The organism is Nocardia sp. NPDC051787, from assembly GCF_040681325.1.
Classification (GTDB): Bacteria; Actinomycetota; Actinomycetes; order Mycobacteriales; family Mycobacteriaceae; genus Nocardia.
Genome location: NZ_JBFAYO010000005.1, coordinates 57,672 through 114,416 on the forward strand (window position 1 = coordinate 57,672; position 56,745 = coordinate 114,416).

Sequence of the window (56,745 nt, forward strand, 5' to 3'; positions counted from 1 at the left end):
TTCCTCGGCCGCGCGGACCATCAGGTCAAGATTCGTGGTTATCGCGTGGAACTCGGTGAGGTGGAGAGCGCGTTGCGCTCCGTGCCCGGTGTGCGTTACGCGATCGCCGCGGTGGTCGGAACCGCGGCGCCCAAGCTGGCCGCCGCCGTGGTGCTCGAGGCGGGCGCCGAGATGACCGTGGCGGCGGTGCTGGACGTCGTCGCGGATCTTTTGCCCGCGTACATGCTTCCCGCGCGAGTGGAGATCCTGCCGGAGCTGCCGCTGACCCCGAACGCCAAGCCCGACCGCAAGGCGATCCACGTGGTGCTGGCGCGCGGCGACGACGACGTCGAATTCGTCGCTCCCCGAACCGATCTGGAGCGGGCCCTGGCGGACGTCGTCGCGTCGGTGCTGAGCACCGAGCGGGTCGGCGCCACCGACGACTTCTTCGCCCTCGGCGGCGATTCGGTGCTGGCCACCGCCGTGATCGCCCGGGTGCGGGAATGGCTGGACGCGCCCGAAACGGTCGTCGCCGACCTGTTCGCGGCGCGGACCGTGGAGGGCTTGGCCGCGCGCATGATCGATCGGGAACGCGAGCAGGGGACGGCGGGACGACTGGACACGGTCGCGGCGCTCTACCTGGAGGTCGCGGCGATGTCGGACGACGAGATCCTCGCCGGGACGTAGCGCCGCCCGCTGCCTCCGAACCGCTCGCTCGGGCGCGGCGCGGACTAAACTAGCCGTTATGGCCAGGTGGGATACCTCGAACATCGCCGACCAGAGCGGTCGGACGTTCATCGTGACCGGCGCTAATAGCGGCCTGGGGGCCGAGACGGCGCGGGCACTGGCCGCGGCCGGGGCGGAGGTGGTGCTTGCCTGCCGGAACCTGGCCAAAGGGGAACAGGTGGCCGCCGAACTCGGGGACCGGGCCCGGGTGCGCAAGCTGGACCTGGCCGATCTGGCGTCGGTGCGCGAGTTCGTCGAGGGCATCGACCAGGCCGACGTGCTGATCAACAACGCGGGCGTGATGGCGCTGCCCGAGGGGCGCACCGTCGATGGATTCGAAAAGCAGATCGGCACCAACCATCTCGGCCACTTCGCGCTCACCGGGCTGCTGCTGGACAAAGTCTCCGACCGGATCGTCACCGTCTCCAGCGGCGCGCATCAGATGGGCACGATCGATCTGGACGATCTCAACTGGGAGCGGCGCAAGTACCAGCGCTGGCCCGCCTACGCGCAAGCCAAGCTGGCCAATCTGATGTTCGCCCGGGAACTGCAGCGCAGGTTGACCGCGGCGGGTTCGCGGAAGATCTCGGTGGCCGCGCACCCCGGCTACGCGGCGACCGAGTTGCAGTCGCACACCGAATCCTTCCAGGACAAGGTAATGGCGCTGGGTAACCGGCTGTTCGCGCAGAGCGCCGCGATGGGTGCGCTGCCGACCTTGTACGCCGCGACCGCCGACGTAGAGCCGGGCGGTTTCTACGGCCCGACCGGGTTCGGCGGTATGCGGGGCTACCCGGGGTCGTCCGGCTCGTCGAAGGCGTCCAGGGACGAGAAGCTCGCGGGCGAGTTGTGGGAGCTGTCGGTCAAGCTGACCGGCATCACCTACGACTTCACGAAGTAGCCGATCGCCGTCTTCGCTCGCACGTTGTGATGCGCGTCATATGGCGCGATGTCACACTCGTCCGCCGCGCGCCGTCGTCTTTGTGAACCCAACGGGAACGAACAAAGGACGGACATCATGGAACACCGCTTCGACCTCTACGCCAACCCGGTCGCAGGCAGCTTCGTCAAGCGACTCACCATGGCCTCCAAGGTGATCAGCGACTCCACCCTGCCCGCCGCCACCTACGAGCTGGTGAAGATCCGCGCCAGCCAGATCAACGGATGCGGTTACTGCACCGACATGCACACCAAGGACGCCGCGCACGCCGGCGAGACCTCTCTGCGGCTCAACCTGGTCGCCGCCTGGCACGAGGCCACCGTTTTCACCGAGGCCGAGCGCGCCGCGCTGGCGCTCACCGAAGAGGCCACCCGCATCGGCGACGGCCGCGCCGTCAGCGACGCGGTGTGGCAGGAGGTCCGCAAGCACTACGACGACGACCAGATCGCCGCACTCATCGCCGCGATCGCGACGATCAACGCCTGGAACCGGATGAACGTCATCGCCCGTACCCCCGCGGGTGACTACGTTCCCGGCCAGTGGGGGTAGGAGCTGCGTTCGATTCGCACTGGCTTTGGCGCGAATCGCGCTGGTACGGCTCGCGCCGCGAACAACGCGAACACGCAGCGCCGCAGGCGCTGCAAATTGAACACACCGTTAAACGCACCACTCCGCGTTCACGGCGTGGTAGTGGGCTGGTACTGTGCCTGACGTGCGGCGCGTGTATTTCTGGTTTAGCAAGCCGGCCCTGGGTGGGCTGGTCTGCGGCAACCACGTGCGCTGACGACATTCCACCCCGAGCCGGATGATGGACCGGCTCGACGGGTTTCACGTCCGTGGGTCGGCCCCGAGAAAAGGAAACCCACGACATGACAACCGCAGCCGACGTCGACGCTCGGCATTCCGATCTGGACGACCAACGCACCCTCAACATCAGCCCGCTGCGTTCACCGGCGGAGGTGCGTCGCGTGCATCCGATCACCGATGCCCTCGCCGACACCGTCCGTGCGGGCCGCAAGGCCACCGTGGACGTGCTGAACGGCGCCGACGACCGCCTCATGGTGATCGTCGGCCCGTGCTCCGTGCACGACCCCGCCGCCGCCTTGGACTACGCCCGCCGTCTCGCGGCCAAGGCCGCCGAACTCGACGATCGGCTGCACGTGGTGATGCGGGTCTACTTCGAGAAGCCGCGCACCAGCCTGGGCTGGAAGGGCCTGATCAACGACCCGCACCTGGACGGCTCGTTCGACGTCAACACCGGTTTGGGCTTCGGTCGCAAATTGCTGGTCGACATCACCGCGCTCGGGCTTCCGGTGGCGTGTGAGTTCCTCGACCCGATCACCCCGCAGTACATCGCGGACCTGGTGTCCTACGGCGCGATCGGCGCGCGTACCGCGGCCAGTCAGGTGCACCGCCAGCTGAGCAGCGCGCTGTCGATGCCGGTCGGCATCAAGAACGGCACCGACGGCGATGTCCAGGTGGCGGTGGACGGTGTGCGCGCCGCGGCGGCGAGTCACGTGTTCCCCGGCACCGACCTCGATGGCCGCTCCGCGCTGATCCGTACCACCGGCAACCCGGACTGCCATGTGATCCTGCGCGGAGGCAGCAACGGCCCGAACTACGACGCTGCTTCGGTGGCCGAGGCGTGCCTGCGGCTGGAGAAGTCGTCGCTGCCGCAGCGGGTCGTTGTGGACGCCAGCCACGGCAACAGCAACAAGGACCACAACAAGCAGGTGGACGTGGTCACCGACATCGCGCACCGGCTGGCCGCGGGCGAAGCCGGTGTGGTCGGCGTGATGCTGGAGAGCTTCCTGGTCGGGGGACGGCAAGATCTCACCCTCGGCCGCGCCACCGAACTCACCTACGGCCGATCCATCACCGACGCGTGCCTGGACTGGGAGACCACCGCACGTCAACTGGACCGGCTGGCCGACGCGGTGCGGCAGCGCCGCGTGCGCTGATCAAGAGCCCGGGCTCGCGTCCGAGTGGCCGTCGCTTTCGCGAGGAAGTCGCCAGCGGCGGTTGCTCAGGCGCGAGCCCTGTGGCACCGCGCATCAGGTCGAGCAGATCAACCCCAGCAGATCGCCGGAGGCGATGATGCGGACGTCGAAGCCCGCCTCGGCCAAGTGCTCGGTGAGCTTGCCGGGCGGCGGTTTCGGACTGGCCGGCTCGGACGCGTCTGGCGTGCCGTAGCCGTAGTACAGGCACACTGCGCCGCCGGGTGTCAGTAGCCGCCGGATCAGGGCGAGTTCGGCACTGGGCTTTTTCGTCCAGAACAGGTTGACGTTCACCGCCAGAATTTTGTCGAAACCCGCTGTGCCTGGCCCGATCTGGCCCAGCAGCTGGTCCGGGTCCGCGTTCGCCAGGTCGGCGTGCACCAGGCGAACCCGGCCCGAATCGAGCTGGGCGGCATATTTTTTGCGCGCGCGGGCGACGGCCGTGCCGGAACGCTCGACACCGACGATCGTCCCGTCGGTCACCTGTTCGGCGAGGCAGGCGATCGACTCGCTCGAACCGGGGCCGATCTCCAGGACCCGGTCGGCGGGCCGCACGTCCATGGTCCGCACTATCCAGGTGAAGCGCTGGTCGGCTGCCATCCTCGCAATCTACGACATGCCCTCCGCGAAGCCGAGTGCCGTCGCGGCAGTCGTCCGGCCGCGGTGGAACTCGGCGGGCCAGCCGTCGGCCGGGCCGGGCGGGTCGGTGCGCAGACGCGCGGCGAGCCAGTGGTCGCGGCGTCGGCCGCGCTGCACACTGCCCAGCCGGGACAGGCCCTCGTACCGGAATCCGGCGTGGCGCGCGACCGCGGCGGACGCGTAATTGCCCACGTACGCGCGCCAGCCGATCCGCTCCACGTCCAGCCCGTCGGCGCGGAACCCGAAGTCGCATACCAAGTTCACCGCTTGCGTCATCAGGCCGCGCGACCGCTGCGCGGGAATGAGCCAGAACCCGACCTCGGCCGCGCTCTCATCGCGTTCTCCGAGGCCGATCGTGCCGACGACCGGTCCGTCTGGGCGCAGCCGCACGGCCCAGGTGGGGCTGCGAGCCGCCCAGCCGGGGATGACGATGTCCTCGATGAAGGTCACCGCGTTCTCTCGCGCGTACGGCACCGGGATGGTCACCCATTCCCCGATGGACTGCTCCTGGCAGCATTCGGTGATGGTGTCCACGTCGTCCATCGTCGGCGCCGACAGCCAAATCGTTCCGTTCGTCAGCACGTGATGGTCCATCCGGCCATGCTGTCACGGACCGGCCCGCCGGATCATCCGGTTTATCCATCACCCAACGACCGATACCGCGCGGGAACGTGCCACCGGCGGACCGTAGACTTCCCGGTGATGGTTGCCGCGCTGCTTTCCGACCTGTTCGAGTCACATCGGGCGCATTTGCTCTCGGTCGCCTATCGGCTGACGGGCAGCGTCGGCGATGCCGAGGACGCGGTTCAGGAAAGCTGGCTGCGTCTGGCGGGCGCGCACCAGTCCGAGATCGATGATCTGCGGGCCTGGCTGACCACCGTCGTGAGCCGCATCTGCCTGGACCGTCTGCGTAGTGCGGCGGCGCGCCGGGAAAGCTACGTTGGCCAGTGGCTGCCGGAACCCGTGGTCACCGCCCGAACACCGTCGAGTGCGCCCGACCCGCTGGAGGCGGTGGTGCGCAAGCAGGAGTGCCGATTCGCGGCGCTGGTCGTGCTGGACACCCTGACGCCACCGCAGCGGGTGGCCTTCGTGCTGCACGACGGACTTTCGGTGCCGTTCGACGAAATCGCGGACATCCTCGGCATCTCCGCCGACGCCGCACGTCAGCTGGCCGTGCGCGCCCGCAAGGCGGTGACGCGGACGCCGCAGCCGGTGCCCGATGCTGAGCATGAGGCGGCGGTGCAGCGTTTCCTCACCGCGCTGAGTTCCGGTGACGTGACCGCCGTGGCGGCTGCGCTGCACCCGGACGCGGTGATGATCGGCGACGCCAACGGCACCACGGCCACCGCGGTGAACGTCCTGCACGGCGCGGATCGGATCGCCCGCTTCTACTTGGGGCTGGTGCACAAGTACGGGCTCGAGGACGCGCCGTCGGTTTACGAATTCGCCTCGGTCAATGGGCAATTGGGCCTGGTGGTCGCCGGGCGTCCGGCCCGGGACGGTCGTGCGGGTTATCCCACCCGGGTTGTCGGGTTCACTGTCCGTGACGGATTGGTCTGGGGTACTTACGATCTGGCCAATCCGGCCAAGTTGGGCGGGGTTCGGCTGGGTTGAGTGCCGGCCGTCTGTCGCCGCGACAAGTGCCACAGGGAACGCAGTACTTGTCCGACGGCGGGCCGATCCGGGTAGCAACCTGTAAAAATTCCGTTTCGAGATTTGCCCGCGGCCTGTGGGCCAGAACATAGCGAGGTCGGCTGCCATTGGAGCAGCGAACAGTCTTCGCAGATAAATGGCCTGGTCAGCGCTCGAAAGCAGGATAGCTATCGCTTAGCAACAAGTACTTCGCCTGGACTAGTCTCCGGGTATGCCCTCGCGACCCCAGACCGTTGCCCGCCTGCGCCCCTTCGCCTCGACGATCTTCGCCGAGATGACCGAGCTCGCCGTCCGCCACGACGCGGTCAACCTCGGCCAGGGTTTCCCCGACACCGATGGGCCCGCGAGCATGCTGGAGGTGGCCCGCCGCGCCATCGCCGAAGGCCACAACCAGTACCCACCGGGGCGTGGCGTGCCGGTACTGCGCCGCGCCGTCGCCGACGACCGCGCCCGGCGCTACGGGACCGACTACGACCCGGACACGCAGGTGCTGGTGACGGTGGGCGCGACGGAGGCGATCAGCGCAGCGGTGCTCGGCCTGGTCGAGCCCGGCGAGGAGGTGGTGCTGATCGAGCCGTACTACGACTCCTACGCCGCCGCGGTGGCGCTGGCGGGCGCGCGGCGGCGCACGGCCAGGCTGGTGGCCGACGGTGACCGGTTCGTCCTCGACCTGGACAGTCTGCGTGACGCGATCACCCCGGCGACCCGGATGCTGATCGTCAACTCGCCGCACAACCCGACCGGCACGGTGCTCGGCCGCCAGGACCTGGAGGCGATCGCCGAGATCGCCTGTGAGCGTGACATTCTGGTGCTGACCGACGAGGTCTACGAGCATCTGGTCTACGACGGTGCGGAGCACATCAGCTTGGCCACTCTGCCGGGCATGGCCGAGCGCACGATCGTGGTCTCGAGTGCGGCAAAGACTTTCAGCGTCACTGGATGGAAGACCGGCTGGGCGTGTGGTCCCGCCGACCTCATCGACGGTGTGCTCGCGGCCAAACAGTTCCTGACCTTCGTGGCGGGTGGTCCGTTCCAGCCCGCGGTCGCGCACGCGATCAACCATGAGCTGGGCTGGGTCGCGAAATTGCGGGATACGTTGTCCGAGAAGCGCCTTCGCCTCGCCGCAGCGCTGGCCGACACCGGACTGGGCGTGCGGACCAGTGCGGGCGGGTACTTCGTCTGCGCCGATATCACGCCCCTCGGCGCCGCCGACGGTCTGGCGTACTGCCGGGAACTGCCGAAGCGGCTCGGCGTCGCGGCGGTGCCGGTCAGCGTGTTCGCCGACGACACCGCCGCCTGGAACCACCTGGTGCGGTTCACCTTCTGCAAGCGCGACGAAACACTGGACGAGGGCGTCCGCCGGTTGCGTCTCGGCTGATTTACCGAACCTTGTCGTGAACCGTCAGGTTTTACTGGCAACGTGCTCGGCATGACTACCCAGTACTACACGGCTACCAGCTTGGACGGATTCCTCGCCGACACGGACAACTCGCTCTCCTGGCTGTTCGAGGTCGACGGGGCGGATGCGGCGCAGGCAGGCATCGCCGACTTCCTCGCGCAGGTCGGCGCGATGTGCATGGGCGCGACCACCTACGAGTGGATCCTCGCCAACGAGCCACCGGAGAACTGGCGCGAGTACTACGGCGACCGCCCGTGCTGGGTGTTCACCCACCGCGACCTTCCCGCGATTCCCGGCGCGAACCTTCGATTCGTCTCCGGGGGCGTCGAGCCGGTGCACCGTGAGATGGCCGCGGCAGCGGGCGATCGCAGTATCTGGGTCGTCGGTGGTGGTGACCTGGCCGGTCAGTTCGCCGACGCCGGGTTGCTCGATGAGATCGTCGCGAGCGTGGCTCCCGTGACTCTCGGATCGGGCGCACCTCTGCTGCCGCGTCGTATCCCGTCCACTCGGATGCGCCTCACCAAGGTCGAACAGGCAGGCCAGTTCGCCGAACTGCACTACCGTCTCACCACGGGATCACCGGCATGAGTGGCGCCGGTCACGTCAGGCCGATGACGCGCCTACCCGGTCGAGATGCCGAGCGAAGAACCGGGTCGCGCTGTCGACCTCGAACCTGGGCACCTCGCCGTGCCCGCCCGCGTTGGCGTGCAACGTCTTTTCCTTCGAAGCGAAGGCATCGAACAACGCCAGACCGGATCGACGGTCGACCAGTTCGTCGTCCCACTGGAGCAGGAATTCGATCGGGACGGTGATCTGTGCGGCGGCCTCGGTCAGGGATTCATGCCCGAGGCAACCGAAGACCGCCGCGCTGATCCTGGGTTCGACCGCCGTCAACGGCACCCCGATCCCGGTGCCCTGCATGATGCCCCAGAAGCCGACCGGCCCTTCGGCGCCGATCGCCGGTAGTTCCTGCACGGCGTCGAGGGTCGCCTGCCATTCCGGCACGGCACGTTCGGCCAGGTAGGTGTGCAGACCGGCGATGATCGGGCCGATCGGCTCGGCCGCCGCCTGAGCCTGCTGTAAGACGGCGATGTGCTGCTCGTCGGCCGCCGTTCGGGGCCGGTCACCATGTCCGGGTGCGTCGATGGCGGCGACATGGAATCCGCAGCCGGTCACGAAGCGGTGGGCACGAGCCAGGATTCCCGGTGCTCTCTTGTGCTGGCCGCCGCTGTGCGCCATCAGCACCAGGGGCGCGCGGCCGGAGCCGGATGCCGGCGACCAGAGCACGCCGGGGACCTCACCCACAGTGAAGTCGCGTTCGACGACACCGTTCGACGATGTCTCCGCAGTGAAATGCATAATGGCCATTCTGGCGTGCGCTGCCTCACCTCCTGGTGATGCGGGGCCGGGAGTGTGACATGCTTGCTGGTGAGTACGAGCTGTTGAAGTGATCGCTCGGCTTGCTACAGAAAGCAATACAAAGTAAATGACGCAAGGCATTGTGAAGTGGTTTAACGGCGAAAAGGGCTTCGGGTTCATCGCGCAAGACGCTGGTGGTCCGGACGTTTTCGTTCACTACTCCGAGATTTCCGGCTCCGGATTCAAGTCCCTCGACGAGGGGCAGCGTGTCGAGTTCGAGATCGGCCAGGGCCAGAAGGGCCCGCAGGCCCAGAGCGTCCGCGCCATCTAGGAGCTGACAAACCGGAAACCCGCGCCACGGCGCGGGTTTCTTGCTTTTCCAGGTCGGCAAGCGTCCTGCATTCACCCGGACAGCTGAACTTCAACAGCCGCCGCACCGGGTGCCGAGTTCGGCCCACACCGTTTTGCCGCCGCCGTGGTAGTCGACACCCCAGCGGGAGGCGAGCTGGTCGACCAGGATCAGCCCGCGCCCCCCGGTGTGGTCGGGCCTGCGGATCTGTGCTTGCGCAGGTGAGGCGTCGTCGACCTCCACACGAAACCGGCTGTGGCCGGCCACGATCAACCGGCAGCCGCGCGGTGCCCTGGCATGGAGGACAGCGTTGCCGGCCAATTCATCACACACCTGCACCGCGTCCTCGACCCCGATACCCGCGGCATGCTCGAGCAGGCGCCGCACCGCGGCCCGCACCTGCCTCAACGACATGACCTCGAGGTCCAACTCGACAACGGCGCCGTCCACGCGTTGATCGGCACGTGCCGGATTCAGTGTCGAAGCGCCCACTCTGCACCCCTCCTCCCGCTCGCCGAGTACCCCGACCTCCGCCGGGAGACAGCACTACCTCGGCGACGACATACCCCCGCAGCACCCCGCGAAAACCGCCGCCTCGTCCACCGCACTTACCGCACGCCGGTGAACCAGAGCTGACCACCATCCTCGAAGGATGGTGTTTATCCGAGGTAGCAACCTGGACCGCGCCGCCGCGTGTCCGACCTGGGGAAGCCGCGGCCGAACACTTCCCAACGTGAGGTGCGGTCCGTTCCCCGTCAGGCGGGCGTGGGGCGGGTGCGGTCGGTGGCGAGCAGGGCAGCGATGGCGCCGAGCATGGTGCCAGTGATGTAGCGCTGCGTGCGCAACCACAGGGGCCGCTTGGTGAGGAAGGTCGCGATGCCACCCGCGCCGAAGACGATCAGTCCATTCACGGTGAGTGCAACCGCGATCTGCACCGCCCCTAAGCACAGGCTCTGCAACCACACCTTGCCGTGCTCCGGCGTCACGAACTGCGGAATCAACGCCATGTACATGATCGCGATCTTCGGATTCAGCAGATTGGTGACCAGTCCCATCGTGAACAGCCGTCGCGTCGGATCGGCCGACAGCGCCGCGGGCGCGAACACCGAAACCCCACCCGGCCGCAACGCCTGCCACGCCAGCCACCCCAGATAGGCGGCCCCAGCGAGCTTCACCCCCAAATACAACCCCGGCACCACCGCGAACACGGCCGTGATCCCAGCAGTCGCCGCCGCCAGATAAACCCCGAACCCAGCCGCCACCCCACCCAACGACACCAGCCCGGCCCGCCGCCCCTGCGACACCGTCCGCGACACCAGATACATCATGTTCGGCCCCGGCGTGAGCACCATCCCCAACGCCGCCACCGCAACCCCCACCACCGCCGCCATCTCGATCATGTCCCCGATCCTCACCTGTCCCGTTCTCCGCCGTCTCGGTCCAGTTGACGGTTGCTGGTCGTCCGGGCGAAGGCATCGCGTCCCTTGCGGGAAACTCGGATGCGCGGAGGTCAACCGGGCGACGACTCTCCGCAAGGGGTGCGAGGCCGAACACCGAGTACGACACCGGCCGCGAAGAGGCGCGACTAGCCATCGCTTGTACGTCACGGACCGCTTCCACATGTTCGGCCGCCGCGCCGTACAGCGCCGCACGTACTTCCTCGGTGTGCGTCCGTCGCAGCAGTGGATACACGTGCTCGTTCATGTACGCCGCCAGTACGAGGCGACCTGAGCCGCCGCCCTGGAAGATATCCATCTCCTGGAACGTGCCGATTCGCCGCCTGCACCACAGCGGCGCGGGCATTCGCGAAGGAGTGGAGGGAGATCCACTACGGCGACGGGGTGGAAGTCTTCGCGGACGGCGCGGAGGGCCTTCCCCGCCTCTCCTGCGAGCGGCTCTACCTAGAGCCATGACTTGAGGGAACGCCTCGTTGGCCTCGGCCTAGTTGTCGACACTGGGTGCGTTGGGCAGCTGAGGAGTGGTTTCGCCGCTCCCTCGCCGTCGCGGTCTAGTTGACGGTCGCTGCGCATCAGGGGAAGACATCGCGCCCTCTCGTTGTTACACCCCATCGCTGCCATGCCCGCGCATCGCGGAGAATAGCCCGGTAACCTGCGGGGTTGTCGGGGGGATCGGGGAGAATGGCGGGGAATCGATACGAGGAGGGACTGTGACCGACGGTCCGCTGATTGTGCAGAGTGACAAAACGCTGCTGTTGGAGGTCGACCACGAGTTGGCCGATGCGGCGCGGCAGGCGATCGCGCCGTTCGCCGAGTTGGAACGGGCGCCGGAGCATGTGCATACCTACCGGGTGACGCCGCTGGCGCTGTGGAACGCGCGGGCGGCGGGGCACGATGCCGAGCAGGTGGTGGACGCGCTGGTCAGTTTCTCCCGGTACGCGGTGCCGCAGCCGTTGCTCGTCGACGTGGTCGACACCATGGCGCGCTACGGCCGGTTGCAGCTGGTCAAGCATCCCGCGCACGGATTGACGCTGGTCAGCCTGGATCGCGCGGTGCTGGAGGAGGTGCTCCGGCACAAGAAGATCGCGCCGATGCTCGGCACGCGCATCGACGAGGACACCGTGGTGGTGCACCCGTCCGAGCGCGGCCGGATCAAACAGATGCTGCTGAAGATCGGCTGGCCCGCCGAGGACCTCGCGGGGTACGTCGACGGCGAGGCGCACCCGATCGAACTCGACTACGTGACCGACGGCTGGCATCTGCGCGACTACCAGCAGATGGCCGCCGACTCGTTCTGGGCGGGCGGGTCCGGCGTGGTGGTGCTGCCCTGCGGCGCGGGTAAGACGATGGTCGGTGCGGCGGCGATGGCCAAGGCGAAGGCGACCACGCTGATCCTGGTCACGAACACGGTGGCGGGCAGGCAGTGGCGCCGCGAACTGCTCGCGCGCACCTCGCTCACCGAGGACGAGATCGGCGAGTACTCCGGCGAACGCAAGGAGATCCGGCCGGTCACCATCGCCACCTATCAGGTGATCACCCGCCGCACCAAAGGCGAGTACAAGCACCTGGAACTGTTCGACAGCCGCGACTGGGGCCTGGTCATCTACGACGAGGTGCACCTGCTGCCCGCCCCGGTCTTCCGGATGACCGCCGATCTCCAGTCCCGCCGCCGCCTCGGCCTGACCGCGACCTTGGTCCGCGAGGACGGCCGCGAAGGCGACGTGTTCTCGCTGATCGGCCCGAAGCGCTACGACGCGCCCTGGAAGGATATCGAGGCTCAAGGGTGGATCGCGCCCGCCGAATGCATCGAGGTCCGGGTCACGCTGACCGATGCCGAACGGATGACGTACGCGACAGCCGAGCCGGAGGAGCGCTACAAGCTGTGCTCCACCGCGCACACCAAAATTGCCGTGGTGGAGTCGATCCTGGCCCAGCATCAAGACGCGCCGAGCCTGGTCATCGGCGCCTACCTGGAACAGCTGGACGAACTCGGCGCCGCGCTCGACGCCCCGGTGATCCAGGGTTCGACGAAAACCAAAGAGCGCGAGGAACTCTTCGACGCGTTCCGGCGCGGAGAGATCCCGGTGCTGGTGGTGAGCAAGGTCGCGAACTTTTCCATCGATTTGCCGGAAGCATCGGTGGCCGTGCAGGTCTCGGGCACCTTCGGTTCGCGCCAGGAGGAGGCACAGCGCCTCGGCCGGTTGCTTCGGCCGAAGCACGACGGCGGCCAGGCCCATTTCTACTCGGTGGTCGCCCGCGACACCCTCGACGCCGAATACGCCGCGCATCGCCAGCGTTTTCTCGCCGAGCAGGGGTATGCCTACCGCATCACGGATGCCGACGACTTGCTCGGCCCCGCCATTGGATAAGCGGAGACAATCCCTCCGCAAGCTGTGCTAGGAATGAGGTCGTGCGACGCTTCGAATTCGCGGTGGACCGCAAGCATGCCCACGCGGTCAACGAAGTCTTCGCCGACCTTCGACGCCTGCGCCTCATGGCGATCGCCGCCGCGGTGGTCGCGGCGACCGGAACGGCGTTCCTGATCTGGCTGAACCATACCTGGGCGTATCTGCTCGCGGTCGCGTTCGCGCTCGGCGCGGTGACCGCGCTGTGGGTGGCGCTGTGGACGCCGCGGCATTCCAGCATCGACAAGCTCTACGCGGATGGTGAGCTGGTCCCCGCGGTGGTCTCGGAGACCTACCCGTCCGGTGCGGTGCTACTCGCCTTGGTCGACGTGTCCACGCCGGAAACGAGCGATCCGCGCTACGCCCTGGTCACCAGGAAGGTCCGCACCCTGCCCGGCCACCAAGCCAAGGCAGGCGAGCGGGTGCCCTCGGTCGCGGTGCGCACCGACCGGGCGCCGCGACAGGTGGGCGAGCGCTGGCAGTCGGTGAACGCCATGCCGATTGCTTGGGGCACCACCGACGGGTCGGTCATCGAACGCGCTCGCGCCGCGATCAGTGAGGTGGAGTGGCGGCTGCTCACCGACAATCTCGCGCTGGCCGACAAGGTGCGGCGCACCACCACGAAACGACTGCTGCTGGATCCGCACCAGCTGCCCGGTGAGCTCGGTTCCTGAACCCTGCTGCGAAGTCCCGGTTTTCCGGTTGCGGGTATGCCTACACTCGAAAGATGCTCCCAGCGTCCAATTTGCTGGCATTCATCGCCGCCGCAGTCGTCATCATCGTCGTGCCGGGCCCCGGCGTGCTGTTCACCGTCGGCCGCGCGCTCACCCTCGGTCGGCGGGCGGCGCTGCTGTCGGTGCTCGGGCATGCGGCGGGCGTCTATGTCGCGTTGGTCCTGGTCGCGATCGGGCTCGGCGCGCTGCTCACGGCGTCGGCGCTGGCGCTCACCGTGGTCAAGTTCGCGGGCGCGCTGTATCTGATGTATCTGGGAGTCCAAGCTATTCGCCAGCGCGGGGCGTTGCGCGCGGCGCTGGGCAGCACCGTCGAACCGACGCCCAATGCGCGGGTGCTGCGCCAGAGCGCGATCGTCGGGCTGACCAATCCCAAGGCGATCGTGTTCTTCTCCGCGGTGCTGCCGCACTTCGCCGACCCGGCCAGCGGCTCGTTGTCCTGGCAATTCCTGCTTCTGGGAACGGTATTCCTCGCCATCGCGCTGGTCTCCGACAGCGCGTGGGCCCTGCTGGCCTCCTCGGCCAGGTCCTGGTTCGCCCGGTCGCCGCGCAGGCTGGAGGCGGTCGGCAGCGCGGGCGGTGTGATGATCTTCGGTGTCGGCGCGTCGGTGGCGTTGACCGGCAGCACCGACTGAAGCGGCTACCATCCTGCGAGGTCGGTGCGTCGGCACCGAAAAGAGGTGGGGTTGCAGAGGGGTGGTCGTTCGTATGAGGTTGTCCGGTTGGATGTGCGCGGCGGTCGCGTGCGCGTTCGTCGCCGTGTCGTCGCCGCCCGCGCACGCCGACTCGTCCGCGGACCCGCTCGTCGGCGCGCCGGGCCTGGATGACGCCTATTACCCACTGGACGGCAACGGCGGCTACGACGTTCAGCACTACCGCGTCGGCATCGATTACGACCCACCGAGCCACCAGCTCACCGGATCCACCGGGATCTTCGCCACCGCCACCCAGGCGCTGCGCAGATTCAACCTCGACTTCGCGGGACCGGAGGTGCGCATGGTGTCGGTGAACCACCTGCCCGCCGCGTTCGAACGCAACGGCGAGCACGAGTTGACCGTCACGCCGATGCTTCCGCTGCTGCCCGGCCTGCCGTTCGTCGTCACCGTCGACTACGCGGGGCCCGCCATGGACACCGCAGGCGAGGGATGGACCTTCGCGCCCAGCGGCGGAGCGTTCGTCGCGGGCGAGCCGCACTCGGCGACGAGTTGGTACCCGCTCAACGACACCCCGCTGGACAAGGCCACGTTCGAGCTGCACGCCACGGTTCCTGCGGAATGGGAGGTGGTGTCCAACGGTGTGCGAACCGAGAACGTGGTGCGCGATGACAAACGGACCGTGGGCTGGGTGACCACCAAGCCGGTGCTCGGCTATCTGACCACCGTCGCCATCGACAAGTTCGACTACCTCGAGCAGCGCCGCGCCAATGGCACCCCGCTGGTCAGCGCGTTCGCGCCGAACGCGGAAAGTCGCCACCGCGAGACCGAGCAGCGTCTGCCGGAGATCCTCGATTTCACCGAAAGCCTCTACGGCCCATATCCGTTCGAGACCGCTGGCGGCATCTACCTGGACGCCGATATCGAGTTCTCGCTGGAAACCCAGACCCGCCCCATCTACGCGCCGAAAATCGACCTGCAGACCGTCGTGCACGAGATCGCGCACCAGTGGTGGGGCGATTGGGTGTCGGTGCGCCACTGGTCGGACATCTGCCTCAACGAGTGCTTCGCCAGCTACACCGCCGACTACCTGTGGCCCGAGCGGATGGAGGGTAAGAACGTCGACGAGGACTACCGCGAGACCATTCGCAAGCACCACGACAATCCGAAGTTCTGGGACATTCCGCTGGAAAACCCTGGCGCCGGACGAGAATTCACCTCGGTCTACTACCGGGGCCCGCTGTTCCTGCACGCACTGCGCAAGCAGATCGGCGACGCGGTGTTCTTCCCGGCCGTGCGGGACTTCCTCGCGGCACACGCCTACGGCAACGCCTCCATGCCGGAGTTCCGCGCGTTCGTGCAGTCCAGGTCGCCCATAGACCTGACCGGTTTCTTCGACGCGTGGCTCAACCGCACCGAGCCGCCGCCGGAGCAATACCTGTTGCTTCCCAGCCTCTCCGGGCCTTAGGCCGTACTAGTCGGTTGACGCGGGATTTGCGTTCAGGTCCTGCGTTGGGTGCCGCTCGGGTTTGGGCGTTCCCGGTGAGTTACCCATGTACTTCTGAGATCAGCTGTTGCGTAGTGCGATCGAAGTTGTGTCGCAAAGGCGGTTGTCCCCGGAGCGGGGTGGGTCACTCGCTGTCGACGCGCTGACGCGCTTTTGCCACCCTGCGTTCGGCTCGATCCAGCTGGCGTTGTGCGGCGTGCAGGTGCTCCTTCGCCGACCGCTCGGCCGACTTGCGGAACTGCCGCTGCTCTTCGGCCTGTGTGAGTTCGTCGCGCAACGCGGCGATGCGCGCTTCCACGTCGGACCGTGCCCGTGCCGCGTCGTCGAGCGCCGATTGGGCCGAATCCCGTTCTGCACGAGTGGTTTCGAGGGCTTCCCGCGCGTCCTCCAGTTCTCGGCGCGCACTGTCGTCCGCCTTCGGCTCCGACGGTGCCCGGTGCGGTGTCGACGGTTCGGGCACCGCGAGCAGATTCGGCCCGCTCGGCCCGAAGCCTTCGTAGCTCGCCGCCGTGGCGAGCGTTCCCGTGCGCAGCCGCTCGGCCACGTCGGGCTCGGCGAGGGCCGCCGTCAACGTCTGGCCGACCTCCCGCACGACACCCTCACCCACCGGGTGTCCACGCTCGGCGGCCAGCGCGCCCGCCTTCTTGGCCAGCGCGTTGACCAGCTGCTGCCGCTGGGCGGTCAGGCTGCGCAGCTGCTCGGCGGACAGCTCTCGCTGTGCCGCGGCCAGCGCCGCGCCCAGCCGCAGCAGGGCGTCCACGTCGTCGGGCGCCGCGCGGGCGAGCAGATTCGCCGTCCAGGCGGACAGGGTGGGTTTGCGCAGTTTGCCGATCGCGGTCGCGAGCTGCTTGTCGCCCGCCTTCTTCGCTGCGGCGACCCGGTCCGCGCGGGCGGCGACGAAGTCCGCGGGAGCCAATCCGTACAGGTCGTTCGCGACGTCCTGGACCGTCATACCGACCAAGCGTAACGACACGGTCTCGCGCAGCGACACAAACCGCATGCTGGACAAAAGTCCAGTCGCTGAAATGCGAAAGGCATTGCTAGTGAATTACTCTGCGTTCCAATTGCTCGGCCGTCTGGTCCCCACCATCATCGGTCTGTCACTTCTGGGCCTCTTCGGGCTGCACATGTGAGTGACACCCCTGCGGCCCCCGTGGTCGTCCGGGTTATCCTCACCGCGTTCACGGGCCCGTGAACGTGTTCGGTGAGAGAGGTTTACAGGTGAAGTTTCCAGGAGCGAGGCTGCTGGCACGCGTTGTGCTCGCCCTCGTCGCGGTAGCCGCAGTGGTGGTCACGGTGGCCGGATGTTCGTTGATCGGGGAAGCGGGCAAATCCGACACCGCCAAGGCCGAGGTCGGCGACTGCATCAACGTCATCGAGGGCTCGGCGGTCGATTCCAAGACCGAGCCGGTCGACTGCTCGTCGGACAAGGCCGTGTACAAGATCGCGCAGTCCTACGACAAGAAGACCGACTGCGCCGCCGACTACACCTCCTACGAGGAGACCGTGGGCGGCGGGACCACCGCGTTCCTGTGCCTGGCGCCGAACTTCAAGGAAGGCCGCTGCTATAACGAGAGCAATGCGACCGGATACAAGCACGTCGACTGCGGTTCCCCGGAAGCGACCTTCCGTGTGCTGAAGCGGATCGACGGCCAAGCCGACGAATTGCTGTGCAGCGATGACGCCGACGGCTTCCGCCTCATCGAAACCGACCCCAAGGCGACCTTCTGCACGGCCAAGCCGAAGAACTGATCACTCCAACAGGGCAACCGACGCGATCCGGTGCAGAGTGAAGTGCCGGACCGCGCCGGTCACCGGGTCCAGCGCGTCCAACTGCCCGTTGCCCACCTTCAACGGCTCCACCACCCGCTGCGTGGCGACCCCCTGGGCGTCGACGTAGCCGATGTTCACCGACCGCCGCACCCGCGCCGCCAGCTGGAGCAGGGCGAGGGTCGCCGCGGTATTGGTCCGGGTGCCGTCCGGGCGCACCGCGTGACCCGAGCGGGCGCTCGCGGCGCGTTCCCCCGCGCGTAGTTCCGTGACCAACGACTCCAGCTGCTCGGCGCTGGGCGGCGTCGGGCGATACGGCTGCCGCGCGGCGGGCCGCACCGCGATTCGCGCGCCGCGCGGGCGCAGATCGACGATCGCACCTGCCGAATCCTCGCCCGCGGGTGCGAAACCCGCCGCCCGCAGCTGTTCCAGCACTTCGCTCAATGGCGCCTGGGCGATGGCGACGGTCGGTGCGATGGACCGCAGCGCCAGCGCATTCGCTACCGGCGCGGACAGCACCTGCGCGAGCAGTGCCGGGTCGTCGGTGCGAAGGAACGACTGCGCCATACCCGCGCGCAACTGACCGTGCCGCCGCGCCACGTCGTCGATCAGGTAGGAGAGGGCCTGCGGGATCGGTGTCCGGGAGTGCTTGGCGAACAACGCGTGTAGTTCGGCCGCGGACAAGCCCGCGTCGAGGGCGCGGCGCACTGAGGACTCGCTGATCCGATACACCGTTGCCGCACCGGCTGATTCGACGTCGGCGACGAGAGCGATGCCATGCTGAAGATCCGTCGTCAGCGGGCCCGGAGCGATCACCGTCAGATCCGCTTGGACCAGCACGTGATCGACCGGCTCCGGCAGCGCCGCCTCCATCTCCGCCTCGGCGGCGGTCACGTCGGTCGCCGCCCCGCGCACCAGCGCCCGCGCCGCTGAGCCGAGCGCGCCGCGGCCGACGAAGCCCATTGCCGCCGCTTCGGCCAGGGTCTGCTCGACCACCTCCGGCCGGAAATTGCGGCGCCTGCGCGGCTGCCGCCACGCCAGCACCCGGCCGATATCCGCCGGGTCCAGTGCGGTGCCGGACGGATACTCCGCGAGCAGGCTGAGGATGGTGTGCCGGTCGCGCTGTGCGTGCGGGGTGCGCAACTCCAGCGACAGCGCCGCCAGCGGCTTGTCGTTGGCGTCGCGCATACCGATCATCCACGGCATCCGGTCCAGTTCGAGCCAGGTGAGCGCGAGGGTAGCCCACCGCCGCGCCGGCGGCGCCTGAAGCCACGCGTCGACCGCTGGGGTCGGCGCCCAGAAGTCCTCGGTCGCGTCGAAGTCCGGTGGCGGGTCTGGCAAACCCTTCTCCAGCAGTTTCGCCGCTGCCAGGAGTTCGACCAGCAATCCGGCTCTCGGCTCGTCGATGCCGGCCTGCTTGGCGATGCGGCGCAGCTCCCGCACACCCAGTCCGCCTGCGCGCAATGCCGGGGCAGGGACCTGGCCGAGTACTTCGAGCACGTTCGCGCAGTGCCGAAGCAGCTCGCCCACTTCGCCCGCGGTGACGGCGTCGACCTCGGTGGGCGCGAGTTGCGTGTGACGCGGCTGCGGTGGGGTCAGCGCATGCGGGTGGGTGACCGGTTCGCGGCGCAGCACCTGGCCGACCGTGACCGGCAGTTCGACGGTCTCGTCGTCGATCCAGTGCAGCAGTCTGCGCGCGAGCAGCCGCTGAATCGGGCGATCGGCGGGGGTGCCCGGTGCGGCGTCTCTGGTACGCCCGCGTGGGCCGGTCGTGGCCAGCTTGTCCAGCAGGGCTCGTTCGGCGGGAGCGAGTTCGGCGAGGGCGGCGACCACCTCGGGTTCGGTGAGCGTGTCGGGAATCTCGGTCGCGCTGCCGATCGGCCACGGCAACGCCTCGGCGGCCGCGGGAATCAGATGCCACCGCTGCTCGTCATCGCGCCATACCAGCGCGCGTGCGGTCAGGCGCTCGAGCGCCTCGTCGATCGCGGCGGGGGAAACCCGTTCGCTCAGCTGCACGTGCAGGTCTTCGCTGCGCGGCGGACCACCGCCCGTGGTGTGCCCGCCCTGGGCCGTGCGCGTGCCCTGCAGCGCAAGGGTTTCCAGAATGGCGAATTCGAGCGTGTTCAGGTCCTCCGTGGCGCGCAGCACCGAGGCGCGCTGCTCGGTGCGGGCGGCGAGCACAGCCATCGAGGAGGGCAGCGGCACGGCCAGGTCGGGCCGAAGCTGCAGCAGCGTGACGAGCTGGGCATCACTACGGCCACCGAGCCATCCGGCGAGGGAGTCGGTCGCGGTCATCCCATCCACCCTACGACGCCGGTCCGGGGCAAGCGCGTCCGTCACGCGACGACCGATTTCGAAAGCACAGGGGTAACTCACCGGGTACGCCCAAAACCTGGGCGGCCCCAACGCAGGACCTGAACGCAAATCCCACACCACCCGACTAGTACGGCCTCGAGACCCGGAGAAGCGGCACAGCTAGCATGGGGGCCGTGGTGAACAAATCTAAGAAATCCTATGTCGACAACGGCTGGCCGAAGGTCGTCGACGGTGACCATGCGGTCACCGAACTCTCCTCGGCCCGCTCCGGTGGTCTCTCGCCCTACGGCGAGGACACCGAGTTTCCGGTCCCCGCCGAGCAGCTGCCCTACATGCACCCGAACACGGTGATCAACCGCTGAGCGCGCCGGAACGTTCTCGACTACAGGGGAAGGGCCCCGCATCTTCGTTGATGCGGGGCCCTTCTTCACGAGCGTGGCGGGGTCAGGAAGGGAGCAGGCCCTTGTTCGCCTCGTAGAAGTTCACGATCGCGGGGTCGAGCGTGACGCCGCTAGTCTTGGCGGCGTTGATGAAGTCGAGGGCTTCCTTGGGTACCTGAACGCCCTGGGCCTGCACGACCTCGATGGCCCTGTCGACCGCCGAGAAGACCTGCTTGGAGCTGTCCTGCGGTGCGGACTGGGCGGCCTGCGGAGCGGGGTTCCAGGCCGGGGTTTCGGTGGTGGCGGGCGCGGTGCGGGGTGTGGGCGCGCTGCTCAGGCCGAGCTTGGACGAGCAGGATGGCCAAGCGCCCCAGCCCTGCGAGGCGAGGACCTTCTCGGCGACCGCGATCTGCTCTTCGCGGCTGGCCTGGTTGGCGGAGGCGGCGTATTCCTGGCCGCCATGGGCGCGCCAGGTGCTCGGCGAGAACTGCAGCCCGCCCTGGAAACCGTTGCCGGTGTTGATACCCCAGTTGCCGCCGGCCTCGCACTGAGCGAGTCGATCCCAGTCGGAGTCGGGTGCCGCGCTGGCGTTGCCTGCGAATGCCACACCGGCGGTGCCGATGATGGCGCCGGTGACGGCAACCTTGGCTACCGTGCGGCCGGTCGAGCTTGGCTTGCGATGGCGTCCACTCATATCGGGTTCGTCTTCCTCTCGGCGCACCTGCGACGTCTTCGGTTTCGGGTTCGGACTGAGAGGTCGTCCGTTCCGCCCTCGCCCCTTACATTTGCGTCGGGGTCCGGTACCCGCGGGGCAAGGTTCGGTGCGGCGGGCCGGTGGTTGCCGGGTGTCCCGGCTGGGTAAGACCGTACGACGAACCGCGGGAAAAATCACTATTTGGTAACCGGCGTGTACCAACCGGTCTCGACACCGTCTCGAGCACTGTAAAGCGCCTTAGTGCAGCTAGAAAGCCTGCGGTCGCTGAGGTTATGCGTCGTCACCACTCCGTGACCCTCTCGTTATGTGACGAGGATCACACCTCCGACTGGGTAACGATCGCCCCGGATAGCCGGTGCGGCGCGCCGGAGGCAGTACCTCCGGTTCAGCGTGATCTCCGGCCGGAACGCAGTGCGAACACGAGGGCGAGGACGAACCCCAGCGGCGCGAGCAGCGCGCCGAAATACAGCCACAGTCCTGGCTCGCCGTCGGTCAGTGCCGGGGTGGCGAAGATGACGACGATCGCCAGCAATCCCAGCGCGAACAGGCAGAGCGCGAGCCGCAGCAACCAATCGCCGCGGTGCCGCGGCGCGCCCTCGGATGGCGTCGGAGTAGAAGAGTTCGTCACGGCTCGACGGTAAAACTGATGTGCTTGCGTTATTCGCGCCGGGGTAGACTCGATAGCAACCGCGTCCCGCAATCCTGCTGGGCGCGTTCTTTTCGCACGAGAAAAGGACCGGTCGCGGCACCGCCGCGGGACCGGTCCGGCAGACGGATGTGCTCGGGCCGTAGGGGTCCGAGTTTTCGATGATGAACGGGTGAGCGCAGTGCCGACCGGCAGGGTGAAGTGGTACGACGTCGAAAAGGGCTTCGGCTTCCTTTCCCAGGACGAGGGTGAGGACGTCTACGTCCGCTCGTCCGCGCTGCCACAGGGCGTCGAGGGCCTCAAGCCCGGGCAGCGTGTCGAGTTCGGCATGGCCGCGGGGCGTCGCGGCCCCCAGGCGCTGAGTCTCAAGCTGCTGGAGGCGCCGCCGTCGGTCCGGCAGGGCCAGGAACGCAACGCGCGCAAGGAACCTGCCGCGCGCAGGCACACCCCCGACGAGCTGCACGGCATGGTCGAAGACATGATCACCCTGCTCGAGGCGAAGGTGCAGCCCGACCTGCGCAAGGGCAAGTACCCGGATCGCAAGACCGCACAGCGCATCTCGGAAGTCGTCCGCGCCGTGGCCCGCGAGCTGGACCACTAGCGCAAGCCGGCCCGCGAACGGTAGATGCTCGGTCTCGCTTCGCTCGAAAATCGGGATGGGGCCGTGTGGTTGAGTGGGCGGGACTCGCGGCATTGGGGGACCGCGGTGGATCAAAGACGCCGCAGTTCCTGGGCGGCAAGCGAATCGACGAGGTCATTCATCTCCTCGACCAGTGCCGCCGCGCCGCCGCGGTGTGCGAGGTTGCGCATTTCGAGGGGATCTTCCTGACGGTCGTAGAGTTCGTAATCGAATTCGCTCCGCGGCCCAGCGATGTGCCGGGGCGTCGAGTAGCGGGCGAAACTGTAACGAGGTGTGAGCGCGCCGCGCAGGCAATATTTGACGCCGGGTACCTGGCCGCCACTGGATTTGGCGTCGGACGTGACGAGGATGGCGTCGCGGAGGACGCGAGCCGGGTCGGCCAGTAGCGGGGTGAGGTCTCTGCCGACGATCGGGCTGTTGGCGGAGGCGTCGGCACCGGCCAGTGCGGCCAGGGTGGGCACCAGGTCGACGTGCGAAGTCAGTGCGGTGGTGGTGCTTCCATGCGTAGCGGGGTTTCTGGGGTCGGAGATGACCAAGGGCACGCGGTTGTTCTCGCGGTAGATCATCGCTCCCTTCTGCCGTAGTCCGTGCGCGCCACCGAGTTCGCCGTGATCGGCGACCCGGACCACCACGGTGTTGCCCGCGCCGCCGCTGCGGTCCAACGCGTCGAGGACCTCGCCGAGCAACTGGTCCGTGCGACGTAGCAACTCCAGATACCAATTGCCCCACTGCCGCCACTGTCTGCGCCCGAGGGGCGAGTCGACCTCGTTGGGCATGATCCCGCCGACGGCCTCGTTCATGGTGCGCCAGACCGTCTGCACTTGCGGCTTGGCCGACAGGTCGGATTCGAAGTTCGGCGGTATGCCGGCGCCGTAGTCCGGCACGTCCTCGAGCCGGTAGAAACGCGGGCAGTACATCATGTCGTGCGGGTTGACCATGCTCACCACGCACAGCCACGGTTCGGGGTCGTTGCCGTGGCGCCGCAGCCAATCGACCGCGTTTCGGACTACGCCGGGATCCTCGTGGGTGCCCTCGTTCGGGCCACCACCGGGCAGGATGTCGTAGGCCTCGTCGAATCCGTAGGCCGACAGCGCAGTGCTGTCGGCGCCGACAGGTTCGGACAAATGCCATTTCCCGACGTACGCGGTGCGATAGCCGGATTTCTTCAGCACCGTCCCGAGAGTGGGGATCGCGGTATCGAGGTTGGGGCTCCACGCGTGCATCGGCCCGAGGGCCGCGCCCATCAGGTCATTGCCGCGGACGTTGTCGGTCATCCCATTGAGCGGGGCCTGCAATCCGGTGAAGAAGGCCGATCGGGCCGGCGAGCACGGGGCCGTCGGCGAGTGGTGCATGGCGAACCGCACACCGGCGGCGTCCAGCCCGGCGCGGACAGGCAGCGTGAAGCCTGCGGGCAGAACGACATCCGCACGCTCCTGGTCGGTCATCAGCACCAGGATGTTCGGCCGCGATGCCGGGACCGCGGCGGCCTCGGCGCCGAGGCCGCCGCGCAGGACCGGCACGGCGGCGGACGCGGCGGCCATCATCGCGAGAACCTGACGTCGATTCGGGGTAGACGAACGAGCGGACGCGAGGGGCTGATCGGGGGTCGATGGGGACACAGGGGTGGACCTTTCGAAGAAGGTGGAACGGCCGCCTCCACTGTAACTGACGAATTGACGAAATCATTCAGTTAAGCTTTTCTGTGCTGGTCAGCGTCGCGATACTGTGCAGTGGTGCCACGAGCCGAGACGACGTCCACGACCGCACGCGGAGAGCAGACGCGGCGGTCGATCCTCGATGTCGCCAGTCGCCGGTTCGCCGATCAGGGTTTCCGCAACACCTCGGTGGCGGCGGTGGCCCGGGAACTGGGTTTGGCGCCGTCGGCGGTGTATTTCCACTTCGCGGACAAGGAGGCGCTCTTCGTCGCCGCGTTCGATCGCGATATCGCTGGATTGTGCGACGACGCGCTGGCCCAGCAGGTGCCGATGGACGCCGCTTACTGGCAGGAGGTCGTCAGGCGGTTCGTGACGCGGCTCGCCACCTACCCGCTGGTGCATCGCGTACTCGCGGGCCGCGAGCCGGGACTGCTCGCCCGGCTGGTCGGTGGCCCGGTACCGCAACGTATTCGGCAAGCGCTCGAAACCTCGCTGCGCGCCGGTCAGCAGTCCGGGGATATCGCCGAAGATCTCGATCCCCGCGACACGGCGATGGCGTTGGAAGCCATTTTCACGGCGGTCATCATCACGGTGGTGCAAGTCGGCGGCAGCGGCAGCTCGGAGCGCATCGACGCGGTCGGCCGCTTGGTGCGGGCTGCGATCACAGCGAAACGTTCGAGCTGACCGGCAGGTCCGCCCAGCGTGGCAAGGGTTCTACCCGAAAGGCTTGCCGACGAGACTGCGGTGGTAACCAGGGAACGCTGTTACGCCGTGCTGATCGACCAGGTGGCGTGCGGGAGGTAGAACTCCTTGCCCGTTTCGTCGCGCGCGAGGATCGGGAGCTGGAATTCGACACCGATGAGGCGGAGGTCGGGCTCCGGTTTCGACTCGATGGTGAGTGCGAGGGCCCGGTCGGGATAGTCGTTGCGGCTGATCACCCGGTCGACCTTCTCGCCGGACGGCAGGATGTAGACGAGCTGGGCGAGCCAGGGAGCGTCGGCGACCTGCTTCGGCAGTGACAGCTGCAGGGGATAGCCCGCGGGAACGTCCAGCTCGACGGTGCGGCCACGGTGGCAGTCCGGCGTGTCGGGAGCGCAGGCCAGCGTCGCGAACAGCGTGCCTTCCACGGTGTCCTCGGGCAGGATGCTGCAATCCTGCATGGTCACCGCGCAGTAGCTGAACGGCCGTACGGTGACCGTTTTCCCGTGCGCGTAGGCGGTGAGGGTGACGTCCGGTTCGTCGGCGTTGCGGATCAGCACCGCCAGCACGCCGACGAAGGCGACGGTGAGCACGAGCAGGGCGGCCGCGACCAGCGCGACGATCGTGCGTGCGTTGAGCTTGCTCACCAGATCGGGTCTCCTTGCCCTCGTTGGATGTGTGTGGTGTCGCCGCCGCGCCGCGGCGTGTGGCCGTGCGCACGGGTTGCGCTCGCCGGGTGCCCGTGTGGCCGGACGGGAACCTCTTGCTCCGCGTGCTGCGGACGGTTGCCGCCGAGGCCGGGCAGCAGCGAGTGTCCGCGGAAGCTCACGAAAGTCTGCACCAAGCCGATCACGAGTATCGCGGTGATCACCGCGAAGCCCTTCCAGTAATCGGTCGGCAGCAGCACGCCCGCCGCCCCGCCGACAACCCAGCTGAGCTGTAGAACGGTCTCCGACCGCCCGAAGCCGGAAGCGATCGACTCGGGTGGCAGGTCGTCCTGGATCGCGGCGTCCAGCGAAACCTTGGCCAGCGCGCTCGTCGCGGCGGCGACCAGGGCGGCGACCGCCGCACCGAGCAGATTGTTCGCGAATGTCGCGAAGAGCGCGACGAACGCGCACGCCGCGGTGCAGCCGAGCACGACCAGCGAGGGCTTGCCGAGCTTGAGCCGGGCACCGGTCGCGTTGCCCGCGAAATTGCCGACGGCCGCCGCCGCGCCGACCACGCCGAGCATGGCGGCCTGCTGCACTGGACGGTGCTCGGTTGCCTTGGCGACGAACGCGACGTAGAAGGTGAGAAACCCGGTCAGCACGCGGATGGCGCCATTGCCCCACAGCCCGGTCACCACCGCGCGGCCGAGCGGCTGCCTGCGCTTGCGCGGCGGCACCGTCGACTCCTTGCCGGAGGAGAGCACCTGGGTGTGCGCGTCGGCGCCGTGATAGCTCAACGTCGCGGGCACCTCACCTTCGGTGACCTCTACCCAGGACGGGATGCGCAGGCTCAGATACGTTCCAGCGCAGGCGATCAGTGTGGCGAAAACCAACGCGCCGTTGGACCCCGCGATGGCGGCGGCGAGCCCGGCCAGCGCTCCCGCGCCGATGGTGCCGCCGACCAAGCCGAACACCGTGAGCCGGGAGTTCGTGCGAACCAGATCGATATCGGGCGGCAGCACGCGCGGCGTCACCGCGCTCTTGAGCACGGAGAACGATTTGCTGCCGATCATCATGCACAGGGCGAGCGGATACAGCCCCCAGGTGTCGAACTCGATGATCAGGACCACCGCGAGCACCGCTCGCAGTGCGAACGAGGCGGCCAGCGCCAGCCGGCGGCCGCGCTGCAGGCGATCGAGCAGCGGACCGATCAGCGGCGCGATCACGGCGAACGGCGCGATCGTGATGAGCAGGTACAGAGCGACATTCGTCTTGCTCTCCGCGGTGGCGCTGGCGAAGAACAAGGTATTGGCCAGTGCCACCGCGATGGCCGCGTCGAGGGCGAAGTTCGCCATGGTCGCGTAAGTGAGCGCCGTGAGTCCCGACTTGTCCGCGCCGTCGGCCTTGGCCGCGCGCTGGAAGGTCGCGATGCCCTTTTCGGTGAGTTCCCGGCCGCGCATGGCGGCGACGCGGGTAACGGTGAGCTTGCGGGGGACGCGCTGCGCGCCGGCCCGATCCGCGGCTTCGGGCGGTTCGACCTGCTCCTGGACGAGGGTCTCGGGATAGTCGGGTTCGGTGCGGCTCGGCGGCTCGGTGTGCCGGGGCGGTTGCGGGCGGCGCGGGAAGACGCGTCGGGGCGTGCGATCGGGCGACTCCGGCTGCTCGGTTTCGTTTCCGCGTGGCAAGCGTTCGGTCGCGGGATTCTGCGGTGTCCGCGGCGTTTCGGCACGTCGGTCCGGCGCTGGCGACCCCGGTTGGTCGTACCGTCCGGCGGTAGGTTCCGCTTCCCGCCCGAGCGGTGGCAGAGGCCTGCGGCGACGCGGCGCGTTAGGTGGCGGGTATCGGTCGAAACCGGGATGCCGTTGGAACGGCGGAGACTCCTCGCGTTCCCACCGATCACGGTCGGGACCGGAAGGTTCGCCGGGAGTAGTCACGCCTCCAATTCTGGCGTACTCCCGCGCTGGGCGTTCACTCGCGCTCCGTGGCGGCGCGTAGGGTCGGCGTCGCTCAGGCCGGAGTGAAGCGGACTTCGAACATGGTCGGCCAGTTCTTGCCCGTGATCAGGAATCGGTCGGTACCGGGCAGTTGGGCGATGCCGTTGAGCGCGTCGGCGCCGGCTCGCGCGGTCGCGGGGAGCAAACCGGTGGCGTCGATGGCCGCCGAGACGTGGCCGGATTCCGGGTCGATGCGCAGGATGGTGTCGGTGGGCCAGTCGTTGGCGTAGACCGACCCGTCCGCCGCGCACTCGAGCTCGTTGAGGCGTGCCTTGTTCCAGCTGGTCAGAGTGACCGATCCGGTCGCGGCGAAGGTGACCGGATCCCGGAAGGTGAGCCGGTCGGTGCCGTCGCTCATCACCAGGCGCCCATTCCGGAAGCACAGACCCCAGCCCTCGCCCTCGTAGCGTGCCCTGCCGCGTTCGGCGAGCGTGGCCGGGTCCCTGGCGATGGCCACGCCGTCATGCCAGGTGAGCTGCCAGAGGGTGGCATCGGCGATGGTGATGCCCTCCCCGAAGTAGGGCGCGGGTAATTCGGCCCTGGCCAGTTCCTCGCCGGTCGCGAGCCGCGACGCGCGCACGCTCGACGCTCCGGCCAGCCCGGTGCCTTCGTAGAGGATGCCGCCGCGGACCTCCAGTCCCTGGGTGAACGCCTGCCGATCATGCGGTCTGGTGCCGACTATCTCGATTTTCATCCTGGGTGGCGGGTCCTCGGCGGCGCCGCATCCGCCCACGACGAGCAGACCGACCAGCACACTGATGGCCAACCGACGCCGATTGCGCTCCATACGGCAAAATGTAGGCCGTGAGCGCAGTTTCTGTTTCGGAGTCCGGCGTGCGGCCGATTCTGGCCGATGCCGTCGACTTGGCCCGCCGTGCGCTCCTGGCGTTGGAACCGTTAGCGGTGGGGGCGTACCTGGGGGTGATCGCCGAGGACGAGAGTTCGGCGACGCACCGATTCGAAGCCACGCTGCCCGGCTATCGCGGCTGGCAGTGGGCGGTCGTGGTGGCCGCCCCGCCGGGGGCCGATTACGCGACGGTCAGCGAGTCGGCGCTGTTGCCAGGGCCCGACGCCTTGGTCGCGCCCGAATTCGTGCCGTGGGAGCAGCGGGTTCGTCCCGGTGACCTCGCGCCGGGCGATCTGCTCGCGCCGCCAGCCGACGATCCGCGCCTGGTCCCCGGTTATGTCGCGACCGGCGATCCGGTGGTCGACGAAGTCGCCTACGAGGTGGGTCTCGGCCGCACCAAGGTGATGAGCAGGGAAGGTCGCGAAGAGGCGGCCGAGCGCTGGTACGCCGAATACGGCCCCGATTCCGAGATGGCCAAGGCCGCGCCGGGCACCTGCGGGACCTGCGGCTTCTATCTGCCGCTGGCCGGGTCGCTGCGCGCCGCGTTCGGCGTGTGCGGCAACGCCATGGGCGCCGACGGGCGTGTGGTCCATATCGCCTACGGCTGCGGCGCCCACTCCGACACCGTGGTGCCCAGCGGCAGCGGCTCCCCGCTGTACGAGGCGTACGACGACGCGGCGATCGAGATGATCTCGCTGGAGCCGGAGCGCGCCCGGTCCGCGTCTCGCGTCGCCGAGCAGGATTCCGCCGAGCGCGCAGGCGAGCAGCCAGCGGTCGAGGTCACGAGCGATGGGTCCGGCGCTGTCGCCGAGCACGCCGAGGACATCTCCAGCGCGGCTGTGGCCGAGGGCGTCGCCGTTGCCGAAGGTGACGCCGCGACCGAAGGCGATACCGTCGCCGAGGCGTCCGCCGAGACCACGGCCGCCGACGTACCCGAACCCGACGCGGTAACGAGCGCGGTGTCCGCCGAGACCGTGACCGAGTGGCCCACGGCGGAGTCGAACCCGGCCGAGTTGATCCCAGGGGTGGCGAGCGCGGCTGAGCCGAGCGGGATGGAATCGGACTCGTCCGATGCCGATCCGGCTGGGTCGGCCGTGGTCGGGACGGACGCGGTCGAGTCCATCGCCGTGGAGCCCGCTCCCGGGTCGGAATCTGGCGCGCCCGAGGCTTCGGCCGCCGAGCCGACCGCGATCGAAGAGGATGGTGCACAAGCCGGTTCGGATATCGAGCAGGCCGGTGGGGCAGAGGCGCGGCCGGAGTTCCCGTCATCGCCGCGGAGCTGACCGCGGCCGCCGATCCGTTCGGCACTTGGGCGCTGCGCGCGGCGGTGCTCGCCGCATGGCGCGATTCGCCGACGCGGTTGCGTGAGGACGCCGCCACCGAGAACGACTTGGTGCGCGCGGGCTACCGCGACCGGCTACTGACCGAGTTGGCGCAGAACGCGGCCGACGCCGCGGGTAAGGCTGGCATCGCCGGTCGCTTGGTCGTCCGGCTCGACGGCCGGAACCTGCATATCGGTAATACCGGCGCGCCGCTGGATGTGTCCGGCGTGCACGCGCTGACCGCCCTGCGGGCGTCGGGGAAGGCCGAGACCGGCACGGTGGGCCGGTTCGGCGTCGGATTCACCGCGGTGCTCGCGGTGAGCGACGACATCGAGGTGCGCTCGACCAGGGGATCGCTGCGGTTCTCCCGCGCGCGGACCATGGACGCCCTGCGCCACAACGAGATCCGGGTCCCCGCCGTCGACAGGGGCGAATTCGCCCCTCCGGTGCTGCGACTGGCTTGGCCGATCCAGGCGCAACCTGCCGATGGTCTGGACACCGAGGTCGTGCTGCGCTTACACGCGGATGTGGACGCCGGCGCCCTGCTGGCCGCGATGCGCGCGGAAGCCGTCGACCTGCTGCTGGAACTGCCCGCCTTGCAACGCATCCGGATCGGCACGGACGAATTCGTCAGCAGTGCCGAGGACATGGGCGACGGCATGCACGAGGTGTACGTCGACGGCCCCGGCAGCGAACAACGGACCTGGTGGCAGTACCGCACGCCCCGCGCCCGCTGGCTGCTGCCGGTGCACGACGGCAAGCCGGTGGCCGCGGCCGCGGACGTGCTCCGGGCGCCGACCAGGTCCGATGAGGAACTGTCGCTGCCCGCGCTGCTCATCGCCGATATCGCGATGCAACCGGATCGCCGGAGATTATTGCCCGGCGCCCGCCTGGGCGAGCTGGCCGAAGGATATGCCGACTTCGCGCGCGCTCTTGCGCCGCGCGACCGCCTCGTGCTCGTTCCTGCGCCCGGTTTCGCCCGGAGCGAGGCCGATGGTCTGCTCCGCGAAGCTCTGATCCGCGAATTGCAAACTCGCCCGTGGCTTCCCGTCGTTACCAGCGGCGACATGTCGGGCTCGGCGAATGACTTGCCGGGCACCGGGCTGGAGACCTCGGAATGCGCCGAAGTGCCCAGCGGATCGGAGGCTGAGTTCGGCTTCGGCGGTACGCCGCCAACCGTGCGGCAGGCCCAGCCGTTCGACATCGCGGTTCCCACCCGGGCATCCGTTTTCACCGGTCTGACCACGGAATTGGCCGCGCTGCTCGACGACGTGATCGGTCCGTTGGTGATCCCGGAGCTCTCCGGGCGGCCACAGGCCGAGGCGATGGGCGTGCTCGACGTGCACCGGATCGGATTGGCCCGCCTCGCGGAGTTGTCCAGCGGGCTGGAGCGGCCCCCGACGTGGTGGCGGTCGTTCTACTCGGCGTTGGAGCCCTTCGTGGTCGATCCCCTCGCGGCGGAGGAACTCGGGGCGCTGGCGGTGCCGCTGGCCGACGGCAGGCTCGTCACCGGTCCGCGCACGGTGGTGCTGGACGACCACCTCGAGGTAGCGATCCCGGTGCACTGGGCCAGGCTGGCGCATCCGGAAGCGATGCATCCGCTGCTGGCGCGGCTCGGTGCGCGGTCGGCCACCGCCGAGGAACTGTTGAGCGATCCGGCCTTGCGCGCCGACCTGGAGGATCACCCCGGCGATCCCGACACCGCCGACGCCGTCCTTCGTCTCGCCGCGAACGCCGACCAGGCCGCGTTGCCGTCCTGGCTCGGGCTGCTCGAATTGCCCAGCGCCGAGGGTGAAGCGCTGCCCACCGACGAACTGCTGCTGCCCGGTGCGCCGCTGCGTGATCTGCTGGTCGCGGACGCGCCGTTCGGGACGGTCGACCCCGAGCTGGTGGATCGTTACGGCGCGGACGCGCTGCGCGCCATCGGCGTGGGCTGGGATTTCAGTGTGCTCGTCGAGGCCGATCCGACCGGACCGGACCACGACTTGGACGACGAGGAACGCTGGTGGTCGACGCTGCCGGACGATCCGCCGGAGCTGGCCGCGGTCCGTGACCTCGACTTGGTGGACGACGCCGCGTGGCCGGAGGCGCTGCGGCAGTTGGCGGCAACCCCGCGGACGCGCCGCCTGCTGGCCGGCGCCGATGGTTACACCGCGTGGTGGCTGCGCGGATACGCACGGATCGACGGCACTCCGCTGGGACTGTTCCGCCATCCCGCCGACATCGAATTCGCCGGACTGCTACCGGCTTTCGCCGTGTCGGACGTCGACCCCGACGCTTTCCGCGCCGTTCTGGCAAACCCGGACGCGATCACCGGCGAGCTGGCTGCCACGCTGCTGGAAGCGCTCGCCGACCCGTCCAAAGCGCCTGTACCGGAGATCATTTCGCGTACCCACGCCCGTTTGTCCGCTGCCGTCGCCGCGAACTTGCTGGATCTCACCACCCTAGACCCGCCCGATCGCGTGCGCGCGCTATCCGGCGCCGTGGTCGATCCGGGCGACGCGTTCGTCCTCGATCAGCCGTGGTTCGGCCTGGCCGTACCACCGGACCGCTTGGTGGTCGGCGACGCCGAAACCGCCTCGGCCCTGGCGGCTTTGCTCGATCTGCCGCTGGTCTCGGAGGCCGTCACCGCCGAGGTCGTCGACGCGGGACGGCGGACTACCTGGGCGGTGGAGCCACTGGGCGTCGTGCTGCGCCAGCTGTTCACCCTGCCCGCGCAGGACGGCGAGCTGGTGCTGCACGAGGATCTACTGGTGCGGTTGAGCGGCGCGATCAAGTCCACGGTCGCGGTGCCCTGGTGGCGTGCCGGCTCGACCGTCCACGTCCGTGCGCCGCGTCCGCGCAGCTGAGCCGCGGCCTACTGCTCGGCGTAGCTGGTGATCATCTCGCTCAGCAGATCCAGCTGCCCCCGTACGCTTTCGCTGTCGTTGTCCACCAGCCAGCGCAGCACGACACCGTCGATGACGTTGAGGGTGAACCGGCTCAGCGTCTGCACCGGGACCGACCACCGGGTGGCCGTCGCGTCGCGTGCGTGCTCCAGGATGTCGGCGACGGTGGAGTCGTTGAAGTTGTACTGCTCGCGCGCGATCGCGAGTTTCGCCGGAGTCTGTTCGCCTTCACGCAGTGCGTAAGTGGTCGTTTCGTACGTGAGCAGCTGTCGTTCCGGTGTGGCTTCTATGTTGAGCCACATGAGTTCCAGTCCGGCGCGAACCAATTTTTGAAGGGCTTCTTTTCCACTTTCGATGTCTTGCCAAACCGCTTCGTTCGCGTCGACGGAATCGCGCAATTCCATAGACAACGCTTTGACCAGCTCGGTCATCAGCGCGTCCTTGTTTTCGAAACAGTAATGCACCACACCGAGCGAGACACCAGCCGCCTGGGCGACATCGCGCGTGGTCACGCCTGCAACGCCCTTTTTTTCGGCAAGGCCGATCGCGGCCTCGATAAGGTGGGCCCGTCGTTCTTCGACGCTCAATCGGGAGGACACCCAAGGGAGTTAAGCGCGCACTGCGCGCGCAGTCAATTCGCGGACCGAAAAATTTGGACTGGACGAGTGACCAGTTGTGTGGTTCGCTGCATCGGACGGAAGGGAGACGGGTATGCCGGTGGCGCGCAGAACTGTTCTGGCCGCAACGGCGATCGGTTCGGCGACGCTCGCGGCCGCCACAGTGCCGGTAATCAGCGACGCACTCGGCGCTCCGGCGGGCGCCGCGCCCGATTCCGGCGGTTACGAGATCGGCATCGGCCTCTCCGACATCACTGGACCGGCCGCCGAATGCGGCATGATGGGCTACTCCCAGCTCGAGCAGCAGACCGCAGGCATTCACCTGCGTCCGCGGGCCAGGGCGTTCATCATCGGCGGTGCCGGGCGACGGGTGGTCTTCGTGGTCGCCGAGAACGGCATGATCTTCCAGTCCGTGCACCGGGGCGTGCTGACCGAATTGTCTCGGCGCTTCGGCGATCTGTACACCGAGCAGAACGTCCTGCTCACCTCGACGCATTCGCACGCGACCTGCGGTGGCTCCAGCAACGACTATGCCTACAACCTGTCCATCCTCGGCTTCCAGCAGCAGGTGTACGACGCCGAGGTGAACGGGATCGTCGAGGCGATCGCCGCCGCGCACGCCGATCTCGGCCCCGGCTCCCTTGCGGTCGGCCGCGGTGAACTGCACGACGCAAGCGTGAATCGCTCCCGGGTGGCCTGGGAACTCAATCCGCCCGAGGACAAACAACACTTCCCCGATGCCATCGATCCCGCGGTGACCGTTCTCGCCCTGCGCAAGGGAGGCGCTACGGTCGGGACGATCACCTGGTTCGCCACCCACAACACCTCGATGACCAACGCGAACCATCTGATCAGCTCGGACAACAAGGGTTACGCCTCGTTCTCCTGCGAGCACACCGAGCACGGCGTGCGGTACCTGGATGGCAAGGCCTCGTTCGTCGCCGCCTTCGCGCAGACCAACGCGGGCGACATGTCCCCGAATCTGAACCTGCGGCCGGGTTCTGGACCCACCGAGGACGAGTTCGAGAACACCCGTACCCTCGGCGAGCGGCAGTACTTGGCATCCAAAGCGGCCGTGGCTCGGGCACGCTCGATCGCGGGACCGGTCGATGCCGTGCTCTGCTACATCGACTTGGCCGACATCGCCGTGGACGGTCGTTTCACGCCCGATGGCCGGCCGCATTGCACCGCACCGGCCGCCGCGGGTGTTTCGCTCATCGCGGGCAGCGTCGAGGACGGCCCAGGCCTGCCCGGCGGACCCGTGCCGGAGGGCGTGCGCAACCCGTTCTCCGGGTCGCTCGGTGATCCCGCTCAGCCCGCACCGGCCTGGCTGGCGGATGCGCAGGCCCCCAAGGTGATCGCCGCGCCGCTCGGACTGCTGCCTCCGGTCGCATGGGTGCCGAATGTATTGCCGATTCAGCTCGTTCGCATCGGTGCGCTCTATTTGGCCGCCGCGGGAGGCGAATTCACGATTACGTCCGGTCTGCGGATCCGTCGTGCCGTCGCGCAGGTGCTGAACGTTCCGCTGGATCAGGTGCTGATGCAGGGTTACGCGAACGCCTATCACGAATACGTCACGACGCCCGAGGAATACGACTCCCAGCAGTACGAGGGCGCGTCGACACTGTTCGGCCGCTACACGCTGTGCGCCTATCAGCAGGAATTCACCCGTCTGGCTATGGCATTCGCCACCCGGCAGCACGTGCCGCGTGGCCCGGCGCCGCGCGACGTTTCGCATCTCCAGCCGAATTTCCAACCTGGCGCCGAACCGGATGTCGCCGTGCCCGGCCGTGGTTTCGGCGAGGTGCTCGTGCAGCCCGACCCGTTCTACGGCCGTGGCGGCCGAGTAGTGGCCGAATTCGTCTCGGCGCATCCCAAGCACGACAACCGCCGCAATGGCACGTTCTTGGAAGTGCAGCGCAGGAATGCCTCCGGCGAGTGGGTGCGGGTGGCCAACGAGGGCGAGTGGGCGGTGAAGTTCTTCTGGAGCAAGCACGGCACCGCGACGTCGATGGCCCGATTCACCTGGGACATTCCCCTCGACGCCGCTCCGGGCCGCTACCGTTTCCAGCACTACGCGACCCGTCTCGGTCTCGACGGCGCACTGCACCCGTTCACCGGGGTCACCGACGAATTCGAAGTGGGCGGGGCCTGACCCGGCCGGCTACAGACCGGTCTGCGCGCCCTTGTCGCCGCGTCGCGCCCCGCGGCGCTGGACCAGGTAGATGACGAGGGCGAGCACGCCGACCACGAGTCCCATCAGACACACCGGGCGCGCCGCCTCCCACCGGCCGCCGCCCACCCACACCACCACGGTGGCGAGCAACCACAGCGCGCTGCCGACCGCGAGCACGGGGCGCGGATCGGTCAGCCGCGGTGGAAGTTGCGGGACATTCTGCGTCACGCACCCAGCCTAATGGGCGCAGTCGGTCCGCACTCTCGCACCGTGCTGTGCCGAAAGCGGAGGTGGCCGGGGAATGGGGGTGCCGCCGGACGTAGGCCGCCGAGCAGCGGCGAGGTGGCCCTCTAGCGGCGAGAACCGGCCTCGCCGTGCGGCGGTCGGCGTATCGTTTGCCACTGTGACAACGCCATCGGATCTTCGCGTCCTCGCTGGTGAGCTGTCGCTGGCGGTCGTTCGACTGACGCGACACCTGCGCGGACGTCGTGCCGACTCGCAGATCTCGCTGACTCAGCTCTCGGCGCTCGCGACGCTCGCGCGGGAGGGTGCGATGACGCCGGGGGCCCTGGCGGCGAAGGAGCGCGTCCAGCCGCCGTCGATGACCCGTGTGATCGCGTCGCTCACCGATCTCGACCTGGTGGAGCGCAATCCGCATCCGACCGATGGCCGTCAGATCATCGTCTCGTTGTCTCCGTCGGGGCGTGCGCTCATCGCCGACGAAACCAGCGCCCGCGAGGCGTGGATGACCGAACAGCTGTCAGCACTCACCGAGGACCAGCTCGTCGTCCTCAGCCGCGCCGTGGCGATCATGAAGCAGATCGTCGCGGAATCGGAATAGCGGTCACGCCCGCAACGAGATTCGTCATGGTTGTCGCCGCGACATCGGGTCAGCGTCCGGTGCGGATGAGCCGGACGCTGGTCTTGGTGCCCCACCACAGCAGCCGGGCCGTGCTCGCCAGGTAGAGGACGAACGCAGGGTAGACCAGCACGCCGTAGTCGTCGGACCACCTCGGCAGGTGGGTGAGCTGGGTGCCCGCGGCAACGAGCAGCAGCAGCCCGAGCGCCACCGCGATCGGCGCGAGTCGCGCGGTGTCCTGGTCGGCCGGTGGAGCTGGGCGGTCGGTCATGGTGGAGCCCTCCTGGTGAGGTCGGCTCGGCCCGCATCGAGGCGCAGGGGCACTGGCAAGTCAGTTACCTTCTAGCTAACTTTCGCACTTGGACGCCGTTTCGTTAACAACCTGTGATATAGATCACTATTCTGAACGCCAAGGCAGAATGAGCCGAGGTCGGCCGACCGAAGCGGCCGCGCTCCTTATCGAGCCGCGAAGGGCTGATCGCTGTCCACGATTTCGCGGCCCAGCGGGAACAGCGAAATCGGTATCAATTTTAGGTTCGCCCAACCGAACGGGATGCCGATGATCGACACGAACAGCGGAATACTCGTCAGTAGGTGACCGAGCGCCAGCCACCATCCGGCAACAATGAACCAGATGATGTTGCCGATCAGCGAGCCCGCGCCGGCGCCGGGCTTCTCCACCGTGGTCCGGCCGAACGGCCACAGCACGTAGACCGCGATCCGGAAGGACGCGATCCCGAAGGGAATGGTGATGATCAGGATGAAGCAGATGATCCCAGCCGCGATGTAGCCCAGCGCCAGCCAGAACCCGGCAAAGATGAGCCACAGGATGTTGAGAACCAACTGAATCGGCTTCATGACACCAGCATGCCAGCTCCGCGCCGATTCGGACATCGTTGTCCTTCCCGGCGGCGGGACGCGGGCCGAGGTCAGAAGAACCAACCGAGTACCGCGTCCCGCTCGGCGCGAAACGCGTCCTCGAACGCGCGCAGGTGGGCGGAATCCTTGGCCCGCAACCGGTTCGCGGCGGCGAACAGCCGGGCGGGGTACGCGCCGAAGTACATGCTGCCGAGGACGTCGATGCCGAGTTCGATGTCGGCGGCACGGTCGGTGGGTTCGCAGTCCGCCTGTCCGTCCCGCACCCGCAGCGCGAAGGTGCCACCCGCGTTACGGAAGGGGTCGCTCACCTCCAGCACCACATCCAGGTCGGCCGCGTACGCGCGCGCGGCCAGTGCGGCGGGAATATCCATGAGGCGCAGCCATAGTCCGTCGTAGCGGGCCTTCGTGCGCACGAGTCGCGGATCGGTGAGCAGGTAGGGCAGCGGGTCGTGGTCGGTGAGCACGGCCTCGACCTGCTGAACCAGATCCAGTCCGAGCAGGGCCCGCCACAGCGCCGCGTGCGCCTCCGCGGTGACCGCGCGCAGCTCGACGACCTCGACCGTTCTCGCCAGATCGGCGGAGTGGAAGCGATAGAGCGTGTAGCCGTCGGCGTGCAGCAGCGCGAACAGGTCGCTGCCGCCGTCGCGAAAGCGTTGCGGGTCATCGAACAGGATGTCCCAGCTGGCGGTCGGACGCACCTGCCCGCCCGGCACCAACCTGCGCCAGCGGTCGTAGATCGTCTCCGCCGCGGTGCGCATGTCGTGCGGCGCGCGCAGCGTGACCCCGCCCGGGTCCGGTGCCGACGGCAGGAATTCGGCGAGTCGGCGCGCGATGGTCACCGCGTTCTCCCGCGTCGCCGGGCCGTAGCCGAAACGACCGTAGATGCCGCCCTCGCTGGCAGTGAACATGGTCAGCGGCAGGCCCGCCGCCTCGACGCGCCGGTGCTGTTCGGTGTACATGGCGCGGAGGATGCCGCGCCGCCGATGCGTGGGCGCGACACCGACACCGGCGATGCCGCACACCTCCACGGTCCGTTCGCCGGGCACCGTCACCGTCAGCGTGGTGGACTGGACGTGCCCGACGATCTGTCCGTCCGCCACCGCGACGATCGAGTTCCGCTGTGGAAACAGCAGCGGTATCCGGTCCAGCTCCGCCGGGTCGTAGCGGGTGCCGAAGGAGGTCTCCACCAGCGTCATGATCGCGGGCGCGTCGTCCTCCACGGCGGAGCGAATCGTGATTCCCGGAGGGGTCATGCCTCGACGATCCCACGTTCCCGCACGCGACCGCATCGGATTTTCCTCGGCGCCGGCGACCGCGGAGCGACCGTCGATTCGGTCTCGGGGGGAGCCGCCCGGCAGGATGGAGCCGTGGCCGAAGTGATCGATATCGATGATCCCGCCGACCCCAGGGTCGATGACTTCCGCGATCTCAAGTCGGCCGACCGTAGACCCGATCTGCCCGGTCGCAAAGGACTGGTGATCGCCGAGGGCGTCGTGGTCGTCCAGCGGATGCTCGATTCACGATTCACCCCGATCGCGCTGCTCGGTGTGGAGCGCAGGCGCGCCGAACTGGCCGACGACCTGGTCGCGGTCGATGCTCCGTATTACCGCACCTCGGCCGAGGTGATGGCCGAGGTGGTCGGCTTCCATCTCAATCGCGGCGTGCTCGCCATCGCCCGGCGTCCGGTGGAACTCGATGTGACCGAGGTGATCGAGCAGGTGCGGACCGTCGCGGTGCTCGAAGGCGTCAACGATCATGAGAACCTCGGCGCGATGTTCCGCAACGCGGCCGGACTCGGAGCAGATGCGATCCTGTTCGGCGACCGCTGTGCCGACCCGCTCTACCGCCGTGCCGTGCGGGTGTCGATGGGTCACGTACTGCGGGTGCCCTTCGCTTCCGTGCCCAATTGGCCGGGTGGACTGGATATACTGCGGCGCAAGGGATTCCAGGTCGTCGCGCTCACCCCTGATCCGGCGGCGGAAAATCTGGCGACGGCGATGACGGGGGAGCGGGTGGCGTTGTTGCTCGGGGCCGAGGGTCCGGGACTGACCGAGGAGGCCATGCGGGCCACCGACATCCGGGCGCGCATCCCGATGTCGCCCGGCACCGACTCGCTCAATGTCGCGACCGCGGCGGCCATGGCCTTCTACGAGCGGGTGAGGACCGCGTGACCGGTCCGTATCGTGCGTACCCGTCCTACCAGGACCCGACGCCATGGGGCGCCGGGGTCACCGTGGCGACCATGGTGGCGCTGCTGTCGGCGGTCGCGGTGTACTCCTTCGGCGCCGCGTTGGCCGAGGTGCACCCGGTGCTCGCGGTGGTGGTGAATCTGGTCGCGGCGGGCGGCGCCGCGCCTACCGCGTGGCGGTGGCGCTTCGCCCCGGTGATCCGGTGGGTGGTCGGCGGCGTCGCGGCGGGTGTGCTGCTCGGATGGACGATATTGCTGATCGGCGCGCTCGCTGCGTGATGGGCGAAGCCGGACGCGCCCGGCCCGCTAGAGGACCCGGTCGTGCCCGCGCAGCCAGCCGAACAGGCCCCGCTTGCGCTGCGCCGCATGCGCGTCCCCGTCGGCCGGGACCCGTCTCTCGGGCTCGGGCGCGTGGCCCTTGGGGTAGAGCGTGAATCCGCAGACGGGGACATCACCCGGCACGAGCGCGCCGGACGCGGCGGGTGCGCGGTAGTGGAAGCCGAGCCATTCGTTATTGGCGGTGTCGGCGAAGTCGGGCGGATCGAACGGCAGCGTCTGCGGGTCGGGCAACTCGCCCGCGCGCCACCGGACCGGATGCTCGCCCGCCCAGTACGGCCGCTCCCACACCAGCGGAAGTCCCTCGTCCTCCAGGATGTTCACCCGGGTCGAGCTGAACGACCTGCGGAGTTCCCCACGCTCCCAGTGCGCGAACGCGCCCCAGCCGTGCTTCGCGTCGAAGGAAACCAGGTAGGTGTGTTCGGAGGCCAGCGGGCGCACCAGCAACTCCGGGATCTCGGTCGGATGGATGCGCGCGGCCTGCGCCGAACACAGCACGGTGACGCCGGGATAGCAACCGATGTACACCTGACCGGCTTCCGGGCCCGCGCAACCGGCGAGCGTACCGACCATGATCGGCCGTACATCGCAGTCGTCGTGCAGTTGCTTCGCCAGTGCCAGTGCGGCTTCGGGGTCCGGGTCGTGGTTCGCGCGCAGGACCGCCAACGGATCGGGTGCGTCGACATACCACAGCGACGAAGCCTTCGAAAGCATGGCTGTACCGCCTCTCCGCGTATTCAGGCCGTACAAGTCAGGGACGCGGGATTTGCGTTCAGGTCCTGCGTGGGGTGCCACTCGGGTTCTGGGCGTTCCCGGTGAGTTACCCATGTGCTCGCGAAATCAGTATCCACGATCCTAGGCGGAACTGTTCCCCGCACGTGCGACCAACTCAGTGACCGGAGTTGCGGTATGCGTTCAGGCCCTGCGTTGGGTGCTCCCCGGCCTCTCCGGGTCTTCAGGCGTACCGCGCCGCCGTTTCGCGTTGCCAAGCCGCACATTCGACGCACGACGTGAGAGCGAATCCGCAGCCCCGACTTATGAACGGAGCAGGGTGCCCAACTCAGTGACCGGAGCTGCGCACTCCGAGCAGCACGTCCTCCCAGGACGGCATCGGAGCCTTGCCGCGCTTGCTGCGGCTGGGCTTCGCGGGAGTCTTGGCCGCGGGCTTCGCGGGCTCCTCGGTGGCGGGTGTCGGAGCGGCGGGTGCGGACGGGGCGGTGTCCGCGGCAGCGCCGGAGGTCGTTGCCGCGCCGGAGGTCGTTGCCGCCGCGGCCCCGTTGGCGGGCGCCGTGTTACCGCCAGCGGAAGGCGTGGTGCTGGACGCGGCGGGCGTCGTGGCGGTGCCCGCGGTGATCGCCGCGGAGCTGCCTCCGGCCGCGACGGCGCGCGGTTCGTAGTACTCGTCCAGGGTTGGCTGGGTCTGGCGGCTCGCCGGGCGCGCAGGCGGGGTGGCCGGGGCAGGCCGGGGTTCGGCCACCGGCTCCGGCTGTGCCGCGGCCGGTTCCGGCTCGGCGGGCAGGATCGTCGCCAGCCCGCGCAGCGCGCGGCCGAAGTCCGGATCGATCAGATCGGAGGCCGGGTCGTCGAGCGGGGACACCGAGCCGCCGTGCGCGTCCGGCTGATAACGCCAGTGCGCGGCGATCTCGGAACGCCCGTTCTGCCACTGCAGTTGGGCGACCCAGTACCCCTTCTCGTCTTTCCAGGCGTCCCACTCGGCGCCCTCGATGTTGTGCCCGCGCGCGGTGAAAGCGGCGGTGACCACGTCGATGAGCATTTCCACGGCGGGGCCGTCGGGACGCACGGGGTGCGCTTTCTGGGCGAGTTCGGCGGCACGGGCCCGCTCGAGCAGAACCGGATAGGCGAACCGCTCGACGCGGCTGGCCGGCATTCCGGATTCTTCGGTGACCTGTTCCACGGAGGCCCCTGCGCGAATACGGGCCTGGATATCGCGGGGACGCATAGTTGCTTCCATTTCGATCTCAATCTGGCCGAATCGGGCAAGGTCTCCGCGCGCGGCGGCTCGCAGTTTGTCGTCGGCGGGAAGCCGGAACTTCTGACCGGACTCGGTGTCGATACACACGATGTGCGTGGAGTCGGGCGTCACCCCGATCACTCGAAGTTCACGCACCGTTACCTCCTTATCGCGTCGACTCGCGACACCGCCCACTTTTCGAAACAGTAGTGCACATCTGAGATTCATGGGGCAGGACACGCGGCACGGAAATCGCCAGCGCGACTCCCGTGCCCCGCTAATCTGCTCTATTCGACCCGCCGCGCATAATTTTTCGGCGTGTCGATCCCGGGCGTGTTGCGGCCGTGGGGCCGAAATGTGCGGCGGTCAGCCGAGATTCTGCACGACCCAGTCGATGGAACGGGTCAGCTGGCTGATGTCGTCCGGATCGATGGCCGGGAACATGCCGATGCGCAGCTGGTTGCGGCCCAGCTTGCGGTAGGGCTCGGTGTCCACGATGCCATTGGCGCGCAGCACCTTCGCCACCGCGGCCGCGTCGACCGAGTCGGCGAAGTCGATGGTGCCGACCACCTGCGAGCGGTGCGCCGGGTTCGTGACATACGGGGTGGCGTACTCGCTCGACTCGGCCCAGGAGTACAGCCGCGACGAGGAGTCCAGCGTCCGCTTGACCGCCCAGTCCAAGCCGCCGTTGGCATTCAGCCACTCGATCTGATCGGCGAACAGCAGCAAGGTGCCAAGGGCCGGGGTGTTGTAGGTCTGGTCCTTGGTGCTGTTGTCGATCGCGATCGGCAGCGACAGGAAATCGGGTGTCCAGCGGCCCGACGCCTTGATCTCCTCGACCCTGGCCAGCGCGGCGGGGCTCATCAGCGCCACCCACAGGCCGCCGTCGGAGGCGAAGCATTTCTGCGGTGCGAAGTAGTAGACGTCGGCGTCGGTGATGGTCACCGGCAGACCGCCCGCGCCGGAGGTGGCGTCGATGGCGATCAACGCGTGCTCCGAACCCGCCGGACGCTGCACCGGGATGGAGACACCGGTGGAGGTCTCGTTGTGTGCCCAGCCGATCAGGTCCGCCGACGGGTCCGACACCGGCTCTGGCGCGCTGCCCGGCTCGGCCGAGACCACGATCGGGTCGCCGATGAACGGGTTGCCCTTGGTCACGGCGGCGAACTTCGAGCTGAACTCACCGTTGGTCAGATGCAGCGAGCGCTCCCGGACCAGGCCGAACGCCGCGGCGTCCCAGAACGCGGTGGTGCCGCCGTTGCCGAGCACCACCTCGTAGCCGTCCGGAAGGCCGAACAGGTCACGCAGACCCGAGCGCACCCGCGCGACCACGTCCTTGACCGGCTTCTGCCGATGCGAGGTTCCGAACACCGAGGCGCCGACGTTCACCAGCGTCTGCAGCTGCTCCGGGCGCACCTTGGAGGGGCCGCAGCCGAACCGTCCGTCGGCGGGCTTGAGATCGTCGGGAATGGTCGGAAACGCAGAGGTCATGGCGAACAGGGTAGTCGGTGGTGTCGCTGTGACGTCGCCCACACTCCGGCTAACGTAGGCGCCCATGGGCATGCCGTCGGCTAACTCGGGGTGGCGACTGCGCGAGCGGATGCGAAATATCCGGCTGCGCGGCGCGACGGTCTCGGATTCCATGCGCCGGGAGTTGCTGATTCGCGGGGACCCCGGGTCGGCGACCGTTCTCGGCGCGCGGCCGCGGCGCACCGAACCCGGCCATGTGTTCTGGGTCCGGGTACAGCTGGATGGGGAGTTCCCCTACGAGACCCGGGTGCGCCAACGGGTGACGGAAGCCGACCTGGAATGGATGCAGCCCGGCGACGTCGTGTGCTGCCGGGTGGACCCGGGCGACCGCGGGCGCCTGGTGCTGTACGTGCCAGACATCGAGGAGTCGGGACGGGCGAGCATCGCGAAGATTCTCGCCGACGGCCGCCGCGCCGCCGCCACCGTGCTCGCCGCCGCGCCGGTCGCGGCCGACTACTCCGGCCGCGACGACCCCGTGCTGCGCCTCGAGCTCGAACTGCGCGCCTGGGACGAGGCGGAGCCGTGGCGGGTCCGCCTGGTCCAGCCGGTGCCGCTGACCGCCATCGGTCTGGTCGATCTCGGCCAGCACCTGGAGGTCGCCTTCTTCGAGGTCGACCGCGGCGAAACCGTCGCCGTCGACTGGGCCGCATCGCTCGAGGAGTGAAGCATCACCGAGAGCGGCCAACTCGAACAGCGGGCCATCTGCGCGGCCCGCGCCCGGTTCGCAGCGATCCAGCGCTTGTCGAGCCGGATCTGGCTGCGGGACAGACTCTTCCGCCGACCCCTCCGGCTCGTGGCCGTCGTGCGCTGTCGGCTACCTGTGGGCGACCGACGCCCAGCCCGCGACATCCTCGGGCTTGCGTGGACCGGGCCCGGTGTAGATGGCGGCCGGGCGGACCAACTTGCCCAGTTGCTTCTGCTCCAGGATGTGCGCGCACCAGCCCGCGGTGCGGCCACAGGTGAACATGGCCGGCATCATGTGCGCGGGCACCTCGGCGAAGTCCAGGATCACCGCGGCCCAGAACTCCACGTTGGTCTCGATGGCGCGGTCCGGACGCCGCTCGCGCAGCTCCGCGAGCGCGGCCTGCTCCAGCGCGGCGGCGACCTCGTAGCGCGGGGCGGCCAAGCGCTTCGCGGTGGCGCGCAGCACCCGGGCGCGCGGGTCCTCGGCCCGGTACACCCGGTGGCCGAAGCCCATCAGCTTCTCTTTGCGGTCCAAAATGCCCTTCACCAGCGCACGTGCGTCGCCGGTCCGCTCGACCTCTTCGATCATCGGGAGCACGCGCGCGGGCGCGCCGCCGTGCAGCGGACCGGACATGGCGCCGATCGCGCCGGACAGTGAGGCCGCCACGTCGGCGCCGGTCGAGGCGATCACCCGGGCGGTGAAGGTGGAGGCGTTCATGCCGTGCTCGGCGGCGGAGACCCAGTAGGCGTCAATGGCTTCGGTGTGGCGCGGGTCGGGGTCACCCTTCCATCGGGTCATGAAGCGCGCGGTGACCGTGGTGCATTCGTCGATCTTCTTCTGCGGGACGGCGGGCTGGTAGATGCCGCGCGCGGACTGCGCGACGTAGGACAGCGCCATCACCGAAGCGCGGGCCAGGTTCTCCCGCGCGGTCTCGTCATCGATGTCCAGCAGCGGCTGGTAGCCCCAGATCGGCGCCAGCATGGCCAGGCCCGCCTGCACGTCGACGCGCACGTCACCGGTGTGCACGGGCAGCGGGAAGGGCTCGGCCGGCGGCAGGCCCCGGCCGAACGATCCGTCCACCAGCAGGGCCCACACGTCACCGAAGGTCACCTGGCTTTCCACCAGGTCTTCGATGTCGACGCCGCGGTAGCGCAGCGCGCCGCCGTCCTTGTCGGGTTCGGCGATATCGGTGGTGAAAGCAACCACGCCCTCCAGGCCACTGACGAAATCGCTGGGGACGGTGGCCTGCCCACCGGAAACCGCGGGGCTGGTAGTCATGTTGCGACTCTCCTTGCGCTTGGGTCGCACGTTCTCGCCGCTGGGAAGATGTCGGATTTGACGAGTACATGCCGATCACCAAAACCTTAGACCCTCGCTACCCCGGAGTAACGTCTGGCCCATGCGTGACCTGGACAATTCACCTCGCGGACCGCAAGCCGCCGACTTCGCGCCGAGCACCGATCTCGCCGCCATGCGGGTGGACTACGGCGGGCTGCCGCACGGCGGCAACGAGGACGTCGACCTGGACGAGACCTGGCTGGCCGGCGGTTGGGAGCCGCTGCTGCGGCACTGGATCGAACAGGCCACCGCGGTCGGCATCGCCGAACCGAACGCCATGGTGCTGGCCACGGTCTCGGTCGTGGACGGCACACCCCGGCCGGTCGCGCGAACCGTGCTGTGTAAAGGGCTCTCGCCCGACGGTGTGATCTTCTACACGAACTACGACTCGGACAAGGGCGCCCAGCTGGCCGCCGTCCCGTACGCCGCGGTCACCTTTGTCTGGCCCGCCCTGGGCAGGCAGGTGCACCTGCGCGGCACGGTGGAGCGGGTGCCCACCGAGACCACGGCGGCGTACTGGCGATCCCGGCCACGGGACTCACAGCTGGGCGCCTGGGCGTCACGCCAGTCCAAGCCGATCGGCTCGCGGGCCGAACTGGACCGCACACTGGCCGAGGCGACCGCGCGATTCGCCGATGTCGACGAGATCCCGGTGCCGCCGCACTGGGGCGGATTCCTGCTCCATCCCGACGAGGTCGAGTTCTGGCAGGGGCGCCGCGGCCGGCTGCACAACCGCATCCGGGTGCGGATCGAGGACGACACGTCCACGGTGGAACGCTTGCAACCCTGAGGTATTCACCCCACGCGTGAGAATTCTCGCGTCGAACCCGGCAAGTGGACTGGATACGCTGCCGCCGGTGAAACTGCTCGCCGACACAACCCCGTTGCGCCATCCGGACTTCCGACGCCTGTGGACCTCGGGCATCGTCACCATGATCGGTGCGCAGCTGTCCATCGTCGCGGTGCCGCAGCAGATCTTCCAGATCACCGGCAGCTCCGGCTACGTCGGCCTGGCCGGGTTGTTCGGCCTGGTGCCGCTGATCGTGTTCGGCCTGTGGGGCGGCGCGCTCGCCGACGTGCTGGACCGGCGCAAACTATTGCTGATCACCAATTCCGGCACCGGGCTCACCGCGCTCGCCTTCTGGCTGCAAGCGGCCGCCGGGATGGACAACGTGTGGATCGTGCTCGGCCTGCTCGCGGTGCAGCAGGCGTTCTTCGCGGTGAACCAGCCGACCCGCAGCGCGACCATCCCGCGCCTGCTGCCGGAAGGTCAACTGGCCGCTGCCAATTCGCTGAACATGACGGTGATGCAGTTCGGCGCGATCGCGGGGCCGGTGCTCGCGGGCGCGCTGATCCCGATCGTCGGCCTCGCCACGCTCTACCTGATCGACGCCATCGCGCTGCTGGCCACGCTCTGGGCGGTCTGGCGGCTGCCCGCCCTGCCGCCGACCGGAACGGTGCGCCGCGCGGGGTTCCGCACGGTGCTGGAGGGTTTCGGGTACCTCGCGACCCAGCGGGTGCTGCTCGCGTCGTTCGCGGTGGACGTGATCGCCATGGTGTTCGGCATGCCGCGGGCACTCTTCCCGCAGATCGCGCACGAGACCTTCGGTGACCCGGCCACCGGCGGCGTCGCTCTCGGTTTGCTGTTCGCCTCGATGTCGGCGGGCGCTGTGCTCGGCGGCGTGTTCTCCGGCTGGATTCCGCGCATCCGCCGCCAGGGCCTCGCCGTGCTGGTCTGCATCGCGCTGTGGGGCGTGGCCATGGTCGGATTCGGCGTCGCCGTCGGGTTCACCGGGCACGGACTCGGCCTCGGCGCCGGGCTGTGGATCGCGCTGGCCTGCTCGGCCTTCGGCGGTGCGGTAGACATGGTCTCGGCCGCGTTGCGGGTCACCATGCTGCAGACCGTCGCCACCGACGACCTGCGCGGGCGGCTGCAAGGCGTGTTCACCGTGGTTGTCGCGGGTGGCCCGCGCGTCGGTGATGTTGCCCACGGTTTCGCGGCGGCGAGCCTGGGTACTGCCGTGGCTGCCGGGGGAGGAGGTGTGCTCGTGGTGGTGGGCGTAGTGATCGCGGCGATCGCCTTTCCGGCGTTCACGCGTTACCGTGTTCGTCGCGCTCCTGCTGAAATAGCCGTCTGACGTGCACCGCTAACGCCGGGTAACCGCGTATCGGCGCGGCCGCGGAACTTCACCGCGCCGGGATGTGTTTGTGAGCCGCGGCAGGACTACCCTCCGGTATTGTCCGCGTCGGTGAACGGCTAGCGTTGAGGCAAGCGCATCGTGCGCCGACCGCGCCGGTGCCTGTGGTTCTAGCCTGAGAGGGATCCTTCCGTGCCCGCTGAGAACATCATCAACGTCGACGACGACGCCAAGCCGGTCCTTTCCTATCCCGGCGGGGAGTTCCCGATGACGGTCGCCAAGGCCGCCGAGGGCAACGACGGGATCGAGCTGGGGAAGCTGCTGGCCAGCACCGGGTACGTGACGTACGACCCGGGCTTCATGAACACCGCCCCGACCAAGTCGGCCATCACCTACATCGACGGTGAGGCGGGCATCCTGCGCTACCGCGGCTACCCGATCGACCAGCTCGCGTCGGCGTCCACCTTCATCGAGGTCAGCTACCTGCTGATCTACGGCGAGCTGCCCACCGCGGCCCAGCTCGACGACTTCACCAACCGGATTCGCCGCCACACCCTGCTGCACGAGGACCTGAAGCGGTTCTTCGACGGCTTCCCGCGCAACGCGCACCCGATGCCGGTGCTGTCCTCGGCGGTGAACGCGCTGTCGGCCTACTACCAGGACTCGCTGGACCCGCGCGACCCCGAACAGGTCGAGCTATCCACCATCCGATTACTGGCCAAGCTGCCCACCATCGCGGCCTACTCGTACAAGAAGTCGGTCGGCCAGCCCTTCCTCTACCCGGACAACTCGCTGAGCCTGGTGGAGAACTTCCTGCGGATGACCTTCGGCTTCCCGGCCGAGCCCTACGAGGTCGACCCCGAGGTCGCCGCCGCCCTCGACATGCTGCTCATCCTGCACGCCGACCACGAGCAGAACTGCTCCACCTCGACCGTGCGCCTGGTCGGTTCGTCCGATGCCAACCTGTTCACCTCGGTGTCCGGCGGCATCAACGCGCTGTGGGGCCCGTTGCACGGCGGCGCCAACCAGGCCGTGCTGGAGATGCTCGACGGCATCAAGGCCAGCGGCGGCAACGTCAAGGAGTTCATCCGCAAGGTCAAGAACAAGGAAGACGGGGTGAAGCTCATGGGCTTCGGACACCGCGTCTACCGCAACTACGACCCGCGCGCCTCGATCGCCAAGAAGCACGCCGACGCCATCCTCAGCAAGCTGGGCGGCGCCGACGAACTGTTCGAGATCGCCCAGGCCCTGGAAGAGGCCGCCCTCACCGACGACTACTTCATCCAGCGGCGCCTGTACCCGAACGTCGACTTCTACACCGGCGTCATCTACAAGGCGATGGGTTTCCCGACCCGCATGTTCACCGTGCTGTTCGCGATGGGCCGGCTCCCCGGCTGGATCGCGCACTGGCGCGAAATGCACAGCGAGCCTTTGAAGATCGGCCGTCCCCGGCAGATCTACACCGGCTACGGCGCCCGCGATTACCGCGAAATCACCAACCGCTGACCGAATTCCCACACTATCTATCGAAGGGGATAGCCCGAATGACCAAACCGGAGATCGAGTTCCAAGAAGGGCCCGCGCCCACCGAGCTGGTGATCAAGGACATCATCGAAGGCGACGGCAAGGAAGCCGTGCCCGGTGGCACCGTCGAAGTGCATTACGTGGGTGTCGAATTCGAATCCGGTGAGGAGTTCGACTCGTCCTGGAACCGGGGCGAGTCCATCACCTTCCCGCTGCGCGGCCTGATCCAGGGCTGGCAGGACGGCATTCCCGGCATGAAGGTCGGCGGCCGCCGTCAGCTGACCATCCCGCCGGAGCTGGCCTACGGCCCGGCCGGTGCGGGTCACAAGCTGTCGGGCAAGACGTTGGTCTTCGTGATCGACCTGCTCAGCGCGAACTGAGCGGGTGCAGCGCCGGCGACGGCGACTTCCCGCTCGGCCACGCAAGGGTGCCGGCTGCGCACGAGGGGAGATGCGATCCGGGGCTGCACACGATGGTAGAGCGATGACATGGCTCGTGCTCCGCACTGCGGAGCACGAGCCATCGTCGTATTCCGCTCACTTCCGGACGATTTCGACCGGGTCGGTGAGGGCCAGCGCCAGGGCGGATTGCTGGGTGCCGGTGCGTTGCGGGAGGGCGGCGACGGCCTTGTCGGTCTGGGTGCTCAGGTTGTCGACGATGTTCTGCAACTGGGCGACGCCGCCGGTGAGCTGGCCGATGGCGCCGACCAGTTGGGCGCCGCCCTGCTCGGCGAGTTGCGGCAGGCCCTCGGCCAGCTTCGCGCCTTCGGACAGTTGGGCGCTCGCGCTGGTCAGGCGGTCGACGACGGTGCGGAGCAGGGTGCCGAGATCGGTGTTCGGGTCCACCGCGCCGCCGACGAGCGAGCCGAGGCCGGTGAGCTGCGCGCCCGCCTGGCCGGACACGCCGCGCAGCGCTTCCAGCTTTCCGATGATGTCGGCCAGCGCCGGATCGTTCGCGAAGGGCAACGCGCGCAGCAGCGGCAGAACCTGGTCGAGTCCGCCGCTCACCGTATTCGCCGTCCGTTCCACCTGCGCGATCGTGATGCCGGTCGAATCCAGCGCCGCGGCAAGCTGGTTCGCCTGCGCGGCGGCGCCGTCCACGGTCGCGTTCAGCAGCGCGATCGCCGAAGTGAGTTGTGCCGAGCCCTGGCGGGCGAAATCGAGGAAGCCGAGCAGCTGATCCGCGCCGGAACTGAACTGGCCGGCGCCGGCTGCGGCCGCGTCGACGCCCGCGCCCAGCAGTTGGGCGGTGAACTGCACCTGCGACATCTGCGACCGGGCCTGCGCGACGGCGGTGAGCGCGGCGTCCACCCCGACCGCGCCGATCCGGCGCGTCACCTCGGTTACCGCGCCGTTCACCAGGTCGGCGTCGGCGTCCTGGTGCGTATCCACGGTGACCTCGGCCCGCTTCGGCCGCGCTCCGGCGAGGGTGCCGATGGACTCGGTGAGGTCGGCGGGCAGGGTGATGACCGCGGCGTAGTCCTCGACGCTCGCCTCGCCCGGCGCGGTGGCGGACCACTCGTAGCCACCAGCCTCCTGCAACGCCTTGACGACGCGCGCACCGGTCGGCCCGGTATCGGCATTGACCAGGGCGATTGCCCTCGGGGCCCGATCGGACCCGGTATACGCGGCGATTCCGGCGCCGAGCCCTCCGGCGGCGAGGAGAGCAACGGCGAGAAGTGCCCAGCGGGCGCGTTTTCCGATCACGTCCGCAGACCCTAAACACGAGTTATGGCCGGGCCCATGGGATTTCTCTGAGAGTTGACTAAGGGGATGTGCGGCGCCGCGGGCGCTGCACATCAAACACGATCCGGAAGGTCCAGGACCAGGCGGATGCCGCCGAGCGTGCCCTCGTCGAAATAGGCTCGTCCACCATGCAACTGGGCTTGCTGGGCGACCAGGGCGAGGCCGAGGCCGGAGCCGCCCTTACTGGCCTCGCTGCCGCGGAAGAAGCGGTCGAAGACGGCTCGGCGCTCGTCCGGCGGGATGCCGCGGCCGTTGTCGTCGATGCTGATGACGATGTGGCCGTCCGGCGCCCGGTGCGCGCAGACCAATGCCTCGGTGGCTCCACCGTGCTTGACCGAGTTCGCCAGCGCGTTGTCCACCGCCAAGCGCAGCCCGGCGGGCAGACCGCGGGTCACCAGTTCGGCGTCGGAGTCGATGCGCACGGTGAGCCCGGGGAAGTGGCGCATGGCGTCGTGCGCGGCCTGGTCGCACAGGTCGCCGACGTCGGTGGCGACGTGGTCGCGCTCGTTGGTCAGGTCGCCGGTGGCCAGCCGCTCCAGCGCCGCGAGTGTCGTCTCCACCCGGCCCTGGCTGCGTTGCAGGTCGTCGAGGATCTCCGAGCGCTGCGCCTCGTCGAGATCGAGGGTGCGCAACACTTCCAGGTCGGTGCGCATCGCGGTGAGCGGGGTGCGCAACTCATGGGCGGACACCGCGGCGAAGTCGCGCGCGGTCTCCAGCGCGGCGGCGGTCTCCGCCTGCGCCTGATCCACCCGGCGCAGCATGGTGTTGACCGCGTCGGCCAGTTTCTCCGCCTCGTGCACGCCCGCGCCCTCGACCGGCGGCTGCGCATCCCGCGGATCGGGAAACGCGCTGCGTGCGCCGACCTGGCGGGTGAGCCGGACGATCGGGCGCACCGCTGCCCCCGCGAGCAGCCAGCCGAGCCCCGCGGCGGCGGCGATGGACAGCAGGGCGCCGCCGAGCACCCATCGCTGCTGCTCCGCGGTAGCTTCCGCCGCCCCCGCGGCGGGGATACCGAGCGACACGACCCGGCCCGCGGGCTGATTCTCCGTCGTGGTGAGAATCCGGTACGGGGTGTCGCCCACCGTGACGGTGCGTGAACCGGTCGGCAGCGCGGGCAGCTCGGTGGTCGTACTGGCGACGACGTCGCCGTTGTCTCGGACGGTCACCGCCATGTCGTTGTTCAATCCGGTCAGGCTGATGAACCGGACCGCGATCTGCGGCTCGATCAGCACGATGCGCGCCGCGATGGCGAGTTGCTGGTCGGACTGTTGCACGTTGTTGCGCTCGATGGCGCGGATGCTGATCAGGCTGATCAGCGTGACGATGACGATCGCGCCGGCGGCCGCGGCGCCCGCGACCCGGGTGCGCAGCGAAAACGACCGTCGCCGTTGGGTTTTCGGCGATGCGGTGGAGGCGTCCACGGCGCGGGCGCCGGGGGCAGCGCTCATTTCGGCGCTCGCAGCACGAACCCGACGCCGCGGATCGTGTGCAGCAGCCTGGGTGTGTCACCCACTTCCAGCTTGCGGCGCAGGTAGCCGACGAAGACGTCCACCACATTGGTATCGGCGGCGAAGTCATAGCCCCACACCAGTTCCAGCAGGCGTTCTCGGCTCAGCACCACGCCGACGTTCCTGGCCAGGGTGGACAGTAGCTCGAATTCCCGCTTGGTGAGCTCGATCTCGCGGCCGTGCAGCAACGCGCGGTAGCCGTCGACGTCCACCTCCAGCGGGCCGACGGTGATCGCCCCGACCACCGTGAGCGCCCCGGGGGTGGCCGGGGCAGGTGTGTCGGACCGTCGGCGCAGCAGCGCCCTGATCCGCGCCACCAGCTCCTTGAGCACGAACGGCTTGACCAGATAATCGTCAGCGCCGGACTCCAAGCCGGAGATGCGATCGTCCACCGACGCGCGAGCGCTGAGCACGCAGATCGGCACTTCGTTACCCATCGCGCGCAACGCGGTGACCACGCCCGCGCCGTCGAGCACCGGCATGTTCATGTCCAGCACGACGGCGTCGGGCGCGTGTTCGTTCACTGCGCGCAGGGCCTGCGCACCGTCCCTGGCGACCAGCACCTGGAAACCGGACAGCCGCAGCCCGCGCTCGACCGACGCGAGCACGTCCTCGTCGTCGTCGACGACCAGAACAGTCGGGCTGGATGTCGTCACATCAGCTCCCCCGCCTCTCCGGGGCTTTGGGCCGTACAAGTCAGGTGGCGCGGATCTGCGTTCAGGTCCTGCGTCGGGTGCCGCCCGAGTTTCGGGCGTTCCCGGTGAGTTACCCATGTTCTCGCGAAATCAGTCGGTCGGCTAGTAGCTGTCTGTCGGCTGGTAGCCGGCGGCCGGTCAGTAGTTGTGGCAGGACTCGGCCACGGTGCGGATGGTGTCGCGCAGCTGTGCGGTGCGCGGGTCGGTCTCCGCCTCGCGCACTGCGTCGGGGTTCGCATCGATCGCACGCTGCAACTCGGCGCGCCGCTGCTGCACCGGCTGATCGAATTTGCGCTGCAACTCGGCCTTCTGGGTCGGGTTGGCGTCGAGCATCGCGGCCAATTGCGGCGCCTTGTCGTGCAGTGCGGCGTCGACCTGGGCAAAGGAGCAATTCGATGTCAGCAGCGGCTCGGCGAGCTCCATCGGGCCCGCGCTCGCGATCGCGGGACTCAGGAACACGGCGATCGTGGCGAATCCGCCCGCGGCGAGCGCGGCGACGGCGGGACGGCCTACGGAACGCTTCATATGTGTTGCCTCCAGATCATCGAGTGGTTGCGGTGCGGTCTCGAGGCTATTTCGAACGTCTGGCATCGAGATGAACGTCCTCTGTGGAAACTCTGAGGACGCGCGCCCGGCCGTGCGATCACGATGGCGCAACGGGATCCCCGTCAGGGGGCCACCACATTGTCGGGATTTTCGGTGTTGTCCGGCGCCGGTCCCGGCCACTCCGGACGCGCCGCGCGGATCTGCTCCTCCAGCGCCTCGAGCACTCCGGGATCCTCGATGGTTGACGGCACCTCGAACGTCTCGCCGGAGGTGATCTGCCGGATGGTTTTGCGCAGGATCTTGCCGGACCTGGTTTTCGGTAGCGCTGACACGATGATGACGTCGTGCAGCGTGGCGATCGCGCCGACCTGGGTGCGCACCCGCTCGATCAGTTCGTCGCGCAGCCGCCGCGGATCGATCTCGACACCGGACTTGAGCACCACGTAGGCCACCGGCCGGTGCCCCTTGAGCTCGTCGGGCAGGCCGATGACGGCGCATTCGGCGACCGTGTCGTGACCGGCGATGGCGGCCTCGATGCTGCCCGCGGAGAGCCGATGTCCGGCCATGTTGATCACGTCGTCGCTGCGGCCGAGGACATACAGGTAGCCGTCCTCGTCGAAGTAGCCGGAGTCTCCGGTGAGGTAGTGGCCGGGATAGGCGGACAGATAGGAGCGCTCGTAGCGGGCGACATCGCGCCATAGTCCGGTCAGCGTCCCGGGCGGCAGCGGTAATCCGATGACGATATTGCCCTCGGTGTTGGCCGCCACCGGGTTACCGGAGGAATCCAGCACGCGCAGCCGATAGCCCGGCACCGGCACCGAGGCCGAGCCCGGCTTGATCGGCAGCTGCTGCAAGCCCAACGGGTTCGCGCAGATCGGCCAGCCGGTCTCGGTCTGCCACCAGTGATCGACGACGGGACAGTCGGAGCGGCCCGCGAGCAGGGTCTCGTCCGCCCAGGTGTAGGTGGCCGGGTCGAGACGTTCGCCCGCGCAGAACAGCGCGCGCAGCGAGGACAGGTCCCAGGCGTGGGCCAGCTCCGCGCCGGGGTCGGCCTTGCGGATGGCGCGCAACGCGGTCGGGGCGGTGAACAGCACGTTGACCTTGTATCGGGCGACCACTCGCCAGTACGCGCCCGCGTCCGGCGTGCCGACCGGCTTGCCTTCGTACAGCAGCGTGGTCGCCCCGACCAGCAGCGGCGCGTAGACGATGTAGGAGTGGCCGACCACCCAGCCGACATCGGATGCGGCCCACATCACCTGGCCCGCGTCGACGTTGTAGATGTTGCGCATGGACCAGGCCAGCGCCACCGCGTGGCCGCCGTTGTCCCGGACCACGCCTTTGGGCTTCCCGGTGGTGCCGGAGGTGTAGAGGATGTACAGCGGATCGGTCGCCGCGACCGGTACCGGGTCGGCCGGTGGTGCGTCGCGGACGGCGTCGTCCCAGTCGAGCCACTGCGCGGCCACGGTTTCCGTCGAGCTCGGTAAGTACTCGGTAGCGGGCTGCGGTGGGGGGAAATGGATGGTCTCGAACTGCGACCGCTGCTTGACGATCACGGTGCGCGGTGCGGTGGTGGTGGCGAGATCCAGAGCCTGCAACACGATCGGCGGATACTCGATCTTCCGGCTCGGCTCCAGTCCGCCGGACGCTGTGATGATCAACACCGGCTCCGCGTCATCGATACGGGCGGCCAGCTCCGGCGCGGCGAAGCCGCCGAACACCACCGAGTGCACCGCCCCGATGCGCGCGCAGGCCAGCATCGCGATCACCGCCTCGGGGATCATCGGCAGGTAGATCACCACGCGGTCGCCCGCCGAGACACCGAGCCGCAGCATCGCTCCCGCGAACCGGGACACCTCCGCGAGCAGCTCCGCGTAGGTGTAAACGGCGCTGGCGCCGGTCATAGCGGAGTCGTATATTAATGCGGGCTGATCGGCCCGACCGGCATCCTCGGGGGTGGTCGGATGCACGTGCCGGTCGAGCGCGTTGAAGGAGGTGTTGAGTCGGGCGTCGGGAAACCATCTCGCCACCGGGCGAGCGGTGGTGTCGACGATCTGGGTCGGTGGCACCACCCAGTCGATCGCTTCGGCCGCGCCGGCCCAGAACTCGGCGGGATCCACCAAGCTGGTCTGATAGGCCGGTCGATACTCGTGCCGCACGTTCAAACCCGTGACTCCCTAGCCTCGCCTCGATGCCCGCCTCGATAGATCTGGTTGATTGTGGCAGACTTCACGCGACGCCCGGGTGGGTGCCGCGACCTTTGGTTTTGCCTGGAACTGGCAGGTCAATGATCACGACATCACGCCGGGGCACCCAAGAAGTTATTGATCCGTTAGAATCTGATGTCACTTATTTGGGCCGTCGTAGGACGCAATTTCTCGGCCAGCCGCAGTTCTCGGCCAGCTCCACCTGTCGAGCCATGCACACGATCGTGGAGGCTCGGCTGATGGTGCTCGGTAGAGGCCAGTTTGGAAAGTGAGTGGGACATGCGTGACGCCGCTAGGTCCGGCAGTAAGCGCTGGGCGCTCGGCAACTGGGACCTGCGCTGGAAGGTGACGGCGGTACTCGCCGTCCCGCTGGCGGTCGCGGTCGGGCTCGGCGTGTCCAGGATCTCGTCGGAGTTCGCGGAATCGAACCGTCTCGCCGACATCGCCGAGAGCGTGGCTGCCATTCCGGCGGTCACGGGCCTCAGCGCGCAGACCGCGACCACCGCGGCCTCGCAGATGATCTCGCTGGGGACCAGCCAGTCCGTGGTGACGGATCAGAACCTCGCGGATCTGGACAAGGCGATCGCCAACGCCGAGAAGGCGGTCGGCAGACTCGACAGCGTGCCGGGCGCACGCGAGGCCATCGACAGCATGCTCACCGAGGCCAAGGGCGTCCGCGCACAGGGCAAGGCGGTCACCACCGGCCCGCCGTCGGACACCCTCGCGTTGATCGACCGGGTTCGCAATGACAGTGTGAGCATCGTCGAGTCTACGGTCGGCCAGGTCAGTAGCACCACCGTAGACGTGCCCAAACTGCGCCTGGTCGACTCTCTCAACACCCGTGCCGCTCTGGTCACCCTAGTCGCGGCCTTCCCCGAAGTGCTGCGCAACCAGCAGGCCGGCATACAGAGTTTCTTGATTGCGTCCAGCACCGAGCGCGCGTTGCTGAACGTGCTCGCGCACCGCTTCTCCGACGGAGACACTTCGATCGCGGAACTGCGCGCGGGCATCGACACCAGGGTCGCGCTGACTACCAGCCCGCAACTCCAGGCGGGACAGCTCCCGATCGGTGAGCTGAAGCAGTCGCTGACCGACAGCCTCGCGGTCTACGAGCACGTCGTCGGCAAGGCGACCAAGGACATCGACTCCGCGATGCAGTCGCTGGTGTCCACGGCCCAGCGCGACGCGTGGACCTACACCGCGGTCGTCATCGCGACCATCCTCGCCGCGCTCCTGCTCGCGGTGTTCGTCGCCCGCTCGATGATCGTCCCGCTGCACCGGCTGCGCTTGGCCGCGTTGCGCGTGGCCGAGAGCGATCTGCCGCAGGAGGTCGCCCAGCTCCGCCAGGGCGCCGCGCCGGAAGACGTCCCGCTGGAACCGATGCCGGTGCGCAGCACCGAGGAGATCGGTCAGCTCGCCCGCGCGGTCGACGACATCCACGGCCAGGCGCTGCGTTTGGCGAGCGAGCAGGCGAAGATGCGTTCGCAGGTCAACG

The 56,745-nt window shown here is 68.5% G+C and carries 54 protein-coding genes and 1 pseudogene (2 of these 55 running past the window's edge); 28 read left to right on the forward strand and 27 right to left on the reverse strand.

What is annotated here, in order from left to right:
- The 4 genes from AB0M45_RS07015 to AB0M45_RS07030 all read left to right on the forward strand — a co-directional run.
- Positions 1–666: the final stretch of an amino acid adenylation domain-containing protein gene (locus AB0M45_RS07015; RefSeq protein ID WP_364323780.1), read on the forward strand. It extends 2,877 nt beyond the left edge of the window; the window shows 666 of its 3,543 coding nt (coding positions 2,878–3,543); its start codon lies beyond the left edge, outside the window; its stop codon occupies positions 664–666.
- A gap of 58 nt (positions 667–724) precedes the next feature.
- Positions 725–1,603, forward strand: coding sequence for an oxidoreductase (locus AB0M45_RS07020; RefSeq protein ID WP_364323782.1), 879 nt, complete (start codon positions 725–727; stop codon positions 1,601–1,603).
- A gap of 117 nt (positions 1,604–1,720) precedes the next feature.
- Entirely contained in the window at positions 1,721–2,191 is a 471-nt protein-coding gene (locus AB0M45_RS07025; RefSeq protein ID WP_364323784.1) for a carboxymuconolactone decarboxylase family protein, read from the forward strand.
- 320 nt (positions 2,192–2,511) lie between these two features.
- Entirely contained in the window at positions 2,512–3,603 is a 1,092-nt protein-coding gene (locus tag AB0M45_RS07030) for a 3-deoxy-7-phosphoheptulonate synthase (protein ID WP_364323786.1), read from the forward strand.
- A 93-nt stretch (positions 3,604–3,696) separates the two neighbouring features.
- Here the strand turns inward: AB0M45_RS07030 and AB0M45_RS07035 are convergent, their stop codons facing one another.
- Complete coding sequence (locus tag AB0M45_RS07035) at positions 3,697–4,239, reverse strand: class I SAM-dependent methyltransferase (RefSeq protein ID WP_364323788.1); 543 nt, start codon at positions 4,237–4,239, stop codon at positions 3,697–3,699.
- A gap of 9 nt (positions 4,240–4,248) precedes the next feature.
- A complete protein-coding gene (locus AB0M45_RS07040; RefSeq protein WP_364323790.1) occupies positions 4,249–4,872 on the reverse strand; it encodes a GNAT family N-acetyltransferase in 624 nt (207 codons plus the stop codon).
- A 108-nt stretch (positions 4,873–4,980) separates the two neighbouring features.
- Here AB0M45_RS07040 and AB0M45_RS07045 point away from each other — a divergent pair, with 108 nt between their 5' ends.
- The 3 genes from AB0M45_RS07045 to AB0M45_RS07055 all read left to right on the forward strand — a co-directional run bounded on the left by AB0M45_RS07045 (position 4,981) and on the right by AB0M45_RS07055 (position 7,918).
- On the forward strand, positions 4,981–5,892 hold the full coding sequence (locus tag AB0M45_RS07045) for a sigma-70 family RNA polymerase sigma factor (RefSeq protein WP_364323792.1): 912 nt from the start codon (positions 4,981–4,983) through the stop codon (positions 5,890–5,892).
- 250 nt (positions 5,893–6,142) lie between these two features.
- Positions 6,143–7,309: a pyridoxal phosphate-dependent aminotransferase gene (locus AB0M45_RS07050; RefSeq protein WP_364323794.1), complete on the forward strand. Its 1,167-nt coding sequence runs from the start codon at positions 6,143–6,145 to the stop codon at positions 7,307–7,309.
- 51 nt (positions 7,310–7,360) lie between these two features.
- Positions 7,361–7,918 carry a dihydrofolate reductase family protein gene (locus tag AB0M45_RS07055; RefSeq protein ID WP_364323796.1) on the forward strand — a complete coding sequence of 186 codons (558 nt, stop codon included), beginning with the start codon at positions 7,361–7,363 and terminating at the stop codon, positions 7,916–7,918.
- 15 nt (positions 7,919–7,933) lie between these two features.
- Here AB0M45_RS07055 and AB0M45_RS07060 read toward each other — a convergent pair whose 3' ends face one another.
- Positions 7,934–8,689, reverse strand: coding sequence for an alpha/beta hydrolase (locus AB0M45_RS07060; protein ID WP_364323798.1), 756 nt, complete (start codon positions 8,687–8,689; stop codon positions 7,934–7,936).
- A 127-nt stretch (positions 8,690–8,816) separates the two neighbouring features.
- On the opposite strand from AB0M45_RS07060, the gene AB0M45_RS07065 reads away from it, so the two are divergent.
- Positions 8,817–9,020 (forward strand): cold-shock protein, encoded by a 204-nt coding sequence (locus tag AB0M45_RS07065; protein ID WP_195129817.1) that lies wholly within the window; start codon positions 8,817–8,819, stop codon positions 9,018–9,020.
- 90 nt (positions 9,021–9,110) lie between these two features.
- On the opposite strand, the gene AB0M45_RS07070 is transcribed toward AB0M45_RS07065, so the two are convergent.
- Positions 9,111–9,530 carry an ATP-binding protein gene (locus AB0M45_RS07070; protein WP_364323801.1) on the reverse strand — a complete coding sequence of 140 codons (420 nt, stop codon included), beginning with the start codon at positions 9,528–9,530 and terminating at the stop codon, positions 9,111–9,113.
- Positions 9,531–9,793: 263 nt separating this feature from the next.
- The gene (locus AB0M45_RS07075) at positions 9,794–10,438 is read right to left on the reverse strand and encodes a LysE family translocator (RefSeq protein ID WP_364323803.1); all 645 of its coding nucleotides are present in this window, start codon (positions 10,436–10,438) and stop codon (positions 9,794–9,796) included.
- A gap of 767 nt (positions 10,439–11,205) precedes the next feature.
- Between AB0M45_RS07075 and AB0M45_RS07080 the strand changes: the two genes are divergently transcribed.
- The 4 genes from AB0M45_RS07080 (at position 11,206) to AB0M45_RS07095 (ending at position 15,752) form a co-directional block, all read left to right on the forward strand.
- Complete coding sequence (locus tag AB0M45_RS07080) at positions 11,206–12,864, forward strand: DNA repair helicase XPB (protein ID WP_364323805.1); 1,659 nt, start codon at positions 11,206–11,208, stop codon at positions 12,862–12,864.
- A 41-nt stretch (positions 12,865–12,905) separates the two neighbouring features.
- The gene (locus AB0M45_RS07085; RefSeq protein ID WP_364323807.1) at positions 12,906–13,574 is read left to right on the forward strand and encodes a DUF3239 domain-containing protein; all 669 of its coding nucleotides are present in this window, start codon (positions 12,906–12,908) and stop codon (positions 13,572–13,574) included.
- Positions 13,575–13,627: 53 nt separating this feature from the next.
- Positions 13,628–14,266, forward strand: a complete 639-nt coding sequence (locus AB0M45_RS07090; RefSeq protein WP_364323809.1) for a LysE family translocator — start codon at positions 13,628–13,630, stop codon at positions 14,264–14,266.
- Between the two features lie 73 nt (positions 14,267–14,339).
- Complete coding sequence (locus tag AB0M45_RS07095) at positions 14,340–15,752, forward strand: M1 family metallopeptidase (RefSeq protein WP_364323811.1); 1,413 nt, start codon at positions 14,340–14,342, stop codon at positions 15,750–15,752.
- 163 nt (positions 15,753–15,915) lie between these two features.
- On the opposite strand, the gene AB0M45_RS07100 is transcribed toward AB0M45_RS07095, so the two are convergent.
- Complete coding sequence (locus tag AB0M45_RS07100; RefSeq protein WP_364323813.1) at positions 15,916–16,743, reverse strand: hypothetical protein; 828 nt, start codon at positions 16,741–16,743, stop codon at positions 15,916–15,918.
- 269 nt (positions 16,744–17,012) lie between these two features.
- Here AB0M45_RS07100 and AB0M45_RS07105 point away from each other — a divergent pair, with 269 nt between their 5' ends.
- Entirely contained in the window at positions 17,013–17,543 is a 531-nt protein-coding gene (locus tag AB0M45_RS07105; RefSeq protein ID WP_364323815.1) for a hypothetical protein, read from the forward strand.
- Here AB0M45_RS07105 and AB0M45_RS07110 read toward each other — a convergent pair whose 3' ends face one another.
- Positions 17,544–19,856 (reverse strand): helicase-associated domain-containing protein, encoded by a 2,313-nt coding sequence (locus AB0M45_RS07110; protein ID WP_364323817.1) that lies wholly within the window; start codon positions 19,854–19,856, stop codon positions 17,544–17,546. It lies immediately after the preceding gene.
- A gap of 194 nt (positions 19,857–20,050) precedes the next feature.
- Between AB0M45_RS07110 and AB0M45_RS07115 the strand changes: the two genes are divergently transcribed.
- Entirely contained in the window at positions 20,051–20,239 is a 189-nt protein-coding gene (locus AB0M45_RS07115) for a hypothetical protein (protein ID WP_364323819.1), read from the forward strand.
- An 82-nt stretch (positions 20,240–20,321) separates the two neighbouring features.
- On the opposite strand, the gene AB0M45_RS07120 is transcribed toward AB0M45_RS07115, so the two are convergent.
- The gene (locus AB0M45_RS07120) at positions 20,322–20,951 is read right to left on the reverse strand and encodes a resuscitation-promoting factor Rpf1 domain-containing protein (RefSeq protein ID WP_364323820.1); all 630 of its coding nucleotides are present in this window, start codon (positions 20,949–20,951) and stop codon (positions 20,322–20,324) included.
- A 406-nt stretch (positions 20,952–21,357) separates the two neighbouring features.
- Complete coding sequence (locus AB0M45_RS07125; RefSeq protein WP_364323822.1) at positions 21,358–21,600, reverse strand: hypothetical protein; 243 nt, start codon at positions 21,598–21,600, stop codon at positions 21,358–21,360.
- 199 nt (positions 21,601–21,799) lie between these two features.
- Here AB0M45_RS07125 and AB0M45_RS07130 point away from each other — a divergent pair, with 199 nt between their 5' ends.
- The gene (locus AB0M45_RS07130) at positions 21,800–22,219 is read left to right on the forward strand and encodes a cold-shock protein (RefSeq protein WP_039795090.1); all 420 of its coding nucleotides are present in this window, start codon (positions 21,800–21,802) and stop codon (positions 22,217–22,219) included.
- A gap of 110 nt (positions 22,220–22,329) precedes the next feature.
- Here AB0M45_RS07130 and AB0M45_RS07135 read toward each other — a convergent pair whose 3' ends face one another.
- A complete protein-coding gene (locus AB0M45_RS07135) occupies positions 22,330–23,802 on the reverse strand; it encodes a sulfatase-like hydrolase/transferase (protein WP_364323824.1) in 1,473 nt (490 codons plus the stop codon).
- Positions 23,803–23,991: 189 nt separating this feature from the next.
- Between AB0M45_RS07135 and AB0M45_RS07140 the strand changes: the two genes are divergently transcribed.
- Positions 23,992–24,597, forward strand: a complete 606-nt coding sequence (locus AB0M45_RS07140) for a TetR/AcrR family transcriptional regulator (protein WP_364323826.1) — start codon at positions 23,992–23,994, stop codon at positions 24,595–24,597.
- A gap of 80 nt (positions 24,598–24,677) precedes the next feature.
- On the opposite strand, the gene AB0M45_RS07145 is transcribed toward AB0M45_RS07140, so the two are convergent.
- From AB0M45_RS07145 to AB0M45_RS07155, 3 genes are all read right to left on the reverse strand, one after another.
- Positions 24,678–25,259 (reverse strand): DUF2771 domain-containing protein, encoded by a 582-nt coding sequence (locus AB0M45_RS07145; protein ID WP_364323827.1) that lies wholly within the window; start codon positions 25,257–25,259, stop codon positions 24,678–24,680.
- Positions 25,256–27,193: an MFS transporter gene (locus tag AB0M45_RS07150; protein ID WP_364323828.1), complete on the reverse strand. Its 1,938-nt coding sequence runs from the start codon at positions 27,191–27,193 to the stop codon at positions 25,256–25,258. The genes AB0M45_RS07145 and AB0M45_RS07150 overlap by 4 nt, the downstream gene beginning before the upstream one ends.
- Positions 27,194–27,266: 73 nt before the next feature.
- Entirely contained in the window at positions 27,267–28,040 is a 774-nt protein-coding gene (locus AB0M45_RS07155; RefSeq protein ID WP_364323829.1) for a glutaminyl-peptide cyclotransferase, read from the reverse strand.
- Positions 28,041–28,057: 17 nt separating this feature from the next.
- On the opposite strand from AB0M45_RS07155, the pseudogene AB0M45_RS07160 reads away from it, so the two are divergent.
- Both AB0M45_RS07160 and AB0M45_RS07165 read left to right on the forward strand, forming a co-directional pair.
- A pseudogene (locus tag AB0M45_RS07160) lies at positions 28,058–28,792 on the forward strand (DUF3027 domain-containing protein); the annotation flags it as partial.
- Between the two features lie 635 nt (positions 28,793–29,427).
- Complete coding sequence (locus AB0M45_RS07165; protein WP_364323831.1) at positions 29,428–32,271, forward strand: ATP-binding protein; 2,844 nt, start codon at positions 29,428–29,430, stop codon at positions 32,269–32,271.
- An 8-nt stretch (positions 32,272–32,279) separates the two neighbouring features.
- Here AB0M45_RS07165 and AB0M45_RS07170 read toward each other — a convergent pair whose 3' ends face one another.
- Positions 32,280–32,897: a TetR/AcrR family transcriptional regulator gene (locus AB0M45_RS07170; RefSeq protein WP_364323833.1), complete on the reverse strand. Its 618-nt coding sequence runs from the start codon at positions 32,895–32,897 to the stop codon at positions 32,280–32,282.
- 124 nt (positions 32,898–33,021) lie between these two features.
- Here AB0M45_RS07170 and AB0M45_RS07175 point away from each other — a divergent pair, with 124 nt between their 5' ends.
- Entirely contained in the window at positions 33,022–35,082 is a 2,061-nt protein-coding gene (locus AB0M45_RS07175; protein WP_364323835.1) for a neutral/alkaline ceramidase, read from the forward strand.
- Between the two features lie 9 nt (positions 35,083–35,091).
- Here the strand turns inward: AB0M45_RS07175 and AB0M45_RS07180 are convergent, their stop codons facing one another.
- A complete protein-coding gene (locus AB0M45_RS07180; RefSeq protein ID WP_364323837.1) occupies positions 35,092–35,331 on the reverse strand; it encodes a DUF2530 domain-containing protein in 240 nt (79 codons plus the stop codon).
- Positions 35,332–35,506: 175 nt separating this feature from the next.
- On the opposite strand from AB0M45_RS07180, the gene AB0M45_RS07185 reads away from it, so the two are divergent.
- Positions 35,507–35,944: a MarR family transcriptional regulator gene (locus AB0M45_RS07185; protein ID WP_364323839.1), complete on the forward strand. Its 438-nt coding sequence runs from the start codon at positions 35,507–35,509 to the stop codon at positions 35,942–35,944.
- Positions 35,945–35,993: 49 nt separating this feature from the next.
- Here the strand turns inward: AB0M45_RS07185 and AB0M45_RS07190 are convergent, their stop codons facing one another.
- From AB0M45_RS07190 to AB0M45_RS07200, 3 genes are all read right to left on the reverse strand, one after another.
- Complete coding sequence (locus AB0M45_RS07190; protein WP_364323841.1) at positions 35,994–36,233, reverse strand: hypothetical protein; 240 nt, start codon at positions 36,231–36,233, stop codon at positions 35,994–35,996.
- Positions 36,234–36,418: 185 nt separating this feature from the next.
- Positions 36,419–36,811, reverse strand: a complete 393-nt coding sequence (locus tag AB0M45_RS07195; RefSeq protein WP_364324122.1) for a YccF domain-containing protein — start codon at positions 36,809–36,811, stop codon at positions 36,419–36,421.
- An 80-nt stretch (positions 36,812–36,891) separates the two neighbouring features.
- Positions 36,892–38,094 carry a GNAT family N-acetyltransferase gene (locus tag AB0M45_RS07200; protein ID WP_364323843.1) on the reverse strand — a complete coding sequence of 401 codons (1,203 nt, stop codon included), beginning with the start codon at positions 38,092–38,094 and terminating at the stop codon, positions 36,892–36,894.
- Between the two features lie 114 nt (positions 38,095–38,208).
- On the opposite strand from AB0M45_RS07200, the gene AB0M45_RS07205 reads away from it, so the two are divergent.
- Entirely contained in the window at positions 38,209–39,012 is an 804-nt protein-coding gene (locus AB0M45_RS07205; protein WP_364323845.1) for an RNA methyltransferase, read from the forward strand.
- Positions 39,009–39,308, forward strand: a complete 300-nt coding sequence (locus AB0M45_RS07210; protein WP_364323847.1) for a DUF2537 domain-containing protein — start codon at positions 39,009–39,011, stop codon at positions 39,306–39,308. Before AB0M45_RS07205 ends, AB0M45_RS07210 begins: the two co-directional genes overlap by 4 nt.
- A gap of 27 nt (positions 39,309–39,335) precedes the next feature.
- Here AB0M45_RS07210 and AB0M45_RS07215 read toward each other — a convergent pair whose 3' ends face one another.
- The 3 genes from AB0M45_RS07215 to serC form a co-directional block, all read right to left on the reverse strand.
- Entirely contained in the window at positions 39,336–40,079 is a 744-nt protein-coding gene (locus AB0M45_RS07215) for a hypothetical protein (protein ID WP_364323849.1), read from the reverse strand.
- 346 nt (positions 40,080–40,425) lie between these two features.
- Positions 40,426–41,493, reverse strand: coding sequence for a septation protein SepH (gene sepH, locus AB0M45_RS07220; protein WP_364323851.1), 1,068 nt, complete (start codon positions 41,491–41,493; stop codon positions 40,426–40,428).
- Positions 41,494–41,703: 210 nt separating this feature from the next.
- Complete coding sequence (serC, locus tag AB0M45_RS07225; protein WP_364323853.1) at positions 41,704–42,828, reverse strand: phosphoserine transaminase; 1,125 nt, start codon at positions 42,826–42,828, stop codon at positions 41,704–41,706.
- 64 nt (positions 42,829–42,892) lie between these two features.
- Between serC and AB0M45_RS07230 the strand changes: the two genes are divergently transcribed.
- The gene (locus tag AB0M45_RS07230) at positions 42,893–43,531 is read left to right on the forward strand and encodes a hypothetical protein (RefSeq protein WP_364323855.1); all 639 of its coding nucleotides are present in this window, start codon (positions 42,893–42,895) and stop codon (positions 43,529–43,531) included.
- 150 nt (positions 43,532–43,681) lie between these two features.
- On the opposite strand, the gene AB0M45_RS07235 is transcribed toward AB0M45_RS07230, so the two are convergent.
- The gene (locus AB0M45_RS07235) at positions 43,682–44,830 is read right to left on the reverse strand and encodes a citrate synthase 2 (RefSeq protein WP_364323857.1); all 1,149 of its coding nucleotides are present in this window, start codon (positions 44,828–44,830) and stop codon (positions 43,682–43,684) included.
- A gap of 121 nt (positions 44,831–44,951) precedes the next feature.
- On the opposite strand from AB0M45_RS07235, the gene pdxH reads away from it, so the two are divergent.
- From pdxH to AB0M45_RS07255, 4 genes are all read left to right on the forward strand, one after another.
- Positions 44,952–45,680: a pyridoxamine 5'-phosphate oxidase gene (gene pdxH, locus AB0M45_RS07240; protein WP_364323859.1), complete on the forward strand. Its 729-nt coding sequence runs from the start codon at positions 44,952–44,954 to the stop codon at positions 45,678–45,680.
- A 67-nt stretch (positions 45,681–45,747) separates the two neighbouring features.
- Entirely contained in the window at positions 45,748–47,028 is a 1,281-nt protein-coding gene (locus AB0M45_RS07245; RefSeq protein WP_364323861.1) for an MFS transporter, read from the forward strand.
- 192 nt (positions 47,029–47,220) lie between these two features.
- The gene (locus AB0M45_RS07250) at positions 47,221–48,534 is read left to right on the forward strand and encodes a citrate synthase (protein ID WP_364323863.1); all 1,314 of its coding nucleotides are present in this window, start codon (positions 47,221–47,223) and stop codon (positions 48,532–48,534) included.
- A gap of 38 nt (positions 48,535–48,572) precedes the next feature.
- Positions 48,573–48,932, forward strand: coding sequence for an FKBP-type peptidyl-prolyl cis-trans isomerase (locus AB0M45_RS07255; RefSeq protein ID WP_357723463.1), 360 nt, complete (start codon positions 48,573–48,575; stop codon positions 48,930–48,932).
- Positions 48,933–49,088: 156 nt separating this feature from the next.
- Here AB0M45_RS07255 and AB0M45_RS07260 read toward each other — a convergent pair whose 3' ends face one another.
- The 5 genes from AB0M45_RS07260 to AB0M45_RS07280 form a co-directional block, all read right to left on the reverse strand.
- Positions 49,089–50,258 carry a hypothetical protein gene (locus AB0M45_RS07260; protein ID WP_364323866.1) on the reverse strand — a complete coding sequence of 390 codons (1,170 nt, stop codon included), beginning with the start codon at positions 50,256–50,258 and terminating at the stop codon, positions 49,089–49,091.
- A 92-nt stretch (positions 50,259–50,350) separates the two neighbouring features.
- Entirely contained in the window at positions 50,351–51,745 is a 1,395-nt protein-coding gene (locus AB0M45_RS07265) for a HAMP domain-containing sensor histidine kinase (protein ID WP_364323868.1), read from the reverse strand.
- Complete coding sequence (locus AB0M45_RS07270; RefSeq protein WP_364323870.1) at positions 51,742–52,461, reverse strand: response regulator transcription factor; 720 nt, start codon at positions 52,459–52,461, stop codon at positions 51,742–51,744. The genes AB0M45_RS07265 and AB0M45_RS07270 overlap by 4 nt, the downstream gene beginning before the upstream one ends.
- A gap of 177 nt (positions 52,462–52,638) precedes the next feature.
- On the reverse strand, positions 52,639–53,025 hold the full coding sequence (locus tag AB0M45_RS07275; RefSeq protein ID WP_364323872.1) for a hemophore-related protein: 387 nt from the start codon (positions 53,023–53,025) through the stop codon (positions 52,639–52,641).
- A gap of 143 nt (positions 53,026–53,168) precedes the next feature.
- Entirely contained in the window at positions 53,169–55,208 is a 2,040-nt protein-coding gene (locus AB0M45_RS07280) for an AMP-binding protein (RefSeq protein WP_364323874.1), read from the reverse strand.
- Positions 55,209–55,529: 321 nt separating this feature from the next.
- Here AB0M45_RS07280 and AB0M45_RS07285 point away from each other — a divergent pair.
- Positions 55,530–56,745 carry part of the coding region annotated (locus AB0M45_RS07285; protein ID WP_364323876.1) for a sensor histidine kinase on the forward strand (this coding region is incomplete at its 3' end). Its footprint extends 1,294 nt past the window's final position, so 1,216 of the 2,510 annotated nt are shown.

What these genes read in the sequence shown, in the direction of transcription:
- AB0M45_RS07020 (WP_364323782.1), top strand. Translation starts at nt 725, where the DNA reads ATGGCCAGGTGGGATACCTCGAACATCGCCGACCAGAGCGGTCGGACG.
- AB0M45_RS07025 (WP_364323784.1), top strand. Translation starts at nt 1,721, where the DNA reads ATGGAACACCGCTTCGACCTCTACGCCAACCCGGTCGCAGGCAGCTTC.
- AB0M45_RS07030 (WP_364323786.1), top strand. Translation starts at nt 2,512, where the DNA reads ATGACAACCGCAGCCGACGTCGACGCTCGGCATTCCGATCTGGACGAC.
- AB0M45_RS07035 (WP_364323788.1), bottom strand. Translation starts at nt 4,239, where the DNA reads ATGGCAGCCGACCAGCGCTTCACCTGGATAGTGCGGACCATGGACGTG.
- AB0M45_RS07040 (WP_364323790.1), bottom strand. Translation starts at nt 4,872, where the DNA reads ATGGACCATCACGTGCTGACGAACGGAACGATTTGGCTGTCGGCGCCG.
- AB0M45_RS07045 (WP_364323792.1), top strand. Translation starts at nt 4,981, where the DNA reads ATGGTTGCCGCGCTGCTTTCCGACCTGTTCGAGTCACATCGGGCGCAT.
- AB0M45_RS07050 (WP_364323794.1), top strand. Translation starts at nt 6,143, where the DNA reads ATGCCCTCGCGACCCCAGACCGTTGCCCGCCTGCGCCCCTTCGCCTCG.
- AB0M45_RS07055 (WP_364323796.1), top strand. Translation starts at nt 7,361, where the DNA reads ATGACTACCCAGTACTACACGGCTACCAGCTTGGACGGATTCCTCGCC.
- AB0M45_RS07060 (WP_364323798.1), bottom strand. Translation starts at nt 8,689, where the DNA reads ATGCATTTCACTGCGGAGACATCGTCGAACGGTGTCGTCGAACGCGAC.
- AB0M45_RS07065 (WP_195129817.1), top strand. Translation starts at nt 8,817, where the DNA reads ATGACGCAAGGCATTGTGAAGTGGTTTAACGGCGAAAAGGGCTTCGGG.
- AB0M45_RS07075 (WP_364323803.1), bottom strand. Translation starts at nt 10,438, where the DNA reads ATGATCGAGATGGCGGCGGTGGTGGGGGTTGCGGTGGCGGCGTTGGGG.
- AB0M45_RS07090 (WP_364323809.1), top strand. Translation starts at nt 13,628, where the DNA reads ATGCTCCCAGCGTCCAATTTGCTGGCATTCATCGCCGCCGCAGTCGTC.
- AB0M45_RS07095 (WP_364323811.1), top strand. Translation starts at nt 14,340, where the DNA reads ATGAGGTTGTCCGGTTGGATGTGCGCGGCGGTCGCGTGCGCGTTCGTC.
- AB0M45_RS07100 (WP_364323813.1), bottom strand. Translation starts at nt 16,743, where the DNA reads ATGACGGTCCAGGACGTCGCGAACGACCTGTACGGATTGGCTCCCGCG.
- AB0M45_RS07110 (WP_364323817.1), bottom strand. Translation starts at nt 19,856, where the DNA reads ATGACCGCGACCGACTCCCTCGCCGGATGGCTCGGTGGCCGTAGTGAT.
- AB0M45_RS07120 (WP_364323820.1), bottom strand. Translation starts at nt 20,951, where the DNA reads ATGAGTGGACGCCATCGCAAGCCAAGCTCGACCGGCCGCACGGTAGCC.
- AB0M45_RS07135 (WP_364323824.1), bottom strand. Translation starts at nt 23,802, where the DNA reads ATGATGGCCGCCGCGTCCGCCGCCGTGCCGGTCCTGCGCGGCGGCCTC.
- AB0M45_RS07155 (WP_364323829.1), bottom strand. Translation starts at nt 28,040, where the DNA reads ATGGAGCGCAATCGGCGTCGGTTGGCCATCAGTGTGCTGGTCGGTCTG.
- AB0M45_RS07175 (WP_364323835.1), top strand. Translation starts at nt 33,022, where the DNA reads ATGCCGGTGGCGCGCAGAACTGTTCTGGCCGCAACGGCGATCGGTTCG.
- AB0M45_RS07190 (WP_364323841.1), bottom strand. Translation starts at nt 36,233, where the DNA reads ATGACCGACCGCCCAGCTCCACCGGCCGACCAGGACACCGCGCGACTC.
- AB0M45_RS07200 (WP_364323843.1), bottom strand. Translation starts at nt 38,094, where the DNA reads ATGACCCCTCCGGGAATCACGATTCGCTCCGCCGTGGAGGACGACGCG.
- AB0M45_RS07215 (WP_364323849.1), bottom strand. Translation starts at nt 40,079, where the DNA reads ATGCTTTCGAAGGCTTCGTCGCTGTGGTATGTCGACGCACCCGATCCG.
- serC (WP_364323853.1), bottom strand. Translation starts at nt 42,828, where the DNA reads ATGACCTCTGCGTTTCCGACCATTCCCGACGATCTCAAGCCCGCCGAC.
- AB0M45_RS07230 (WP_364323855.1), top strand. Translation starts at nt 42,893, where the DNA reads ATGGGCATGCCGTCGGCTAACTCGGGGTGGCGACTGCGCGAGCGGATG.
- AB0M45_RS07235 (WP_364323857.1), bottom strand. Translation starts at nt 44,830, where the DNA reads ATGACTACCAGCCCCGCGGTTTCCGGTGGGCAGGCCACCGTCCCCAGC.
- pdxH (WP_364323859.1), top strand. Translation starts at nt 44,952, where the DNA reads ATGCGTGACCTGGACAATTCACCTCGCGGACCGCAAGCCGCCGACTTC.
- AB0M45_RS07255 (WP_357723463.1), top strand. Translation starts at nt 48,573, where the DNA reads ATGACCAAACCGGAGATCGAGTTCCAAGAAGGGCCCGCGCCCACCGAG.
- AB0M45_RS07265 (WP_364323868.1), bottom strand. Translation starts at nt 51,745, where the DNA reads ATGAGCGCTGCCCCCGGCGCCCGCGCCGTGGACGCCTCCACCGCATCG.
- AB0M45_RS07275 (WP_364323872.1), bottom strand. Translation starts at nt 53,025, where the DNA reads ATGAAGCGTTCCGTAGGCCGTCCCGCCGTCGCCGCGCTCGCCGCGGGC.